We start from the raw sequence: 57671 nt of genomic DNA on the forward strand, positions 1-57671 counted from the left end.
ACCAACCTGATCGAAGTGAAGACCTGCACCTGCCCATCCGGCGACAGCTCACTGCGCTGGCCGTGCCCGGTTCATCCGCCGAAGGAGGCCCAGCCATGAACCTCGAGACACTGAAGACGCTGGCGGAGCGAGTGATGAATGACCGGCGATTCTGCTGCGACGAACAGCACCGGCTCCTGGCCGAAGGCGTTCTTGCTCTTTTCGACGAGAACGAGGCACTGCGCAAGGATGCCGAGCGCAGCAAGCGCATGCTGTTGGATGCCTGCGTCTCCATCGGCAGCATTGGCGAAGCCCTCGGCCTGGATATGGACGCCGACGCCGACATGATGATCGGAACGGCCCGCGACCTGATCGATGGACTGAACCGCATCATCAAGGAATGCCCGCTGGGAACCCCCGGTTTTGCCATCGCCACCGAGGTGCTTGGGGAGCTTGGTGTGCAGCAGGAGGCCCAGCCATGATCGCCCTCGCCTACATGGCCTACCTGATTTTGAAGGGGCCGAGGCCATGACAGCAATCAGCCTTCACCAAGGCGACTGCTTGGAGGTGATGAGGTCGATACTCAGCCGGATCCATAGCTATCTTTTTTGCGAGCAAAGGCTTCATCCAGCAGCTTCTGGACCTCATCACGCTCTTTCAGACTGTTCTTCCGGGCAGTGTCTATGTGCTTAGCCATAGCACGCTCGGCACATTCGAGAGGCCCTGGCTGTGGTTCTTGGTTTGCCGGGTCTTCTTCAGGAAAGTCTTCAAAGTAATCAGACCACTCACCCATTTTTTGCTCCTCCAAGTGTGAGCTTGATTAAAGCTCAAATCTGACGACTTCAAGCCACTCCCCCTACAACAACTCAAGCCTGCCGATAGGCGGGCATGGAGAGCTATTGCCATGACGAAAGAAGAACTGGCCGCCAAGCTTAGCGGCATCGACTACCCAGCACGCCACGGCATCCCTGGCGAGTTTATCCGAGCAGCCCAGCATGCTGGACTGGTGATCCTCTACGGAGCCAGCGATGACCTGATGGAATTTGAAGGCGCAAGGCGCGAGGAGGTCTCCTGCTATGAGGGCGGAACGGCGTGGGTAGACGATCAAGGAGTACTGCCTGATCGCGACACCCTGGAGGAAGACGAAGAGATCGCCGACTACGTCCAGCGGAAAAAGACCGCCCGGCCAATTGAGGCTCTGTGGTGCCAGGAAGGCGGCTACAGCTGGACCTACAAGACCGACATCCCACACGCGACCTTTGAAGTGGTTGAGGACGGCGAGCCGTACTGCCGCGGCATCGTTTTCGACTTGTCTGATCTGACCTAACCCCTCCCCACCTCTGCCGCCATGCGCGGCGTGGAGCCTATCCCATGGAAACCGAAATCCTTTCGGACACAGAACTGGCCGAACTGACCGGCTACAAGGCCAGGGGCTGGCAGCGCCGCTGGCTCAATGAGCGTCACTGGCACTTTGTCGAGAGCCGCGGCGGCCGCCCCCTGGTGGGCCGCCAGTACGCCCGCATGAAGCTGGGCATCACCCTTGAAGTTGTGCCCGTGACACCGCCGCCGATGCCTGAGCCAACCTGGACCCCTGACCTTTCCCGAGTGAACTAAATGCGACCGCGAAAAACCGAAAATCGGGACCTGCCCCCGAACATGTACCGCCGCAAGCGGAAGCGCAAGAACGGCAAGGAATGGGTCCGGTACTACTTCCGTGACCCGCAGGGCAAGGATATTCCCCTGGGCCCAGACCTCGACCAAGCCCGCTTGAAATGGGCCGAACTGGAGGCGAAGGAAAAGCCGCAAGACCTACGCCTGATGAAAGCGATCTTCGACAGGTATGAACGAGACATTATTCCGAAGAAGGGGGCGCGCACGCAGAAGGACAACCTCTCTGAGCTGCGACAGCTTCGACCTGTGTTCGATAGCGCACCAATCGATGCGCTTACACCAGCAATGATTGCGCAGTACCGCGATGCCAGGTCGGCGAAGGTACGGGCAAATCGTGAAATTGCCACCCTCTCCCACGTATTCAATATGGCCAGGGAATGGGGGCTTACCGCAAAGGAGAACCCCTGCCAGGGTGTTCGCAAAAACAAGGAGACGCCTCGGGACTACTACGCCAATGACGCGGTATGGGATGCGGTCTACAAGAAAGCAGTACCTGAACTGAAAGACGCCATGGACTTGGCGTATCTGACGGGCCAGCGTCCTGCGGACGTACTGGTGATGAGAAGGGACGATATCGAGGGCGCTTATCTGGTTGTGCAGCAGAACAAGACACACAAGAAGCTGCGCATCATGCTCTCGGTGGACGGCGTAGATAACAGCCTTGGCAAGCTGATTAAGCAGATGGCCGCCCGGAACCAGGAACACAGCTCCAGCTACTTGATTGTCAGTGAGCGAGGAAAGCGCATGTCTGCGCCGATGCTGCGTAATCGCTGGGATGAAGCTCGAGCACTGGCCAGATCGACAGCCCTGGAGGACGGAGACAGTCTCTTGGCATCTCGCATCGCACAGTTCCAGTTCCGCGATATCCGTCCGAAGGCAGCATCCGAAATCAAGGATATTGAGGACGCCAGCCTGCTGCTAGGACACACCAAGGGCGACATAACGGAACGCGTTTACAGGCGCGTCGGCGCCATCGCGAAGCCTTCAAAATAAGGGGAGTTTTGGAACACATCCATAAAAGTTATGGAACGCTTGGGTATTTTGGAAGGAAACGCAGGGACTTTTCACGCCTCCAGAAACGCAAAAAGCCCTGAATAATCAGGGCTTTGAATATGGCGGAAGCGTAGAGATTCGAACTCTAGGATAGTTGCCCATCGACGGTTTTCAAGACCGTTGCCTTAAACCACTCGGCCACGCTTCCTCGGCTTTGCGGGCGCCATAATACCGAAATGAAACAAGCTGTCAAACTCTCTGTGTAGCCGCTTTGCATGCCTCTGTTATGATCTTTGCATCTGAACGTTTCAAAACCACAGGAGTGTCGCCATGCGCGAACAGGATTACGCCGTCAATCACGGCCTGCAGGTCGAGCAGCAAGAAGTCAGCCGCGTCCTGCGTAACACGTACGGCCTTCTGGCTTTAACCCTTGTTTTCAGCGGCATCATGGCCTACGTGGCCCAGCAGATGCGCGTCGGCTACCCGAACGTGTTCGTGGTGCTGATCGGCTTTTATGGCCTGTTCTTCCTCACCAACAAGCTGCGTGATTCGGTCTGGGGCCTGGTCTCCACGTTCGCCCTCACCGGTTTCATGGGTTTCATCCTCGGCCCTATCCTCAACCGTTACCTGGGCATGCAGGGCGGCGCTGAAGTCGTCAGCTCGGCATTCGCCATGACCGCGCTGGTGTTCGGCGGCCTGTCGGCCTATGTGCTGATCACCCGCAAGGACATGAGCTTCCTGGGTGGCTTCATCACCGCCGGTTTCTTCGTGCTGATGGGCGCAGTACTGGCCAGCCTGTTCTTCCAGATCAGCGGCCTGCAACTGGCGATCAGCGCCGGCTTCGTGCTGTTCTCGTCGGTCTGCATTCTGTTCCAGACCAGCGCGATCATCCACGGTGGTGAGCGTAACTACATCATGGCAACCATCAGCCTGTATGTATCGATCTACAACCTGTTCGTCAGCCTGCTGCAGCTGTTCGGCCTGATGGGTCGCGACGACTGATAGCCCGGTAGTGTACGAAAGCCCACTTCGGTGGGCTTTTTCATGGGTGGCGTTTGGGCTTTGCCAAATGGGTGTGCCACCGTAGAATGCGCTCCTTTTTTCTCCCGGGGCAGCACACTACCCATGAGCGCAATCGAACACCGGCCCGACGCACCTGCGCAGGCCAATGAACTGGTCCTGGGTCTGGAAGACCGCCCTCGCCCGCTGATCGGCCTGCTGGCCGCCCTGCAGCACTTGCTGGCGATCATCGTGCCGATCGTGACCCCCGGCCTGCTGATTTGCCAGGCACTGGGGGTTTCAGCCCGCGATACCAACCTGATCGTGTCGATGTCGCTGGTCATCTCCGGGATTGCCACCTTTGTGCAGTGCCGCCGCTTCGGGCCGTTTGGCGCCGGGTTGCTGATCGTTCAGGGCACAAGCTTCAACTTTGTCGGCCCGCTGATCGCTGGCGGTGCGTTGATGGTCAAGCAAGGCACGCCGGTAGAAGGCGTGATGGCAGCCATCTTTGGTGTGGTCATTGCCGGCTCGTTCGTGGAGATGGGTATTTCCCGGATCCTGCCGTTCGTCAAGCGCCTGATCACCCCGCTGGTGACCGGTATCGTGGTGCTGATGATCGGCCTGACCCTGATCAAGGTCGGCCTGATCAGCATGGGTGGCGGCTTCGCGGCCATGGCCAACGGCACCTTCGCCAACGGTGAGAACCTGCTGCTGTCAGGTGTGGTGCTGGCGATTATCGTGGTGCTCAACCGTATTCCTGTGGTCTGGATGCGCAGTTGCGCCATCGTCATTGCCCTGGCCGTGGGCTATGCGCTGGCCGGTTATATGGGCCGCCTGGACTTTACCGGCATGCACCAGGCCGAGCTGTTCCAGGTGCCGATGCCGCTGCACTTCGGCCTGAGCTTCTCCTGGGCACTGTTTATCCCGATGCTGGTGATCTACCTGGTGACCTCGCTGGAAGCCATCGGTGACGTAACCGCCACCAGTAAGGTGTCGCGCCAGCCGGTAGAAGGCCCGGTGTGGATGCAACGGATCAAGGGCGGCGTGCTGGTGAACGGCGCCAACTCGCTGTTGGCCGGCGTGTTCAACACCTTCCCCAGCTCGATCTTCGCCCAGAACAATGGGGTGATTCAGTTGACCGGTATCGCCAGCCGCCATATCGGTGTGTGGATCGCCGCAATGCTGGTACTGCTGGGCCTGTTCCCGGCAGTGGCCGGTGTGATTCAGGCGGTGCCTGAGCCGGTATTGGGTGGCGCAGCGATGGTGATGTTCGGGGCTGTGGCGGCGTCGGGTATCAATATCCTCGCCAGCATCAGCCTGGACCGCCGCGCACTGCTGATTATCTCGGTGTCGCTGGCGCTGGGGCTGGGTGTGGCGCAAGTACCGGAGTTCCTCGCCCATATGCCGTCGGCACTGCGCAATGTGCTGGAGTCGGGTGTCGCCACCGGCGGGATCTGTGCACTGGTGTTGAACTGGTTTCTGCCAGAAAGCAGCGCGCACAAGGCCTGATTGGCGGCGCCTCGCGCCTGGCAACCGATAGAACAGGAAGCCCGCAGCCCGCTGCGGGCTTTTTGCTTTATTATTCCCACAGATTTGCTGACAGAGCCTCCCATGAAGTTCGCGATTGCGGTTTTTTCCCCGGCCCATGCGCCCTCCTCGCGCCGCGCCCTGCTGTTCGCCCAAGCCGTACTGGCAGGCGGGCACGAGATCGTCCGGTTGTTTTTCTACCAGGATGGCGTTCACAGCGCTTCAAGCACTGTGGTCACGCCCCAGGATGAGCTGGATGTTCCAGCCCAGTGGCGCACCTTCGTCAGCGAGCAACAGCTCGATGGCGTGGTGTGCATTGCCGCCGCCTTGCGCCGTGGCGTGCTGAACGCAGAAGAAGCCCAACGCTATCAGCGCCAGGCGGCAAACCTGTCGGCGCCTTGGGAGCTGTCAGGCCTTGGCCAGTTGCATGAGGCCGCACAAACCGCCGACCGCCTGGTCTGCTTTGGAGGTGATTGAGATGGCCAAGTCCCTGTTGATCATCAGCCGCCAAGCGCCGTGGGCAGGCCCGTCGGCCCGCGAGGCACTGGACATCGCCCTGGCCGGCGGTGCCTTTGACCTGCCATTGGGCATGCTGTTTCTCGATGATGGTGTGTTCCAGCTCGCACCCGGCCAGCAACCCGCACAGCTGCAGCAGAAGAACCTTGCAGCGAACCTGCAGGCGCTGCCCATGTTCGGCGTAGAAGAATTGTTTGCCGCCCGCACCAGCCTGCTCGAGCGCGGCCTTTGTGCCGACCAGCTGAGCTTGCCGGTAGAAGTGCTGGACGACGCTGCGCTGGCAGCGCTGATTGACCGTTTTGACCAGGTGGTAACCCTCTGATGAGCACCCTGCACGTCATTTCCCACTCACCCTTTGGCGACGACCGCCTGAGCAGCTGCCTGCGCCTGCTCGGCCCCGCCGATGGCCTGTTGCTCTGCGGCGATGCGGTGTATGCCCTGCAACCCGGCAGCGCGCCGCTGAGCACCCTGCTCGCCCACAACCTTGGCGAGCGCCTGTTTGCCCTTGAAGAAGACCTGCAGGCACGCGCCATTGCGGCAGATACCTTGGCCCGCAGCGTCGATTACCCGGCTTTCGTGGCCCTGTCCCTGCAATACGACAAGGTCAACAGCTGGTTATGAGTACCCTGACTGTCGGCACCCGCGACATTGCGCTGGATAAAGATGGCTACCTGCTGGAACTGAGTGACTGGTCCAGCGAGGTCGCCGCCGCGTTGGCTGAGCGTGAAGCACTGGAACTGACCCCCGAGCACTGGGAAGTACTGGAACTGCTGCGTCAGTTCTACCAGGAGTTCCAGCTGTCGCCAGCCACCCGCCCGCTGATCAAATACACAGCCTTGAAGCTGGGCCCGGAAAAAGGCAACAGCCTGCACCTGAATCGCCTGTTCAAGGGCACCCCTGCCAAACTCGCCGCCAAGCTGGCGGGCCTGCCGAAGCCAACCAATTGCATATGACCGATCCTCGCCCGCTGACCCTCGAAACCCCGGCTGAGCACCCTTTCGCCCAATTTGTGCGCATCCTTGGCAAAGGCAAGCGCGGCGCTCGCGGCCTGACCCGCGAAGAAGCCCGTGAGGCCATGGGCATGCTGCTCGACGAGAAGGTCGAAGAAACCCAGCTGGGTGCGTTCCTGATGCTGTTGCGGCACAAGGAAGAGAGCCCCGAGGAACTGGCAGGCTTCACCGAAGCCCTGCGCCAGCGCCTGCAAGCGCCGCCAATGCAGGTCGACCTCGACTGGCCAAGCTACGCGGGCAAGAAACGTCACCTGCCCTGGTTCCTGCTGGCGGCCAAGTGCCTGGCAGCAAACGGCGTGCGTATCCTGATGCATGGCGGCGGTGCGCATACCGCGGGGCGCCTGTACACCGAGCAACTGCTCGACCTGCTGCAGATTCCGCTGTGCCGCGACTGGAATGCCGTGTCCAAGGCGCTGGATAACCAGCACCTGGCGTTTGCTCCATTGCAGGACTGGGCGCCCCCGTTGCAGCGGATGATCGACCTGCGCAACACTCTGGGACTGCGTTCCCCCATCCACTCCCTGGCCCGCGTGCTCAACCCGTTGGGCGCGCGCTGCGGCCTGCAGAGTATCTTCCACCCCGGCTATCAGGCAGTGCATCGCGAAGCCAGCCGACTGCTCGCTGACACGGCCATTGTGGTCAAGGGCGACGGGGGTGAGATAGAGGTCAACCCGGACAGCGCCAGCCATTTGTATGGCACGGCAGGCGGGCAGGATTGGGATGAGGAATGGCCAGCGCTCGCCGCACAGCGCCATGTCAAACCGGCCAGCCTGGAGCCGGAGCATTTACTGGCGGTCTGGCGCGGTGAGGCCTGCGACAGCTACGGTGAAATGGCTTTGATCTCGACCATGGCCCTGGCCCTGCGCGGGCTGGGCGATGACCGTGAAAACGCGTTTGCCAAGGCACGGGCGTACTGGGACGCACGCCCGCTCGGCTAATGACCTAGTAGGCCGACAATGAAGGCGCCGCACAGGCGGCGCCCATCGCTGCAATTGCCAACAAGGGCCAGTTTTTACTGGGCGCCTTCGAACCAGGCGAGCTTGTCACGCAGTTGCACCACCTCACCGACGATGACCAGCGTTGGCGCATGGACTTCATGCTCCGCCACCAGTGTCGGCAGGTCAGCCAACGTGCCGGTAAAGACCCGCTGGTTGGGCGTGGTGCCCTGCTGAACCAGCGCCGCCGGGGTATCGGCGGCACGACCATGACGGATCAGCTCGGCACAGATGGTCGGCAGCCCCACCAGCCCCATGTAGAACACCAGGGTTTGCGCAGGCGCCACCAGATCGTTCCACGGCAAGTTGCTGGTGCCATCCTTGAGATGACCGGTCACGAAGCGCACTGACTGCGCATAGTCACGGTGGGTCAGCGGGATACCGGCATACGCCGAGCAACCACTGGCCGCCGTGATACCGGGTACTACCTGGAATGGAATACCCTGCTCCGCCAGTTCCTCGATTTCCTCGCCGCCACGCCCAAAGATGAACGGATCGCCCCCCTTGAGCCGCAGCACGCGCTTGCCTTGCTTGGCCAGGTCAACCAAAAGCTGATTGATCTGATCCTGAGGCACGGCGTGATCGGCGCGACGCTTGCCAACGTAAATACGCTCGGCATCACGACGGCACAGCTCAATGATTGCCGGTGCCACCAGGCGGTCATAGAGCACCACATCCGCTTGCTGCATCAGGCGCAAGGCGCGGAACGTCAACAGATCAGGATCGCCAGGACCAGCGCCAACCAGGTACACCTCGCCTGACGTCTGCGCGGGTACGCCGTCTACCTTGGCTTGCAACAAACGCTCGGCTTCAGCACCCTGCCCGGCCAGTTGGCGCTCGGCAATCGGCCCCTGAAAGACATCTTCCCAGAAGCCGCGGCGCTGGTTGACGTCTGGGTAGAGCGCTTTCACCTTGTGGCGAAAACGTGCAGCCAGGCCGGCCAGTTCGCCATAAGCCGCAGGGATCCAGGTTTCCATCTTGGCCCGGATCAACCGAGCCAGGACCGGTGCATCACCGCCGCTGGACACCGCAACAACCAGTGGCGAACGGTCGACAATGGCCGGGAAAATCACCGAGCACAACGCAGGCGCATCGACCACATTGACCGGCACACAACGCTTGCGGGCATCGGCAGACACCTGAGCATTGAGTTCCTGGTCATCAGTAGCCGCGATGATCAACTGACAACCGTCCAGATCGCTTTCCTGATACCCACGGGACAGGAGTTCACCACCGCTGTGCCGGGCGAGCTCGGCCAATTGCCCTTCGATCTCGGGCGCAACCACACGCAGTACGGCGCCGGCATCTGCCAGCAAGCGAGATTTGCGCAAGGCAATCTCGCCGCCACCTACGACCAGCACACGGCTGCCACGCAGGTTGTGGAACAGCGGTAGAAATTCCATTTAGCCGATAACCTCCAGGCCACCCATGTAAGGCTTGAGGACTTCAGGCACGCGGATCGAGCCATCGGCTTGCTGGTAGTTCTCCAGCACTGCCACCAGCGTACGCCCCACCGCCAGGCCAGAACCGTTGAGGGTGTGCACCAGTTCCGGCTTGCCGGTTTCCGGGTTACGCCAGCGGGCCTGCATACGACGGGCCTGGAAGTCACCACAGTTGGAGCACGAGGAAATTTCGCGGTACTTGTCCTGGCTCGGCACCCAGACTTCCAGGTCGTAGGTCTTGGTGGCGCTGAAACCCATGTCGCCGGTGCACAGCGCCAGCACGCGGTATGGCAGCTCGAGGGCTTGCAGTACGCGCTCGGCGTTCGCCGTCAGGCCTTCCAGGGCTTCCATGGACTTGCTCGGCTCAACGATCTGAACCATCTCGACCTTGTCGAACTGGTGCTGACGGATCATGCCGCGGGTATCACGGCCCGACGCACCGGCTTCACTGCGGAAGCATGGGGTGTGGGCAACGAACTTGATCGGCAGTTGCTTGGCGTCGAGGATCTCGCCAGCGACGATGTTGGTCAGCGACACTTCAGCGGTCGGGATCAGGTAGAAGTCGGCTTCGCCTTCACGGCTGATCTTGAACAGGTCTTCCTCGAACTTCGGCAGCTGGCCAGTGCCTTGCAGCGCAGGTGCTTGAACCAGGTACGGGGTGTAGGCCTCTTCGTAACCGTGCTCGTTGATGTGCAGGTTGATCATGAACTGGGCCAGGGCACGGTGCAGGCGCGCAATCGGGCCACGCAGCAGGGCAAAACGTGCGCCCGACAGCTTGGCTGCGGTCTCGAAGTCCAGCCAGCCGTTCTTCTCGCCTAGGGCGACGTGATCCTGGACCGGGAAATCAAAGGCTTTCGGGGTGCCCCAGCGGCGCACTTCGACGTTGCCTTCTTCGTCTTCACCGACCGGCACGGAAGCGTCCGGCAGGTTCGGAATGCCCATCAGAATGCCATCCAGCTCGGACTGGATGCTGTCCAGCTCGACCTTGCCGCTGGCCAGTTCGGCCGCCATGCGCTCGACGTCAGCCATCAGCGGAGCGATGTCTTCGCCCTTGGCCTTGGCCTGGCCGATGGACTTGGAACGGGCGTTACGCTCGGCCTGCAGCTGCTCGGTGCGGGTTTGCACCACCTTGCGGCGCTCTTCCAGTGCTTCGATGCGCGCGACATCCAGGCTGAAGCCACGGGAGGCCAGGCGGTCCGCCACTTCCTGAAGTTGGCCGCGTAACAGTTTGGAATCGAGCATATCGTTCTCTCGTTGGTTCAGAATTTGGTCAAAGACAGGCCAGCCCAGGTTGCGAGCAGGCCGCCAAGTACGCTGAGCGCGGCATAGCCGAACGCCAGCGGCGCCTGCCCGCTTTCGAGCAGGCGCACGGTATCCAGTGAAAAGGATGAAAAGGTAGTCAAGCCGCCAAGAAAACCGACAATCAGGCCGGCCCTCAACTCGACCGGTACCAGCGGGCGATGCAAAAACAAACCGTACAACAGCCCGATCAACAAGCATCCAATCAGATTGACTGCCAGCGTACCGAGATAGAAGTGGCGTGGCCAGTGCGCGTTCACCCAATTGGCTGTGGCAAAGCGCAGCAAGGTACCGGCAATGCCGCCTGCACTCACCGCCGCAACAACCGCAATCATGGTTTTCTCCGTTGCCGGGGGCTTTGCCGGTCCAGCTCAGCCAGGTGCTTGAGCTTTTCGCCGATCTTCAGCTCAAGGCCGCGCGGTACCGGTTGATAGTACTGGCGCGGTTCCAGGTTGTCGGGGAAGTAATCTTCGCCAGCGGCATAGGCATCCGGCTCGTCGTGGGCATAACGGTACTCGTCCCCGTAGCCCAACTGCTTCATCAGTTTGGTCGGCGCGTTGCGCAAATGCAGCGGCACCTCAAGCGAACCGTGCTCGGCGGCTTCGCGCATGGCAGCCTTGAAGCCCATGTACACCGCGTTACTCTTCGGCGCACAGGCCAGGTAGGTAATCGCTTGCGCCACCGCCAGCTCGCCTTCCGGGCTGCCCAGGCGCTCCTGCACATCCCAGGCGGCCAGGCACAGGCTTAACGCGCGAGGGTCGGCGTTGCCGATGTCTTCACTGGCCATGCGCACCACGCGCCGGGCAATGTAGAGTGGGTCGCACCCGCCGTCGAGCATCCGCGCAAACCAGTACAGCGCACCGTCGGGGTTGGAGCCACGCACCGATTTGTGCAGTGCCGAAATCTGGTCGTAGAACGCCTCTCCGCCCTTGTCGAAACGGCGACGGGTATCGCCCAGCAGGCTTTGCAGCAAATCGACGCCGATCTCACTGCCGTCTTCGGCCAAGTCCGAGGCGTTTTCCAGCAGGTTGAGCAAACGCCGGCCATCGCCATCCGCCGCCGCCAAGAGCATCTTGAAGCCTTCATCGCCCAAGCTGAGCTGGCGCTTGCCCAGGCCACGTTCTTCGCTCAGCGCACGCTGCACCAGCTTGCGCAACGCCGCTTCGTCGAGGCTTTTCAGCACATAGACCCGCGCCCGCGACAGCAAGGCGTTGTTCAATTCAAACGAAGGGTTCTCGGTGGTCGCGCCAATGAAGATCAGCGTGCCGTCTTCGACGTAGGGCAGGAAAGCATCCTGCTGCGACTTGTTGAAACGGTGCACTTCATCGACGAACAGGATGGTCCGGCGACCATAATGGCCGGCTTGCTGCTTGGCGATTTCTACCGCATGACGGATCTCCTTGACCCCGGCCAGCACGGCCGACACCGTTTCGAAGTGGGCATCGCAAAACTGCGCCAGCAGCCGCGCCAGGGTGGTCTTGCCCACCCCTGGCGGCCCCCAGAAGATCATCGAGTGCAGCGCGCCCTGTTCCAGTGCTTCACGCAGTGGCTTGCCACGCGCCAGCAGGTGCTCCTGACCGACGTACTCGTCCAGGTTGGCCGGGCGCAGACGCGCGGCCAAGGGCTGGGCAACAGGCTCACTACGAAACAGGTCCATCAACGGCTGCCTTACCTCTTATTCCTGAATGACGTCAGCGCCTTTCGGGATGTCGAACTTGAATCTGCCCGCTGGAATCGCCTCGTTGGCCTTGACCCCGGTGAACAGGATATTGGTGCGCTGACCGACGCTGTCGATCAGTTGCATGTCATTGATCAGGCCACGGCGAAACGACAGGCGCAGGGAGTCGAACAAGGTGTCCTTGGTCTTCGGCTTGAGGGTGAAATCCACCACCTCGCCTTGCTCCTTGGAGGAGATCTCGAAGCTCTGGCTGATCTTCGACACATCGCCGGACAGCAGCAGTGCTGGCGTCTGGGTCAGACGCTCGTCGAGCTTCTTGATGGTCGCCTGTTCCAGGTCCGGGTCCCACAGGGTGACTTTCTGCCCGTCCGACACCACGACCTGCTCCTGTGGCGCATCGGTGTGCCAGTAGAACAGGCCAGGGCGTTTCACCGACATTTCACCGTTGGTTTCCTGCAACTGGGTACCGCTGCCATCAAGGGTCAACTGAGAGAAACGGGCAGTGATTGTCTGCGATTTTTCCAGCAACTGGGTCAGACGCGCCACGTCTTGCTCACCGGCATAGGCCGGAATGGCGGACACCGTCAGGGCAGAAACCAACAACATGCGAATCAGGCGCATGAGAATCCTCGTAGAACAGTGAATGGGCCGGACACCGTCATTGGCACCCGGCAAAATCGATCATCAGTCGCGCATTGGCCCAGGCGCAATGACCTCGCGCGAGCCGTTGGTGTTCATGGCCGTGACCACACCAGCCATTTCCATCGCTTCGATCATCCGCGCAGCGCGGTTGTAGCCGATCTTCAGCTTGCGCTGAACCGCGGAGATGGACGCACGACGACTTTCCAGAACGAACTGAACCGCTTCATCGTACAACGCATCGGTCTCAGCGTCGTCACCACCCTCACCGCCGCTACCGCCGTCGAAGCCACTGCCGGCCTCTTCGACACCGTTGAGGATGTCGTCGTTGTAGTCCGGGGCGCCACGCTGCTTCCAGGCTTCAACCACGCGGTGCACTTCTTCGTCGGAAACGAACGCACCGTGTACACGGATCGGCAGGCTGGTGCCTGGCGGCATGTAGAGCATGTCACCATGGCCGAGCAACTGCTCGGCACCACCCTGGTCGATGATGGTGCGCGAGTCGATCTTGCTCGATACCTGGAAGGCCATTCGGGTTGGAATGTTGGCCTTGATCAGGCCGGTAATCACGTCCACCGAGGGCCGCTGGGTCGCGAGGATCAAGTGGATACCGGCCGCACGCGCCTTCTGGGCGATACGGGCGATCAGCTCTTCGACCTTCTTGCCAACGATCATCATCATGTCGGCAAATTCGTCGACCACCACCACGATGGTCGGCAGGGTTTTCAGCAGCGGCGGCTGGTCGTCCATGCTCTCACGGCGGAACAGCGGGTCATAAACCGGTTCGCCGGCTTCCTCGCCATCCTTGATCTTGCGGTTGAAGCCGGCCAGGTTACGCACGCCCATGGCCGCCATCAGCTTGTAGCGCCGCTCCATCTCGGCCACGCTCCAGCGCAGGGCGTTGGCCGCGTCCTTCATGTCGGTAACGACAGGGCAAAGCAGGTGCGGAATGCCCTCATAGATCGACAACTCGAGCATTTTCGGGTCGATCATGATCAGCTTGGCGTCTTCCGGGCTCGACTTGAACAGAATCGACAGGATCATCGCGTTGACGCCCACCGACTTACCGGAACCGGTAGTACCGGCCACCAACAGGTGCGGCATCTTGGCCAGGTCGGTAATCACCGGCTTGCCGCCAATGTCATGGCCCAGCGCCAGGGTAACCGGCGACTTGGCTTCATCGTACTGCGGCGACGACAGCACTTCGGAGAAGCGCACGATCTGCCGGTCTTCGTTCGGGATCTCGATACCCACGGTAGTCTTGCCGGGGATAACCTCGACCACGCGCACGCTGGTCACGGCCAGCGAACGTGCCAGGTCCTTGGCCAGGTTGGCAATACGGCTGACCTTGACCCCGGCAGCGGGCTGGATTTCGTAACGGGTAATCACAGGGCCAGGGTGGATCGAGTCCACCGACACTTCGACACCGAACTCCTTGAGTTTGATTTCCAGCAACTGCCCGACACCAGCCAGCGACTCAGGCGAATAGTTGACCTGCTTCTTCTCGGCAGGATCGAGGATAGAGATCGGCGGCAAGGTGCCCTCGACGGCGCTATCGACGAACACCTGCGCGGGTTTTTCCGCCTGCACACGCTTGATCGGCTCTGCCGCCTTGACCTGCGCCGGAGCTGGAGCTGGAGCTGGCATGATGATCGGCGCAGGCGACTGAGGACGCTCGACCACCGGCTTGCTCGGCGCCGGCTCACGCTCGACGACGCGTTCACGAGCCTTGGCCGGCTCGCGGCGCTCGGCAACCACCGGCGCCATGATCTCGTGCTCCTGCTCGTCGACTGCACGCAGTTGGGCAACCAGTTGCTTGCGTTCGTTACGCGCTGACCACCAACGACTGGCCGCTCCCTGGAACACCTCGAACAGGTCAAGGGTGATCTTGCCGGTAAGGTCCATCACCTTGAACCACGACAGGTCGGTGAACACGGTAAGACCAAACAGAAACAGGGCAATGAACATCAGGGTACTGCCCTGCACGTTCAAGGCATTCTTGGCCAGGTCACCCAGGCTTTCGCCCAGCGCGCCGCCCGCAGAGGCCGGCAGGCTCGGGGCCGAATGAAAATGGATATGCGCCAGCGCGGCACCGGACAGCACCAGGAACACCAAGCCGATCAGGCGCCAGGAAAACAGCCAGCCGCTCCACTGCCAGGGCTGGTGACGCTCACGAAAGATCTGCCAGGTCTTGATCGCCAGCAACAGCGGGAAGATGTAGGCGAAATAACCCAGCACCATGAACAACACGTCCGCAAAGAAGGCGCCGGCGCGGCCCGCAGCGTTCTGCACCTGATCGACGTTGCTGGTGTGGCTGAAGCCAGGGTCTGCCTGGTCGTAGGTAAGCAGAGCCATCCACAGATACAGGCACAGGGCGCCCATGGCAATCAGGGCACCCTCCTTGAGCCGGTAGTGCAGTTGCTGGCGCCAAAGCGGAACCGGCAAGGGGTTTGGGGTAGCGGTGGATTTCTTCAAAACGCGTCTATTCCTGCGCTGCTTGCGCGTCCAACAGGTGGCTGGCTGACGAAGGCAGCCAACAAACCATTACTTTTAACATTACTACCCGTATGCCGCCATGGCGGTGCGCCAGAATACGTCGCAGACGGGATTAATTGCATAATGTTCAATTTGAGCACGCATTCTCTTTTGTGACAAAGGCTTATACGGGCTTTTTGCGTAGTAGGGACAACAAATCAGCCGGCAAGTTGCGGTTGACCCGCATCGCCCTGGCAGGCGATCCTGACCACCCTCCCCTCTTCTGCCGTTGAAACGACGATGCTGACCTGGCTGAGCCGCGATTCTCTTGACTTCCCCCCTCTGGAAAAGGCGCTGCGCGACCCCAACGGCCTGCTCGCCGCTGGCGGTGACCTGAGCGCGGAACGGCTGGTCCAGGCCTATCGGCATGGCTGCTTCCCCTGGTACCAGGATGGTCAGCCAATCCTGTGGTGGTCACCAGACCCGCGCACCGTGTTGTTTCCCGACGAGTTGCATGTCTCGCGTTCGTTGCGCAAGGTCATGCGCCAAGGGCGCTACCAGGTCAGCTTCGACCAGGACTTCGCCGGCGTCATCCGTGCCTGCGCGGCACCACGCGCCTATGCCGACGGCACCTGGATCACCGACAGCATGCAGAAGGCGTACCTGAAGCTGCACCAGCAGGGGTTTGCCCACTCCGTGGAAGTCCGCGAGCAAGGTGAGCTGGTCGGCGGCCTGTACGGGCTGGCAATGGGCCGCCTGTTCTTCGGCGAGTCGATGTTCAGCCGGGCCGACAACGCCTCCAAAGTCGGCTTTGCAACGCTGGTCGAGCACCTGAAAAACGCTGGCTTTGTCCTGATCGACTGCCAGATGCCCACCGAGCACCTGCACAGCCTCGGCGCCCGGGCAATTGCCCGCGCCACGTTCGCCGACTACCTGCGTCGCTACCTCGATCAAGCCAACTCGGCGACATGGGTTTGCTAGGCGAGTTTTTCCAGCTGGCTTACACTTAAAACAAACGTCACTCCCGAGGGGTTGATCATGACAGAGCTGGCGCGGTTGAAGTTTTATGCCACTCAACCCCATTCCTGCAGCTACCTGCCAAACGAGCAAGCCACGACGCTGTTTCTCGACCCGAGCCAGCCAATGGACGTGCATGTCTACGCAGATCTGTCGGAAATGGGCTTCCGGCGCAGCGGCGACCACCTGTACCGGCCGCATTGCCAGAACTGCAATGCCTGCGTACCGGCACGCATTCCGGCTGCACGGTTTTTGCCCAACCGCCAGCAGAAGCGCATCCTCAAGCGCAACGCCGACCTGGTCGTGACCGCGGCGCGCCCGGCCTTCAACGAAGAGTACTTCGACCTGTATCGGCGCTATATCGAACAGCGCCATGCCGATGGCGACATGTACCCACCGAGCCGCGATCAGTTCGCCACCTTCCTGGTCCGCGACCTGCCATTCTCACGCTTCTATGAATTTCGCCTGGACGGTCGCCTGCTCGCCGTGGCAGTCACCGACCTGCTGCCCAACGGCATGTCGGCGGTCTACACCTTCTACGAGCCCGATGAGGAGCGTCGCAGCCTGGGGCGCTATGCCATCCTCTGGCAGATCACCGAAGCGCTGCGCCTGAACCTGGAGGCGGTCTACCTGGGCTACTGGATCAAGAACTGCAAAAAGATGAATTACAAGACCCAGTACCGCCCCATCGAGCTGCTGATCAATCAGCGCTGGGTGACGCTAAATTGAAATCCTTGGCTTGAACCCCATTTTTCGGGCACAATGCACGCCACTTTTTTTGCCTGGCGCAGCCGCACCGGGCCATTAACTGGATACCGAGGGCTTTACTGCATGTCGAAAGAAGACAGCTTCGAAATGGAAGGCACTGTCGTCGACACCCTGCCCAACACCATGTTCCGCGTGGAGTTGGAAAACGGGCACGTCGTTACCGCGCATATCTCCGGAAAAATGCGCAAGAACTACATTCGAATTCTGACTGGTGACAAGGTCCGCGTCGAACTGACGCCTTATGACCTGAGCAAAGGGCGCATCACCTACCGCGCCCGTTAAGCGTCATCGACGAAAACGCCCGGCATGAGCCGGGCGTTTTCGTTTGTCTCAATGAAACCATGGAGAACCCACACGCACCATCGCCGGCAAGGCCGACTCCCGCAGGAGCCGGGCTGCCGATGACGGCTATCAGGCCATTTCAGCCGTTGTCTCGAACTCGAACACCAACTCGCCATCACGCATGTCGACGTGCACTACGCCACCATGCTCGGCCAGCTCACCAAACAGGATCTCTTCAGCCAATGGCCGCTTGATCTTGTCCTGAATCAGCCGCGCCATTGGCCGCGCACCCATCTGCGCATCATAGCCACCCGCTGCCAGCCAGCTACGCGCCGCATCGGAAACCTCCAACAGCACGCGCTTGTCTTCGAGTTGCGCCTGCAGTTCGGTGAGGAACTTGTCGACCACACTCTTGATGGTTTCGTGGCTCAGACGACCAAACTGAATGATGGTGTCCAGGCGGTTACGGAACTCCGGCGTGAAGCTCTTCTTGATGACTTCCATCGCATCGGAGGAGTGATCCTGCTGCGTAAAGCCAATCGAGGCTCGCGCAGCCGTCTCGGCACCCGCGTTGGTGGTCATGATGACAATCACGTTGCGGAAGTCCGCCTTGCGCCCGTTGTTGTCGGTCAGCGTGCCATGGTCCATCACCTGCAGCAGCAGGTTGAAGACTTCCGGATGCGCCTTCTCGATTTCATCAAGCAGCAGCACGCAGTGCGGCTGCTTGGTGATTGCCTCGGTCAGCAAACCACCCTGATCGAAACCGACATAACCGGGTGGCGCACCAATCAGGCGCGACACGGTATGCCGCTCCATGTACTCGGACATGTCAAAGCGCACCAGCTCGACACCCAGCGCCTTGGCCAGTTGTCGCGCCGCCTCGGTCTTGCCGACACCTGTAGGGCCGGCAAAGAGGAACGAGCCGACCGGCTTGTCCGGCGACTTCAGACCAGCCCGCGACAGCTTGATTGCGGTAGCCAGCGAATCGATGGCAGCGTCTTGACCGAACACGGTCAGCTTCAGGTCACGCTCCAGGTTACGCAGCAGTTCCTTGTCGGAGCTGGTGACGTGTTTTGGTGGGATCCGCGCGATCTTGGCAACAATATCCTCGACCTGAGGTACATCGATACGCTTGACTCGCGACTCTACCGGCTGCAGGCGCTGATAGGCGCCCGCCTCGTCAATGACGTCGATGGCCTTGTCAGGCATATGCCGGTCATTGATGTAGCGTGCTGCCAGCTCGGCAGCGGCACGCAGGGCTTCATCGCTGTACTCGATGTTGTGATGCGATTCGAAACGCCCCTTGAGCCCACGCAGGATACCAACGGTGTCTTCCACCGATGGCTCACTGACATCGACCTTCTGGAAGCGCCGCGCCAAGGCACGGTCTTTCTCGAAGATGCCACGAAACTCCTGGAACGTGGTCGAGCCAATGCAGCGGATATCACCCGAGGACAGCAAGGGTTTGAGCAGATTGGACGCATCCATCACGCCGCCCGATGCCGCACCGGCACCGATAATGGTGTGGATCTCGTCGATGAACAGAATCGCCTGCGGCCGTTTACGCAGCTCATTGAGCAGCACCTTGAAGCGCTTCTCGAAATCACCACGGTACTTGGTACCGGCCAACAGCGCGCCCAGGTCCAGCGAATAGACCACGCTATGCGACAGCAGATCCGGCACCTGGCCATCAACGATACGCTTGGCCAGGCCTTCGGCAATGGCCGTCTTGCCCACGCCCGCTTCACCGACCAGCAGCGGATTGTTCTTGCGCCGACGGGCAAGGATCTGCGCCACGCGCTCAACCTCGGCCTCACGCCCTACCAATGGGTCGATACGGCCCTGGCGTGCCTGCTCGTTGAGGTTGCTGGCATAGGCGTCCAGCGGGTTGCTCGAGGAAGAGGTTTCGCCCCCCTCCTCATCCTGCATGTCCTGATCGTTTTCGGAATGCTCGCCGTGCCCTGGCACCTTGGAGATGCCATGGGCGATGTAGTTGACCACGTCGATACGGGCCACACTTTGCTGCTTCAGCAGAAACACCGCCTGGCTTTCCTGCTCGCTAAAGATCGCCACCAGCACATTGGCACCGGTCACTTCACGCTTGCCCGAGCTCTGTACATGGAATACTGCACGCTGCAACACGCGCTGGAAGCCCAGGGTTGGCTGGGTTTCGCGATCCTCATCGTGCACCGGGATCAATGGCGTGGTGGAGTCGATGAACTCCTGCAGGTCGTGTTTGAGTTTATCGAGGTTCGCACCACAGGCCCGCAGAACGGTGGCGGCTGCCTCATTATCCAATAGTGCCAGCAGAAGGTGCTCGACGGTCATGAACTCATGACGCTTCGAACGGGCCTCCTTGAAGGCCAGATTGAGGGTGACTTCGAGCTCGCGGTTTAACATAGCTTCACCTCATACCCAAGTGGTCGGCGATTAACCGTCCTTCTCGATTTCACAGAGTAGCGGATGCTGGCTTTCCCTGGCGTATTGGTTGACCTGCATGGCCTTGGTTTCGGCGATGTCACGGGTAAACAATCCGCACACTGCCCGTCCTTCTGTATGGACGGCCAGCATGACCTTGGTCGCCAACTCGCGGTTCAGGTTAAAGAACATTTCGAGCACTTCGACGACAAAATCCATCGGGGTGTAGTCATCATTGAACAAAACCACCTTGTACATCGGCGGTGCCTGCAGCGCTGGCTTGGCTTCCTGCACCGCCAGCCCGGACCCATCGTCCTCATGCGATTGCGGGTGATCCTGATTGAATGTTAGTCGAATCTGGCTATGTGCATGCATGGAAAGAATTTCATCATTTCGACACGTTAAGGTTGTGAGTTGACCGCCGGGTCGACGCCTGAACGACCGTCGCACTGCCTTGACTATCAGCAAAACGGTGTTACAACCAATAAGAACCCACCGTGGTCAACAAGGTCCGCGCAGTCAACCAGAGTTCGCAGGTTAATCAGCGGATTGAGTGGATGATACTCCAGTGATGGAGTCCTTTGCAGAGGGATATGAGGATGGCAAGCGGTAAAGTCAAGTGGTTCAACAATGCCAAGGGCTATGGCTTCATCAACGAGGAGGGCAAGACCGAAGACCTGTTCGCCCACTACTCGGCCATTGAGATGGACGGCTACAAGACGCTGAAAGCCGGACAAACCGTTGCCTTCGACATCATCCAGGGTCCCAAGGGCTTGCACGCCGTGAAAATCAGGGCAGCCGCAAAGACGGAAACCGCAGCCCCCACCCCCGCCTCGACCACCACACTCGCCTGACACACCTTGTTTTTGAATCGCCCATAAAAAACCGGCCAATCCGCGAGGACTGGCCGGTTTTTTGTACCGCCCTTACATGTGCTTGATCAGTGCCTCACCGAAACCGGAACTCGACACCAGCGTAGCGCCGTCCATCAGGCGCTCGAAGTCGTAGGTCACCGTCTTGGCAGCAATAGCACCGTTGGTGCCCTTGATGATCAGGTCAGCTGCCTCGGTCCAGCCCAGGTGACGGAGCATCATTTCAGCGGAGAGGATCACCGAACCCGGGTTGACCTGGTTCTTGCCGGCGTATTTCGGCGCAGTACCGTGGGTAGCTTCGAACATGGCCACGGTGTCGGACAGATTGGCGCCCGGCGCAATACCGATACCGCCCACCTCGGCCGCCAGCGCGTCGGACAGGTAGTCACCGTTGAGGTTAAGGGTAGCGATGACATCGTACTCGGCTGGACGCAGCAGGATCTGCTGGAGCATGGCGTCGGCAATGGCATCCTTGACCACGACCTTGCGGCCGGTTTTCGGGTTTGTGAACTGCATCCACGGGCCACCGTCGAGCAGCTCGGCGCCAAACTCGTTCTTGGCGACTTCGTAGCCCCAGTCCTTGAAGGCACCTTCGGTGAACTTCATGATATTGCCCTTGTGCACCAGGGTCAGCGACTCGCGGTCGTTGTCCACGACGTACTGCAGGGCCTTGCGCACCAGACGCTGGGTGCCTTGCTTGGAAACCGGCTTGATACCAATACCGCAATCCTGATCGAAACGGATCTTGGTAACGCCCATTTCTTCCTTCAGGAACTTGATGACCTTGTTCGCCTCAGGCGAACCCGCCTTCCACTCGATACCGGCATAAATGTCTTCGGAGTTCTCACGGAAGATCACCATATCGACATCGCCGGGCTTCTTGACCGGGCTTGGAACACCTTCGAACCACACCACCGGACGCAGGCAGACATACAGGTCCAGTTGCTGACGCAGGGCCACGTTCAGGGAACGGATACCACCACCGACCGGAGTGGTCAGCGGGCCCTTGATGGAGACGACGTAATCCCTGACCGCATCCAGGGTTTCCTGAGGCAGCCAGGTATCCTGGTCATACACCTGGGTAGCTTTCTCGCCGGCATAGACTTCCATCCAGGAGATCTTGCGCTTGCCACCATAGGCTTTCTCTACGGCAGCATCGACAACCTTGATCATGACCGGGCTGACGTCGACGCCAATGCCGTCACCTTCAATGAACGGGATGATCGGGTTGTCTGGAACATTGAGAGAATGGTCTGCGTTGACGGTGATTTTGTCGCCGACTGCCGGAACCTTGATTTTCTGGTATCCCATGCTGCACTCCGTTTTTTTGGTGTGGTTCGTCATCATGCATTACCCAGAGCCTAACCCAGTTGACGGATAACGGAAACCTCGTACACCAATCCGTCACAAAGCGCCAAAATCTCTACATCTTTCGTCTATAAGTGACCAACCGACCACTACGTCTTGGTGATTAAGACCAAGGGTTTGGTATACTCCGCCGGTGACCAAAGGGTCACTGGGGGTAACCGGCCTGAAATGAGACCCGCGCCCCGACAAGACTGAGCTGTTACCGCAGCCCAGCCGTTTGACACTCGACTGATGCATCACCATCAACGCCCAGAACCCTCGACCTTCTGCTTATGGATGTGTCCAGGCGAAGCGCATTACCCTGCGCACCTCGAGATTCTGTGCACGCTCAGCAAAACAGAGAGTTAACCCGAATATGCCCACCCGATCCAAGATCATCTACACCTTCACCGACGAAGCCCCCGCCCTCGCCACCTACTCACTGCTGCCCATCGTCGAAGCCTTCACTGCTACCGCCGACATCGCGGTAGAAACCCGGGACATCTCTCTCGCCGGCCGCATCCTTTCTGCCTTCCCTGAACAGCTCGGCGCCGACAAGCAAGTGGCCGACCACCTGGCAGAACTGGGCAAACTGGCAACCACGCCAGAAGCCAACATCATCAAGTTGCCGAACATCAGCGCCTCGGTTCCACAACTGAAAGCCGCGATCAAGGAACTGCAAGCCAAAGGTTTCAACATTCCGGACTACCCGGAAACCCCGGCCACTGACGCCGAGAAAGAAACCCGTGCACGCTACGACCGCATCAAGGGCAGCGCCGTAAACCCGGTACTGCGCGAAGGCAACTCCGACCGCCGCGCACCGCTGTCGGTCAAGAACTATGCCCGCAAGCACCCGCACAAAATGGGCGCCTGGGCTGCAGACTCCAAGTCCCACGTTGCCCACATGAGCAACGGCGACTTCTACGGCAGCGAAAAAGCCGCGCTGATCGAAGCCGATGACAGCCTGCGCATCGAACTGCTGGACAAGAACGGCAACACCACCGTTCTGAAAGAGAAAACCTCGGTCAAGGCCGGCGAAATCATCGACTGCTCGGTCATGAGCCGCAAGGCACTGCGCAGCTTCATCGCCGCTGAAATCGAAGATGCCAAGGCCAAGGGCGTACTGCTTTCGGTTCACCTGAAGGCGACCATGATGAAGGTCTCCGACCCGATCATGTTCGGCCAGATCGTTGCCGAGTACTACCAGGACGCGCTGAACAAGCACGCTGACGTACTGGAGCAGATCGGCTTCAACCTAAACAACGGTATCGGCGACCTGTACGCCCGTATCAAGGCGCTGCCTGCTGACAAGCAAGCCGAGATCGAAGCCGACATCCAGGCCGTCTATGCCGTTCGCCCGGCGCTGGCCATGGTCAACTCCGACAAGGGCATCACCAACCTGCACGTGCCAAGCGACGTGATCGTCGACGCTTCGATGCCGGCCATGATCCGTGACTCGGGCAAGATGTGGAACGCCGAAGGCCAACTGCAAGACACCAAGGCCGTCATCCCGGATCGTTGCTACGCCACCATCTACCAGGCCGTTATCGAAGACTGCAAGAAACACGGCGCCTTCGACCCAACGACCATGGGCAGCGTACCGAACGTTGGCCTGATGGCACAGAAAGCCGAAGAGTACGGCTCTCACGACAAGACCTTCCAGCTCGCTGCCGACGGTGTTGTTCGCGTTGTAGACAGCAAAGGCAACCTGGTACTGCAGCAGGACGTCGAAGCTGGCGATATCTTCCGCATGTGCCAAGCCAAAGACGCCCCGATCCAGGATTGGGTCAAACTGGCCGTCAACCGTGCTCGCGCCAGCAACACCCCAGCCATTTTCTGGCTCGACCCACAACGCGCCCATGACGGCGTGATGATCGAGAAAGTCCAGAAGTACCTGAAAGACCACGACACCACCGGCCTGGACATTCGTGTCCTGTCGCCAGTCGAGGCCATGAAGGTATCCCTGGAGCGTATCCGTGCAGGCAAGGACACCATCTCGGTGACCGGCAACGTACTGCGCGACTACCTGACCGACCTGTTCCCGATCATGGAGCTGGGCACCAGCGCCAAGATGCTGTCGATCGTTCCGCTGATGAACAACGGCGGCCTGTTCGAAACCGGCGCCGGCGGTTCGGCACCGAAGCACGTACAGCAACTGGTCGAAGAGAACTTCCTGCGCTGGGACTCGCTGGGTGAATTCCTGGCCCTGGCCGCTTCTCTGGAACACCTGAGCAACGCCTACGCCAACCCGAAAGCCAAGGTCTTGGCCAACACCCTGGACCAGGCAACCGGCAAGTTCCTGGACGACAACAAGTCGCCAGCGCGCAAGGTTGGTGGCATCGACAACCGCGGCAGCCACTTCTACCTGACCCTGTTCTGGGCACAGGCACTGGCTGCACAAAACGACGACGCCGCACTGCAAGCGCGCTTTGCCCCACTGGCCAAGGCACTGACCGAGAACGAAGCGACCATCGTCGCCGAGCTCAACGCTGTCCAGGGCAAGCCAGCCGAAATCGGTGGTTACTACTACCCTGATGCCGAGCTGACCAGCAAAGTGATGCGCCCAAGCCAAACCTTCAACAGCGCGATTTCTGCCCTGTAAGGTTCGCTTGATGTAACACCAGAAACCCCGGCCACGCACCGGGGTTTCTGCTTTTCTGCAGAGGCGTGGCACCCGCGTCGCCGAGAACACCGGCCATGCGATCCACCTGCACAACACAGGACCTTGCACATGACCTGGCAACCCCACATCACCGTCGCCACCATTGTCGAAGACCAGGGCCGTTTCCTGCTGGTCGAAGAGTTCAAAGCCGGCAAGCACGTATTCAACCAGCCAGCAGGCCACCTGGAGGCCAACGAGTCGCTGGCCGAGGCAGCCCTGCGCGAAACGCTTGAGGAGACCGCCTGGGACGTAGAACTGACCGGCGTGGTCGGCATCTACCTCTACACCGCCCCCAGCAATGGCGTGACCTACCAGCGCGTCTGCTTTGCCGCCAAACCGCTACGGCATAATGCCGACCGCGCACTGGACAGCGACATTGTCCGCGCCGTGTGGCTGACCCGTGAGGAACTGCTCGCCGACCCCGAGCGCTGGCGCAGCGAACTGGTACCTCGTTGCATTGACGACTTCCTCGCCGGCCCCCTGCACAGCCTGGCGGTGATCCGCGATTGAGCATGGCTTTCGCCTTGCCGCGCACAGCCTGTTAGAATCTTGTCCTTTTACCCGGATACGCAGCGATTCCTATGTCCACTCCAGCTCTCAAAGAACCCGAAAAGACGCGCGTGATCGTCGGCATGTCCGGCGGCGTGGACTCTTCCGTTTCCGCCCTTCTGCTGATGGAGCAGGGTTATCAGGTCGAAGGCCTGTTCATGAAGAACTGGGAAGAGGACGACGGTACCGAGTACTGCACCGCCCGCGAAGACCTGGCCGACGCACAAGCCGTGTGTGACCGCATCGGCATCAAACTGCACACCGCCAACTTCGCCGCCGAATACTGGGACAACGTGTTTGAGCACTTCCTGGCGGAATACAAGGCCGGACGCACGCCAAACCCGGACATCCTCTGCAACCGCGAAATCAAGTTCAAGGCGTTCCTCGACTACGCCCTGATGCTCGGTGCCGACCTGATCGCCACCGGCCACTACGTGCGCCGCCGCGACATTGACGGCCGCACCGAACTGCTCAAAGGCCTGGACCCGAACAAGGACCAGAGCTACTTCCTCCACGCCGTCGGCGGCGAGCAGATTGCCCGCACCCTGTTCCCGGTCGGCGAACTGGAAAAACCGGAAGTACGCGCCATCGCCGAAAAACATGGCCTGGCCACCGCAAAGAAAAAAGACTCCACCGGCATCTGCTTTATCGGTGAACGTCGCTTCAGCGATTTCCTCAAGCAGTACCTGCCCGCCCAGCCTGGCGAAATCCAGACCACTGAAGGCGACGTCATCGGCCGCCACCATGGCCTGATGTACCACACCATCGGGCAACGCCAGGGGCTGGGTATCGGCGGCCTGAAAGACGCAGGCGACGAGCCGTGGTACGTGCTGGAGAAAGACCTCGCCCGCAACGTGCTGGTAGTTGGCCAGGGCAACGAACACCCATGGCTGTTCTCCCGCGCCCTGCTCGCCTCGGAGATCTTCTGGGTCAACCCGATCGACCTGTCCAGCCCGCGCCGCCTGACCGCGAAAGTGCGCTACCGCCAGAGCGACCAGGCCTGCACCCTGGAACGCACCAACGACGGCTATCGGGCAGTATTTGAAGAACCTCAACGGGCGGTAACGCCCGGCCAGTCCGTGGTCTTCTATGATGGTGAGATCTGCTTGGGCGGCGGCGTGATCGAAGTAGCCGAGCCTTGGAGCCAGCGTTGATGAATACCACGCAAGAACAGCTGGTTGCACTGGGCGGCGTCTTTCAGGCTGCCGTACTGGTCGATCGAATTGCCCGTACCGGCCAGGTCAGCGAAGCCAACCTGAGCTGCATGCTTGGTAGCCTGTTGGTGCGCGACCCCAAGGACACCCTGGAAGTGTTCGGCGGCGATGACCTCAACCTGCGAGACGGCTACCGCGCCCTGGTCAGCGCCCTGGAGCGCGACCCCGCCAGCCTGCAGCGTGAACCACTGCGCTACGCGCTGTCGATGCTGGGCCTTGAGCGCCAACTGGCCAAACGTGGCGATATGCTTGAAGTCATCGGCAACCGCCTGCCACAAATCCAGTCCCAGGCCGATCATTTCGGCCTCGCGCACGAGAACGTCATAGCCTCCAGTGGCGCCCTGTATCAGGACACCCTGAGCACCCTGCGCCAACGCATTCAGGTACACGGTGACATGCGTCACCTGCAACAACCCAACAACGCCTCGAAGATCCGCGCCCTGCTGCTCGCCGGCATCCGCGCGGCGCGCCTCTGGCGCCAGCTCGGCGGCCATCGCTGGCAACTGGTGTTCAGCCGGCGCAAACTGCTCAAAGAGCTCTACCCGATGATGCGCGGCTAAACACCGCACAGGAGCCAGCCTTGCTGGCGATTCAAGCAACGCGAAACAGCGGATGGCTCGACCACACCATCGCTGGCAACGCCGGCTCCTGCAGACACCAAGCGCTTTACCTTTTGTCAGACCCCCGACCCGGGTGCATTTTTCATGTATGATATGCGCCCTTTTCGTTGCCCGACTGTCCGAGAACACCCCATGCAGCTCTCCTCGCTCACTGCGGTTTCCCCTGTTGACGGCCGCTACGCCGGCAAAACCCAGGCCCTGCGCCCTATTTTCAGCGAATACGGCCTGATCCGTTTCCGCGCCCTGGTTGAAGTTCGCTGGCTCCAGCGCCTGGCCGCTCACCCGCAAATCAGCGAAGTTCCGGCCTTCTCCGCCGAAGCCAACGCCCTGCTCAACGGCCTGGCCGATGAGTTCGCCCTCGAGCACGCCGAGCGCGTGAAAGAGATCGAGCGCACCACCAACCACGACGTAAAAGCCATCGAATACCTGCTCAAGGAGCAGGCAGCCAAGCTGCCAGAGCTGGCCAAGGTCAGTGAGTTCATTCACTTCGCCTGCACCAGCGAGGACATCAACAACCTGTCCCACGGCCTGATGCTGCGCGCCGGCCGTGATGACGTGCTGCTGCCACTGATGCGCCAGATAGCCAACGCCATCCGTGAACTGGCCCACCGTTTCGCCGACGTACCAATGCTGTCGCGCACCCACGGTCAACCGGCTTCGCCGACCACCCTGGGCAAGGAGCTGGCCAACGTCGTCTACCGCCTCGAGCGCCAGATCGCACAGGTTGCCGCTGTCCCGCTGCTGGGCAAGATCAACGGCGCCGTGGGCAACTACAACGCCCACCTGTCGGCTTACCCGCAAATCGACTGGGAAGCCAATGCCCGCGCCTTCATCGAAGACGAACTGGGCCTGGTGTTCAACCCGTACACCACCCAGATCGAACCGCACGACTACATTGCCGAACTGTTCGACGCGATTGCCCGCTTCAACACCATCCTGATCGACTTCGATCGCGATATCTGGGGCTACATCTCGCTGGGCTACTTCAAGCAGCGCACCATCGCGGGTGAAATCGGTTCTTCGACCATGCCGCACAAGGTCAACCCGATCGACTTCGAAAACTCCGAAGGCAACCTCGGTATCGCCAACGCACTGTTCCAGCACCTGGCCAGCAAGTTGCCGATCTCCCGCTGGCAGCGCGACCTGACCGACTCCACCGTGCTGCGCAACCTGGGCGTTGGTTTCGCCCACAGCGTGATCGCCTACGAGGCCAGCCTGAAGGGCATCAGCAAGCTGGAAATCAACACCCAGCGCATCGCCGACGACCTGGACGCCTGCTGGGAAGTATTGGCCGAGCCAATCCAGACCGTGATGCGTCGCTACAACATCGAAAACCCTTACGAGAAGCTCAAGGAGCTGACTCGCGGCAAGGGCATCAGCCCGGAAGCACTCCTGACCTTCATCGACGGTCTGGACATGCCTGCCGAAGCACGCGAAGAACTGAAGAAGCTGACTCCAGCGTCCTACATCGGTAACGCTGCAGCTCAAGCCAAACGCGTCTGATTATTGCCTTGCGCGTTAACGCCCGGCCAAGCCGGGCGTTTTTATTACCGAAAGAAAATTACTTTTTTTCAATAGGTTACACATGAATCCTGATACACCACTGCAGCTTCTGGGCGGCCTCACAGCCCGCGAATTCATGCGCGACTACTGGCAGAAAAAACCCCTGCTCGTCCGCCAGGCCTTCCCGGACTTTGAAAGCCCGATCGACGCCGACGAACTGGCCGGCCTTGCCCTGGAAGAGGAAGTCGAATCGCGTCTGATCCTCGAACATGGCGAACGCCCATGGGAAATGCGTCGCGGCCCATTCGAGGAAGACGCCTTCAGCCAGCTGCCAGCGCGTGACTGGACCCTGCTGGTACAAGCGGTCGACCAGTTCGTCCCTGAAGTGGGCGAGCTGCTGGAGCACTTCCGCTTCCTGCCAAGCTGGCGTATCGACGACGTGATGATCAGCTTCGCCGCCCCCGGTGGCAGCGTTGGTCCACACTTCGACAACTACGACGTGTTCCTGCTGCAAGGCCAAGGCAAGCGCAACTGGAAAATCGGCCAGGTCTGCGACAGCGACAGCCCGCTGATCGAGCACAGCGACCTGCGTATCCTGGCGGACTTCGAGCAGAGCGACGAGTGGACCCTGGAACCCGGCGACATGCTCTACCTGCCGCCGCGCCTGGCTCACTACGGCATCGCCGAAGACGACTGCATGACCTACTCGGTCGGCTTCCGCGCCCCAAGCGCTGCCGAAGTGCTCACCCACTTCACCGACTTCCTCAGCCAGTTCCTGCCTGATGAAGACCGCTACAGCGACGCCGATGCCAAGCCGGTCAGCGATCCGCACCAGATCCAGCACGACGCCCTCGACCGCCTGAAGAACCTGCTGACCGAGCACATGGGCGACGAGCGCCTGCTGCTGACCTGGTTCGGCCAGTTCATGACCGAGCCACGCTATCCCGAGCTGGTCAGTGGCGAGCCGCTGAGCGAGGAAGAGCTGATCGACAGCCTCGAACAAGGCGCCATCCTGATCCGCAATCCAAGCGCCCGTCTGGCCTGGTCCGAAGTCGACGACAACCTGCTGCTGTTCGCCAGCGGCCAGAGTCGCCTGCTGCCGGGCGACCTGCGCGAAATGCTCAAGCTGATCTGTGCCGCCGACGCATTGCATGTTGAAAACCTTGGCGAGTGGCTAAGCCATGAAGATGGCCTTACCCTGCTCTGCGAACTGATCAAGCAAGGAAGCCTGGGGTTTGCCAATGAATAAGATCACGGTACGGGTTGCCGACTGGCAGAAAGACAACGCTGACATCCGTCGCATTCGTGAAGCCGTGTTCATCGCCGAACAGGCCGTACCGCCTGAGCTGGAATGGGACACTGACGATACCAGCGCGGTGCATTTCCTGGCCTATGAAGGTGATTTTGCCATCGGTACGGCACGCCTGCTGCCCAGCGGCCATATTGGCCGGGTGTCGGTCCTCAAGGACTGGCGCGGGCTGAAGGTCGGCGATGCCCTGATGCAAGCGGTGATCGTCGAAGCCCAGAACCGCGACCTGAAGCAGCAGATGCTCAGCGCCCAGGTTCACGCCACGCCGTTCTACGAGCGTTTGGGCTTCAAAGTGGTCAGCGAGGAGTTCCTCGAAGCCGGTATCCCGCACGTCGACATGGTGCGCGAGTCCAAAGAGCTGGCTTGACGGCCAATCCCCGGCAGGGCCAACGCTTCAAGAGCGGCGGCCTTGCCGGAGATGCTTTTCCACCACACAACTCCCACATCTGCCGCAAATTTGCCATCATGTCCTCTCCACCCGCGGAGATCATGGACATGCCGCTACGCCCCCTTCTCGCCTCAATACTGCTGTCCTTCAGCCTCAGCACCCTGGCCGCCACTGAAGTGTTGCCACTGAGCCACCGGACCAGCGCCGAAATCCTCCCCGCCGCGCAGTCCTTTCTCGGCAAGGACGGCAGCGTCAGCGCCTTTGAAAACAAACTCATCGTCAAAGCCGCCCCCGACAAGATTGACGAGCTTCGCACCCTCCTTGAACAGCTCGATACCGCGCCACGGCGCCTGCTGATCAGCGTTGACAACAACGACAGCAACTTTCAGGACAATCGCGGCAACGCACGCGTCATTCGCTACGGCACAGCCAACCGCGAAGGCGGCCTGCAACAAGTTCAGGCCAGCGAAGGCGTACCGGCACTGATTCAGGTGGGCCAGAGCATCCCGCTGACCACCACCCAGACCGACACCTATGGCCGCCTGCAAAGCCAGACGGAGTACCGCAATGTCACGCAAGGTTTCTACGTGACCGCAAGCGTCACCGGCCAGACCGTGCACCTGAACATCAGCACCAACAACGACCGGATGAGCCAGGAACGCCCCGATGTAGTGAACGTTCAAAGTACCGACACAAAAGTCACAGGAAAACTAGGGGAATGGATCACACTGGCTGGCAACAACCAGCAAAGCCAGTCGGAACGCAACACTCAGGCCTTCACCTACTCGACTCAACGCGGTGAAAACATGACGTTGCGGGTAAAAGTCGATGCATTGGACTGATCCCTGGGAAATCAAGGCCTCGACCAACGGCCTCGGAACTGACTGACGAGTCTTATTAGACCAAAGATGTAGTAACCACAAAAAAGCACTACAAAACATTTGACGGCCTCAAATCGCAGAGGCATGATGGCCCCGCTCCCGCTAATCAGAGGCCCTGGCAAGGGCCTTCGAGTCGCGCTCTAAACCTACCCAACTGAGCCGATTCGTGTCTGTACAGCCCACAAGGCGTTTGACGAGATTGCGACTGGAACGAAGTTGTCCCGAGGGACGGAAGCGCATCAAACGGTACACGGCCCATCAGGGATCGCAGCACGGCAACCACGAGCCAACCTGCAGTCACCAGAAGCGCCAACTACCTGCTCACTTCCCCCTTGAGCCTCACTCGTTCAACCGTCGCACATTTCGCCAAACACGACTGATCGCCAATGCTTCTGATCTGCGAGCAATCGGTGCTGCCCCTGTAAATAAACAGCGCAGCCGACAGAGCGAACATTTTTACCAAGACCTATGCGACGAGGTTTATTTTCATGGCACTGACACGCGAACAGCAAATTGCAGCCCTCGAAAAAGACTGGGCCGAAAACCCGCGCTGGAAAGGCGTGACCCGTACCTACACCGCTGCTGATGTTGTCCGTCTGCGTGGCTCGGTCCAGCCAGAGCACACCCTGGCCCGCATGGGTGCCGAGAAGCTGTGGAACCTGGTTACCCAAGGTGCCCACCCATCCTTCCGCCCCGAAAAAGATTTCGTCAACTGCATGGGCGCCCTGACCGGCGGCCAGGCAGTACAACAGGTCAAGGCCGGCATCCAGGCTATCTACCTGTCCGGCTGGCAAGTGGCTGCCGATAACAACTCGGCCGAGTCCATGTACCCAGACCAGTCGCTGTACCCAGTGGACTCGGTTCCAACTGTGGTCAAGCGCATCAACAACTCGTTCCGTCGTGCCGACCAGATCCAGTGGAAAGGCGGCAAGAACCCAGGCGATGACGGCTACATCGACTACTTCGCTCCGATCGTAGCGGACGCCGAAGCCGGTTTCGGTGGCGTACTGAACGCCTACGAACTGATGAAGAACATGATCGAAGCAGGCGCTGCTGGCGTTCACTTCGAAGACCAACTGGCCTCCGTGAAGAAATGCGGCCACATGGGCGGTAAAGTACTGGTTCCAACCCAGGAAGCCGTTCAGAAGCTGACCGCTGCCCGTCTGGCTGCCGACGTTGCAGGCGTACCGACCATCATTCTGGCCCGTACCGACGCTAACGCCGCCGACCTGCTGACCAGCGACTGCGACCCGTACGATCAGCCATTCGTGATCGGCGAACGCACCCAGGAAGGCTTCTACAAAGTACGCGCCGGCCTGGATCAAGCCATCGCTCGCGGCTTGGCCTACGCGCCGTACGCCGACCTGATCTGGTGTGAAACCGCCAAGCCAGACCTGGACGAAGCTCGTCGCTTCGCCGAAGCGATCAAGAAGGAATACCCAGACCAGATCCTGTCCTACAACTGCTCGCCTTCCTTCAACTGGAAGAAAAACCTGGACGACGCGACCATCGCCAAGTTCCAGCGCGAACTGTCGGCCATGGGTTACAAGCACCAGTTCATCACCCTGGCGGGTATCCACAACATGTGGCACAGCATGTTCAACTTGGCGCACGACTACGCCCGCAACGACATGACTGCCTACGTGAAGCTGCAGGAGCAGGAGTTCGCCGACGCGTCCAAAGGCTACACCTTCGTTGCTCACCAACAGGAAGTCGGCACCGGCTACTTCGACGACATGACCACCGTGATTCAGGGCGGCTCGTCTTCGGTAACCGCACTGACCGGCTCCACCGAAGAAGAGCAGTTCCACTGATCAATGATCAGTAGCTGATATTCGGGTAGAACTGAAAACCCGGGGCCTGTGATGGGGCTCCGGGTTTTTTTGCACCTACCATGAGCGAGAGCCAGGGAAGCCCATCAGCGCCCCTACAGGCGCACCTGGGATGCTTCGGCGGAGTGCCCGTGAGTGCGCGGTGACTGCATCGCGGGCAAGCCCTGCTCCTACAGGGTGGACTGCCTCATGAGCCACCAACCAACGCACCGAAGCATTGATCCAAGGCGGCACAACCCAGGAAAAAAGCTGCTAAATAGGTAAACGCAAAAAATTATGGACACTGCACTATGAGCAGGAACTTCCAGGCAACAGAAGGCGCTAATAAACAGTCGCGCCAGATGATATCAATTATCATTAACAATCTTGTCGTTCATTACACCAAGCAAGAAACATAATTAACAAAAGGTGAGGCAATGCCCAGCCTATGCGGCCTGCAGCGTGTTACGAAAGATTTTTGTTCTTAATCTAACGAATTAATTTGCTGCAGAAATTTTACTTGCACCCGCTTTACCCATAAAATCAGCCCGATAGATCCCGCTGCGACATATCGTCACTGCTCTACTTCTTTCAAGCTCAGAGACCCAAGCGCTCTGTTAAGGATTTTCAGCATGCCCGATTCGACAGGACTCATCGCCCACAACTGGGGCTTTGCCATTTTCCTTTTGGGTGTCGTCGGCCTGTGCGCCTTCATGCTCGGTCTGTCCAGCCTGCTCGGCAGCAAGGCCTGGGGCCGCAGCAAGAACGAACCCTTTGAATCCGGCATGCTGCCTACCGGCAGCGCACGTCTGCGCCTTTCGGCAAAATTCTATCTGGTCGCGATGCTGTTCGTGATCTTCGATATCGAAGCCCTCTTTCTCTTTGCATGGTCTGTGTCTGTCCGCGAAAGCGGCTGGACCGGATTCGTCGAAGCACTCGTTTTCATAGCAATTCTGTTGGCAGGTCTTGTCTACCTTTGGCGAGTAGGGGCGCTCGATTGGGCTCCCGTAGGTCGTCGCAAGCGGCAAGCGAAGCTGAAACAATGAGGCTTTGGCAATGCAATACAATCTCACCAGAATCGATCCGGATGCGCCTAACGAGCAGTACCCCATCGGAGAACGGGAAACCGTCTCCGATTCGCTGCTAGAGGACCAGGTCCACAAGAACATCTTCATGGGCAAACTTGAAGATGTGCTCAGTGGCGCGGTGAACTGGGGGCGTAAAAACTCCCTGTGGCCTTATAACTTCGGCCTCTCCTGCTGCTACGTGGAAATGACTACGGCCTTCACGGCGCCCCACGACATCGCCCGCTTCGGCGCCGAAGTCATCCGGGCATCACCGCGTCAGGCCGACTTCATGGTCGTCGCTGGCACCTGCTTCATCAAAATGGCGCCGATCATTCAGCGCCTGTACGAGCAGATGCTCGAACCCAAGTGGGTCATCTCCATGGGTTCGTGCGCGAACTCTGGCGGCATGTACGACATTTACTCGGTCGTTCAGGGGGTCGACAAGTTCCTCCCCGTGGATGTCTACGTGCCTGGCTGCCCGCCTCGCCCTGAAGCATTCCTGCAAGGCCTGATGTTGCTGCAGGAGTCGATTGGCCAGGAGCGTCGCCCTCTTTCCTGGGTTGTCGGTGATCAAGGCGTATACCGCGCCGAGATGCCGTCACAGAAAGAGCAGCGTCGTGAACAGCGCATCCAGGTCACCAACCTGCGCAGCCCCGACGAAGTCTGATCCAGCGACCTGCTGCCTGCTCTGCGGAACAGGCGGCCTGGCTTCATTCTCTACGTTGACCGAAAGCGACCGAGACCATGACAGCGGACACCGCTATTTACATCCCGCCTTACAAGGCTGACGACCAGGATGTGGTCGTCGAACTGAACAATCGTTTTGGCCCAGAGGCGTTCACCGCCCAGGAAACCCGCACCGGCATGCCTGTGCTGTGGGTGACCCGCGCCAAGCTGATCGAAGTACTGACGTTCCTGCGCAACCTGCCCAAACCGTATGTCATGCTCTATGACCTGCACGGTGTGGACGAGCGTCTGCGCACCCAGCGCCGTGGCTTGCCGGGCGCCGATTTCAGTGTGTTCTACCACCTGCTCTCGATCGAACGTAATAGTGACGTAATGATCAAGGTCGCCCTGTCTGAGAGCGACCTGAGCCTGCCAACCGTCACCGGTATCTGGCCGAACGCCAACTGGTACGAGCGTGAAGTCTGGGACATGTTCGGCATCAACTTTGCCGGCCACCCGCACCTGACCCGCATCATGATGCCACCGACCTGGGAAGGTCACCCGCTGCGCAAGGACTTCCCTGCCCGCGCCACCGAGTTCGATCCGTACAGCCTGAACCTGGCCAAGCAACAGCTCGAGGAAGAAGCCGCGCGCTTCAACCCTGAAGCCTGGGGCATGAAGCGTTCCGGTGCCAACGAGGACTACATGTTCCTCAACCTGGGCCCGAACCACCCTTCGGCTCACGGTGCCTTCCGTATCGTCCTGCAGCTGGACGGCGAAGAGATCGTCGACTGCGTTCCGGACATCGGTTACCACCACCGTGGTGCCGAGAAGATGGCCGAGCGTCAGTCCTGGCACAGTTTCATTCCTTACACCGACCGTATCGACTACCTCGGCGGTGTGATGAACAACCTGCCGTATGTACTGGCCGTCGAGAAGCTGGCCGGTATCAAGGTGCCGCAGAAGGTCGACGTCATCCGCATCATGATGGCCGAGTTCTTCCGGATCACCAGCCACCTGCTGTTCCTGGGTACCTACATCCAGGACGTCGGCGCCATGACCCCGGTGTTCTTCACCTTCACCGACCGCCAGCGTGCCTACACCGTGATCGAAGCGATCACCGGCTTCCGTCTGCACCCGGCCTGGTACCGCATCGGTGGCGTCGCCCACGACCTGCCACGTGGCTGGGACCGTCTGGTCAAGGACTTCGTCGAATGGCTGCCCAAGCGCCTGGACGAGTACGAGAAAGCCGCCCTGCAGAACAGTATCCTGCGCGGCCGTACCATCGGCGTTGCCCAGTACAACACCAAGGAAGCCCTGGAGTGGGGTGTCACCGGTGCTGGCCTGCGTTCCACCGGCCTGGACTTCGACCTGCGTAAAGCCCGCCCTTACTCGGGCTACGAGAACTTCGAGTTCGAAGTGCCGCTGGCTCACAATGGCGATGCCTACGACCGTTGCATGGTCCGCGTTGAAGAGATGCGCCAGAGTATCCGCATCATCGACCAGTGCATGCGCAACATGCCGGAAGGCCCGTACAAGGCGGATCACCCGCTGACCACGCCGCCACCGAAAGAGCGCACCCTGCAGCACATCGAAACCCTGATCACGCACTTCCTGCAAGTTTCGTGGGGCCCGGTCATGCCGGCCAACGAATCCTTCCAGATGATCGAAGCGACCAAGGGTATCAACAGTTACTACCTGACGAGCGATGGCGGCACCATGAGCTACCGCACCCGGATTCGTACCCCGAGCTACCCGCACCTGCAGCAGATCCCTTCGGTGATCCGCGGCAGCATGGTCGCGGACCTCATTGCGTACCTGGGCAGTATCGACTTCGTTATGGCTGACGTGGACCGCTAAGCATGAATAGCACGCTTATCCAAACCGACCGTTTCGCCCTGAGCGAAACCGAGCGCTCGGCCATCGAGCACGAGATGCATCACTACGAGGACCCGCGCGCGGCGTCCATCGAAGCCCTGAAGATCGTTCAGAAAGAACGTGGCTGGGTGCCTGACGGTGCGGTCTACGCCATCGGCGAGATCCTGGGCATTCCGGCCAGCGATGTCGAAGGCGTCGCAACCTTCTACAGCCAGATCTTCCGTCAGCCTGTCGGCCGGCACATCATCCGCGTCTGCGACAGCATGGTCTGCTACATCGGCGGCCACGAGTCGGTGGTCAGCCAGATCCAGAGCGAGCTGGGCATTGGCCTCGGCCAGACCACCCCGGACGGTCGCTTCACCCTGCTGCCGGTGTGCTGCCTGGGTAACTGCGACAAGGCCCCGGCGCTGATGATCGACGACGACACCTTCGGTGACGTACAGCCGACTGGCGTCTCCAAACTGCTGGAGGGCTACGTATGACCCTTACCTCCTTCGGGCCTGCCAACCGCATTGCCCGCACCGCCGAGACCCACCCGCTGACCTGGCGTCTGCGCGATGACGGCCAGCCGGTGTGGCTCGACGAGTACCAGGCCAAGGACGGCTACGCTGCCGCCCGCAAGGCGTTGGGGCAAATGTCCCAGGACGACATCGTCCAGACCGTCAAGGACTCCGGCCTCAAGGGCCGTGGTGGTGCGGGCTTCCCGACCGGCGTCAAATGGGGCCTGATGCCCAAAGACGAATCCATGAACATCCGCTACCTGCTGTGCAACGCGGATGAAATGGAACCCAACACCTGGAAAGACCGCATGCTGATGGAGCAACTGCCCCATCTGCTGATCGAAGGCATGCTGATCAGCGCCCGCGCGCTGAAAGCCTACCGTGGCTACATCTTCCTGCGTGGCGAATACGTCACCGCAGCCGCGCACCTGAACCGTGCGGTCGAAGAAGCCAAGGCCGCCGGCCTGCTGGGCAAGAACATCCTCGGCAGCGGCTTCGACTTCGAGCTGTTCGTCCACACCGGTGCCGGTCGCTACATCTGCGGTGAAGAAACCGCACTGATCAACTCCCTCGAAGGTCGCCGCGCCAACCCGCGCTCCAAGCCGCCCTTCCCTGCCGCCGTTGGCGTGTGGGGCAAGCCGACCTGCGTTAACAACGTCGAGACGCTGTGCAACGTGCCGGCGATCGTCGGCAACGGTATCGACTGGTACAAATCGCTGGCCCGCGAAGGCAGCGAAGACCACGGCACCAAGCTGATGGGCTTCTCCGGCAAGGTGAAGAACCCTGGCCTGTGGGAACTGCCATTCGGCGTCAGCGCTCGCGAACTGTTCGAAGACTATGCCGGTGGCATGCGCGACGGCTTCAAGCTCAAGTGCTGGCAGCCTGGTGGTGCCGGTACCGGTTTCCTGCTGCCAGAGCACCTGGACGCACAAATGTACGCCGGTGGCATCGCCAAGGTTGGCACCCGTATGGGTACTGGCCTGGCCATGGCCGTGGACGACAGCGTCAACATGGTCTCGCTGCTGCGCAACATGGAAGAGTTCTTTGCCCGTGAATCCTGTGGTTTCTGCACCCCGTGCCGCGATGGCCTGCCATGGAGCGTCAAGCTCCTGCGCGCCCTCGAGAAAGGCCAGGGCCAGCAGGGCGACATCGAGACCCTGCTGGGTCTGGTCGGTTTCCTCGGCCCAGGCAAGACCTTCTGTGCGCACGCACCGGGTGCCGTGGAGCCATTGGGCAGCGCGATCAAATATTTCCGCCCGGAATTCGAGGCTGGCATTGCTGCGAACGCAGGCGTGCGCCCGGACCTGGCGAAGCCGATTGTCGTCGGCGCATAACGAATAGAACGCGGGTGGTCCGTGCCACCCGCTGCTTGCACAGCTCGCCCGGGTCCGCCTGTCGCGGGCTGCAAGCACACAGTTTTCCATTAGCCACGCCCGCAGACGCGGGCCAACGAAGAACTTTGAACCATGGCCACTATCCACGTAGACGGCAAAGAGCTCGAAGTCAACGGCGCAGACAACCTGTTACAGGCGTGTCTGTCGCTCGGCCTCGACATTCCTTATTTCTGCTGGCACCCGGCGCTCGGTAGCGTCGGTGCTTGCCGCCAGTGCGCGGTCAAGCAGTACACCGACGAGAACGACAAGCGTGGTCGTATCGTCATGTCCTGCATGACCCCCGCCACCGATGGCAGCTGGATCTCCATTGACGACGAAGAAGCCAAGGTGTTCCGCGCCAGCGTCGTCGAATGGCTGATGACCAACCACCCGCACGACTGCCCGGTCTGTGAGGAAGGCGGTCACTGCCACCTGCAAGACATGACGGTAATGACCGGCCACAACGAGCGCCGCTACCGTTTCACCAAGCGTACCCACCAGAACCAGGAACTCGGCCCGTTCATCGCTCACGAGATGAACCGCTGCATCGCCTGCTACCGTTGCGTGCGTTACTACAAGGACTACGCAGGCGGTACTGACCTGGGCGTTTTCGGTGCCCACGACAACGTCTACTTCGGCCGCGTCGAAGACGGTGCCCTGGAGAGCGAATTCTCCGGCAACCTGACCGAGGTCTGCCCGACTGGCGTGTTCACCGACAAGACGCACTCCGAGCGCTACAACCGCAAGTGGGACATGCAGTTCGCCCCGAGCATCTGCCATGGCTGCTCCAGCGGTTGCAACATCAGCCCGGGTGAGCGTTATGGCGAACTGCGCCGTATCGAGAACCGCTTCAACGGCTCCGTTAACCAGTACTTCCTGTGCGACCGTGGCCGCTTCGGCTATGGCTACGTCAACCGTGAAGACCGCCCACGCCAGCCGCTGCTCGCCAATGGCCAGAAACTGAGCCTGGACGCCGCCCTCGATCAAGCGGCCGATATGCTGCGTGGTCGCAACATCGTCGGTATCGGCTCGCCACGCGCCAGCCTGGAAAGCAACTACGGCCTGCGCGAACTGGTCGGTGCCGAACACTTCTACTCGGGTATGGAAGCCGCTGAACTTGAGCAGGTGCGCCTGGTTCTGCAGGTGCTGAACGACAGCCCGCTGCCGGTGCCAACCCTGCGCGAGATGGAAGACCACGACGCCGTGTTCGTCCTCGGTGAAGACCTGACCCAAACGGCTGCCCGCGTTGCCCTGGCCCTGCGCCAGTCGGTCAAGGGCAAGGCCGAGGCCATGGCCGACGCCATGCGTGTTCAGCCTTGGCTCGACGCTGCGGTAAAAAACATCGGCCAACACGCCATGTACCCGCTGTTCATCGCCAGCCTGGCCGAAACCAAGCTCGATGACGTCGCCGAAGAATGCGTACACGCATCCCCGGATGACCTGGCTCGCCTCGGTTTCGCCGTCGCCCACGCCATCGACCCAAGCGCCCCTGCCGTTGAAGGGCTGGACGCCGAAGCCCTGGCCCTGGCCAAGCGCATCGCCGATGCCTTGGTCGCTGCCAACCGCCCACTGGTCGTTGCCGGTACTTCGCTGGGCTCCAAGGCCCTGATCGAAGCCGCCGCCAACATCGCCAAGGCGCTGAAGCTGCGCGAGAAGAACGGCTCCCTGAGCCTGGTCGTCCCTGAAGCCAACAGCCTCGGGCTTGCCATGCTCGGCGGTGACTCGGCCGATGCCGCGCTGGATGCCGTGATTTCCGGCAAAGCCGACGCCATCGTCGTACTGGAAAACGACCTGTACAGCCGCCTGCCAGCGGCCAAGGTCGATGCTGCGCTGGCGGCCGCCAAGGTTGTCATCGTTGCAGACCACCAGAAGACCCCGACCACTGACCGCGCCCACCTGGTGCTGCCTGCGGCTACCTTCGCTGAAGGCGACGGTACCCTGGTCAGCCTCGAAGGCCGCGCCCAGCGTTTCTTCCAGGTGTTCGATCCGACCTACATGGACGCTTCGATCCTGGTTCACGAAGGCTGGCGCTGGATGCACGCCCTGCGCTCAACCCTGCTGAACAAGCCGGTGGACTGGACCCAACTGGACCATGTCACCAGCGCCTGCGCAACAGCGGCCCCGCAACTGGCGGGCATCGTCAACGCGGCACCGTCGGCGGCATTCCGTATCAAAGGCCTGAAACTGGCCCGCGAACCGCTGCGCTACTCCGGTCGTACCGCCATGCGCGCCAACATCAGCGTACACGAGCCGCGTACCCCACAAGACCAGGACACCGCGTTTTCCTTCTCCATGGAAGGTTATTCGGGTTCGGTTGAACCGCGTCAGCAAGTGCCGTTTGCCTGGTCACCGGGCTGGAACTCGCCACAAGCCTGGAACAAGTTCCAGGACGAAGTCGGTGGTCACCTGCGCGCTGGCGATCCGGGCACCCGCCTGATCGAAAGCCAGGGCGACAAGCTGAACTGGTTCGCCAACATTCCTGGCGCCTTCGCACCGGCTCGTGGTACCTGGCAAGCGGTGCCGTTCTATCACCTGTTCGGCAGTGAAGAGAACTCTTCGCGCGCAGCACCGGTGCAAGAGCGTATCCCGCAAGCCTACGTCGCCCTGGCCAAGTCCGAAGCCGACCGCCTGGGTGTCAACGACGGCGCCATGCTCAGCCTGAACGTCGCCGGCCAGACCCTGCGTCTGCCGCTGCGTATCAATGAGGAACTGGGCGCTGGCCTGGTTGCCCTGCCGAAAGGCCTGGCCGGTATCCCGCCAGCCATCTTCGGTCACACCGTCGAAGGCCTGCAGGAGGCAGCACAATGACCTGGTTCACCCCTGAAGTGATCGATGTGATCATCACCGTCGTCAAGGCCATCGTGGTCTTGCTGGCCGTGGTGGTCTGCGGCGCGCTGCTCAGCTTCGTCGAGCGGCGCCTGCTGGGCTGGTGGCAGGACCGTTACGGTCCGAACCGCGTCGGCCCATTCGGCATGTTCCAGATCGCTGCCGACATGCTGAAGATGTTCTTCAAGGAGGACTGGAACCCACCCTTCGTCGACAAGGTGATCTTCACCCTGGCGCCGGTCGTGGCCATGAGTGCTCTGCTGATTGCCTTCGCGATCATCCCGATCACCCCGACCTGGGGTGTCGCGGACCTGAACATCGGCCTGCTGTTCTTCTTCGCCATGGCCGGCCTGTCGGTCTACGCCGTACTGTTCGCCGGTTGGTCGTCGAACAACAAGTACGCACTGCTCGGCAGCCTGCGGGCTTCGGCCCAGACCGTGTCGTACGAAGTGTTCATGGGCCTGGCGCTGATGGGCATCGTGGCGCAGGTTGGCTCGTTCAACATGCGCGACATCGTCGACTACCAGGCGCAGAACCTGTGGTTCATCATTCCGCAGTTCTTTGGCTTCTGCACCTTCTTCATCGCTGGCGTTGCCGTGACTCACCGTCACCCCTTCGACCAGCCGGAAGCGGAACAGGAACTGGCCGACGGTTACCACATTGAATATGCCGGTATGAAATGGGGCATGTTCTTCGTCGGTGAGTACATCGGCATCATCCTGATCTCGGCACTGCTGGTAACACTGTTCTTCGGTGGCTGGCACGGCCCGTTCGGCATCCTGCCGCAACTGCCGTTCCTCTGGTTTGCCCTGAAGACCGCGTTCTTCATCATGCTGTTCATCCTGCTGCGCGCCTCGATCCCGCGCCCGCGCTATGACCAGGTGATGGACTTCAGCTGGAAGTTCTGCCTGCCGCTGACCCTGATCAACCTGCTGGTGACCGCCGCGCTCGTGTTGTTGAACACGCCGGCCGGCGCGGTTCAGTGAGGATATAGAGCATGAAGTACATTTTTGACATCATCAAAGGCACCTACACCCAGCTGCGCAGCCTGGTGATGGTGTTCTCCCACGGGTTCCGCAAACGCGACACCCTGCAGTACCCGGAAGAGCCGGTCTACCTGCCACCGCGCTACCGTGGTCGCATCGTCCTGACCCGCGATCCCGATGGTGAAGAGCGCTGTGTAGCGTGCAACCTGTGTGCCGTGGCCTGCCCGGTCGGTTGCATCTCGCTGCAGAAAGCCGAAACCGACGACGGTCGCTGGTACCCCGAGTTCTTCCGCATCAACTTCTCGCGCTGCATTTTCTGCGGCCTCTGCGAGGAAGCCTGCCCGACCACCGCGATCCAGCTGACGCCGGATTTCGAAATGGCCGAGTTCAAACGTCAGGACCTGGTGTACGAGAAAGAAGATCTGCTGATCTCCGGCCCCGGCAAGAACCCTGATTACAACTTCTACCGTGTTGCAGGTATGGCGGTTGCCGGCAAGCCGAAAGGCGCTGCGCAGAACGAAGCCGAGCCGATCAACGTGAAGAGCTTGCTCCCTTAAGGAAGAAAGATGGAATTCGCTTTCTATTTCGCATCCGGTGTCGCTGTGGTGTCCACCCTTCGGGTGATCACCAACACCAACCCGGTACACGCCCTGCTCTACCTGATCATTTCGCTGATCTCCGTGGCGATGACTTTCTTCGCCCTCGGCGCGCCGTTTGCCGGCGTACTGGAAGTGATCGCCTACGCTGGCGCCATCATGGTGCTGTTCGTCTTCGTGGTGATGATGCTCAACCTGGGGCCGGCTTCGGTTCGCCAGGAGCGCGACTGGCTCAAGCCCGGTATCTGGGCGGGGCCGGTGTTCCTCGGCGCCCTGCTGCTGCTGGAACTGCTCTATGTGCTGTTCGGCAATCAAAGTGGTGTTGGCATCGGCCACACCACTGTCGATGCCAAGGCCGTCGGCATCAGCCTGTTCGGCCCTTACCTGCTGGTGGTGGAACTGGCCTCGATGCTGCTGCTCGCTGCAGCGGTAACGGCATTCCACCTCGGCCGCAACGAGGCGAAGGAGTAACGACATGCCTGCAATTCCTCTCGAACATGGCCTGGCCGTCGCCGGCATCCTGTTCTGCCTCGGTCTGGTCGGGCTGATGGTGCGCCGCAACATTCTTTTCGTGCTGATGAGCCTGGAAATCATGATGAACGCCTCGGCACTGGCGTTCATTGTCGCGGGCAGCCGTTGGGCGCAGCCGGATGGACAGATCATGTTCATCCTGGTGATCAGCCTGGCAGCGGCCGAGGCCAGTATTGGCCTGGCGATCCTGTTGCAGCTGTATCGCCGCTTCCACACTCTCGATATCGATGCAGCCAGTGAGATGCGCGGATGAACCTTCTCTTTCTGACTTTCGTATTTCCCCTGATCGGCTTCCTGCTGCTGTCGTTCTCGCGCGGACGGTTCTCGGAGAACCTCTCGGCGCTGATCGGCGTCGGCTCGGTAGGCCTCTCGGCCATCGCCGCGGCCTACGTGATCTGGCAGTTCAACGTTGCACCGCCTGCAGGCGGTGCGTACAGCCAGCTGCTGTGGCAGTGGATGTCGGTAGACGGCTTCGCACCCAACTTCACCCTGTACCTGGATGGCCTGTCGGTCACCATGCTGGGTGTGGTGGTCGGCGTCGGCTTCCTGATCCACCTGTTCGCCTCCTGGTACATGCGCGGTGAAGCGGGCTACTCGCGCTTCTTCGCCTACACCAACCTGTTCATTGCCAGCATGTTGTTCCTGATCCTGGGCGACAACCTGCTGTTCATCTACTTCGGTTGGGAAGGCGTGGGCCTGTGCTCCTACCTGTTGATCGGTTTCTACTACAGCAACCGCAACAACGGTAACGCCGCACTCAAAGCCTTCATCGTGACCCGTATCGGTGACGTGTTCATGGCCATCGGCCTGTTCATCCTGTTCCAGCAACTGGGTACCCTGAATGTCCAGGAACTGCTGGTACGCGCACCGGAGCACTTCAAGGCCGGTGACTTCTGGATCGTCATGGCCACCCTGATGCTGCTGGGCGGCGCGGTCGGTAAATCCGCCCAACTGCCACTGCAGACCTGGCTGGCTGACGCGATGGCGGGCCCAACCCCGGTTTCGGCACTGATCCACGCCGCGACCATGGTGACCGCCGGTGTCTACCTGATCGCCCGTACCCACGGCCTGTTCGCCCTTGCGCCGGACGTGCTGCACCTGGTCGGCGTGGTCGGCGGTGTCACCCTGGTACTGGCCGGCTTCGCCGCGCTGGTTCAAACCGACATCAAGCGTATCCTCGCCTACTCGACCATGAGCCAGATCGGCTACATGTTCCTGGCCCTGGGCGTTGGCGCCTGGGAAGGCGCGATCTTCCACCTGATGACCCACGCCTTCTTCAAGGCCCTGCTGTTCCTTGCCTCCGGTGCGGTCATCGTTGCCTGCCACCACGAGCAGAACATCTTCAAGATGGGTGGCCTGTGGAAGAAGCTGCCGCTGGCCTACGCCAGCTTCATCGTCGGTGGTGCCGCCCTGGCTGCCCTGCCGCTGCTGACCGCCGGTTTCTACTCCAAGGACGAAATCCTCTGGGAAGCCTTCGCCAGTGGTAACAACGGTCTGCTGTACGCCGGCCTGGTCGGTGCTTTCATGACCTCGCTGTACACCTTCCGCCTGATCTTCATCGCCTTCCACGGCGAAGCCAAGACCGAAGCCCATGCTGGCCACGGGATTTCCCACTGGCTGCCGCTGGGCGTGCTGATCGTACTGTCCACCTTCGTCGGTGCCTGGATTCATCCACCACTGGCCGGTGTACTGCCGCAGAGCGCCGGCCATGCCGGTGGCGAAGCCAAGCACAGCCTGGAAATCGCCTCGGGCGCCATTGCCATCGCCGGTATCCTGCTGGCAGCCGTGCTGTTCCTGGGCAAACGTCGCCTGGTAACAGCCATCGCCAACAGCGGCATCGGTCGCGTGTTGTCGGCCTGGTGGTTCGCTGCCTGGGGCTTCGACTGGATCTACGACAAGCTGTTCGTCAAACCTTACCTGCTGATCAGCCATGTGCTGCGCAAGGACCCGGTTGACCGCAGCATTGGTCTGGTGCCGCGTCTGGCACGTGGTGGCCACGCTGCCATGAGCCGTACCGAAACCGGTCAGCTGCGCTGGTACACCGCCTCGATCGCCGCAGGTGCCGTGATTGTTCTCGGCGCTGTGTTGTTGGCTGCGGTCTGATATGAACCTTGCGACTTTGCGAAAGGAATTGAGCCCGTCATGATTTTGCCTTGGCTGATCCTGATCCCCTTCATCGGCGGCCTGCTGTGCTGGCTGGGTGAGCGCTTCGGCGCCACCCTGCCACGCTGGATTGCGCTGCTGACCATGTCCCTGTTGCTCGGTATCGGCCTCTGGCTGTGGGCACACGGTGACTACACCCTCGCCCCGGCACCGGGTACCGAGCCTGCCTGGACTGTCGAATACAAAGTGCTCTGGATCGAGCGCTTCGGCATCAGCCTGCACCTGGGCCTGGACGGCCTGTCGCTGCTGATGATCTTGCTCACCGGCCTGCTCGGTGTGCTTTCGGTCCTCTGCTCGTGGAAAGAGATCCAGCGCCACGTCGGCTTCTTCCACCTCAACCTGATGTGGATCCTGGGCGGCGTGGTCGGGGTGTTCCTGGCCCTGGACCTGTTCCTGTTCTTCTTCTTCTGGGAAATGATGCTGGTGCCGATGTATTTCCTCATCGCGCTCTGGGGTCACAGCTCGGCAGACGGCAAGAAGACCCGGATCTACGCAGCAACCAAGTTCTTCATCTACACCCAGGCCAGCGGCCTGATCATGTTGGTGGCGATCCTGGGCCTGGTACTGGTGAACTACAACACCACCGGCGTACTGACCTTCGACTACAGCACACTGCTCAAGGCCGAACTGCCAGCCGGTACCGAGTACCTGCTGATGCTGGGCTTCTTCATCGCCTTCGCGGTGAAACTGCCGGTTGTACCGTTCCACTCCTGGCTGCCTGACGCTCACGCCCAGGCACCTACCGCAGGTTCCGTGGACCTGGCGGGTATTTTGCTGAAAACCGCTGCCTACGGTCTGCTGCGTTTCGCCCTGCCGCTGTTCCCGAATGCCTCGGCGGAATTCGCGCCAATCGCCATGACCCTCGGTCTGATCGGTATTTTCTACGGTGCATTCCTGGCCTTCGCCCAAACCGACATCAAGCGCCTGATCGCGTTCTCCAGCGTCTCGCACATGGGCTTCGTGCTGATCGGTATCTACTCCGGCAGCCAGCAAGCGCTGCAAGGTGCAGTGATCCAGATGCTCGCACACGGTCTGTCGGCTGCGGCACTCTTTATCCTGAGTGGCCAACTGTACGAACGCCTGCACACCCGTGACATGCGTCAGATGGGCGGCCTGTGGCACCGTATCGCTTACCTGCCAGCCATCAGCCTGTTCTTCGCCGCCGCGTCGCTGGGCCTGCCAGGTACCGGTAACTTCGTTGGTGAATTCCTGATCCTGATCGGCAGCTTCGTCAGCTCGCCATGGGTGACTGTGATCGCTACCAGCGGCCTGGTCTTCGGTTCGGTCTACTCGCTGATCATGATCCACCGTGCCTACTTCGGTCCGGCGAAATCCGATGAAGTCCTGGCTGGTATGGACACTCGCGAAATGATCATGGTGCTGGGCCTGGCTGGCCTGCTGATCCTGCTGGGCGTTTACCCGCAGCCGTTCCTCGACACCTCTGCCGCTACCATGAGTGGTGTGCAGCAGTGGCTCGGCACCGCTTTCACTCAACTCGCTTCGGCCCGGTAAGAGCGCTATGGACCTGACGATTCAACACTTTATCGCGCTTGCGCCGCTGCTGATTACCAGTATCACCATTGTTGTGGTGATGCTGGCTATCGCCTGGCGCCGCAATCACTCGCAAACCTTCCTGCTGTCGACCGTGGGCCTGAACCTGGCCCTGCTGTCGATTATTCCAACCCTGAAAGTCACACCCCTGGCGGTCACCCCGCTGCTGACCGTCGACAACTTCGCCTGCCTGTACATGGCACTGATCCTGGTCGCCACCCTGGCTTGCGTTACCCTCGCCCACGCCTACCTGGGTGAAGGCAAAAGCGGTAAAGGCTACCCGGGCAACCGTGAAGAACTGTACCTGCTGATCCTGATGGCAGCCCTCGGTGGTCTGGTACTGGTCTGTGCACAGCACCTGGCTGGCCTGTTCATCGGCCTGGAGCTGCTCTCGGTACCGGTCTATGGCCTGGTGGCTTACGCGTTCTTCAACAAGCGTTCGCTGGAAGGCGGCATCAAGTACATGGTGCTGTCGGCCGCAGGCTCGGCCTTCCTGCTGTTCGGTATGGCCCTGCTGTACGCTGATGCTGGCAGCCTGACCTTCACCGGTATTGGCAAGGCACTGGCAGCCACTGGCATGCCAAGCCTGCTGGCTCAACTGGGCCTGGGCATGATGCTGGTTGGCCTGGCATTCAAACTGTCGCTGGTACCGTTCCACCTGTGGACCCCAGACGTTTACGAAGGTGCGCCAGCACCGGTCGCAGCGTTCCTGGCCACCGCCAGCAAGGTTGCAGTGTTCGCCGTCGTCGTACGCCTGTTCCTGATCTCGCCGGCGGCCAGCAGCGGCGTACTGACCACCGTGCTGTCGGTGATCGCCGTCGCCTCGATCCTGATCGGTAACCTCTTGGCGCTGACCCAGAGCAACCTCAAGCGTCTGCTCGGTTACTCGTCCATCGCCCACTTCGGTTACCTGCTGATTGCCCTGGTGGCCAGCAAGGGCCTGGCGATGGAAGCCATCGGCGTGTACCTGGTCACCTACGTGATCACCAGCCTCGGTGCCTTCGGTGTGATCACCCTGATGTCGTCGCCGTACAACGGCCGTGACGCTGACGCCCTGTACGAGTATCGCGGCCTGTTCTGGCGCCGTCCGTACCTGACCGCCGTACTGACCGTGATGATGCTGTCGCTTGCAGGTATCCCGCTGACCGCAGGCTTCATCGGCAAGTTCTACATCATTGCGACCGGTGTCGAATCGCAGCTGTGGTGGCTGGTCGGCGCCCTGGTACTGGGCAGCGCCATCGGCGTGTTCTACTACCTGCGTGTCATGGTTACCCTGTACCTGATCGAACCAAACCTGCGTCGTCACGATGCCCCGCTGAACTGGGAACAGCGCACTGGCGGCGTCATGCTGCTGGCCATCGCGATCCTGGCCTTCGTGCTGGGCGTGTACCCGCAGCCGCTGCTGGACATGGTCCAACACGCCGGGTTTCAGCTGATCGGTTGATCGCCCAGGTACCAATCGCTTCAGTAACAACAGACACCCCGCCTCGGCGGGGTGTTTTGTTTTCCGGGCAACGACTGTGCTTCGTCTTGTAGTTGCGGCGTCAGATAGCCGCCTCATAACCTGGAATTCTTGATAATGCGATCCACCCTCCCCCGCTCTCCACTGGCGCTGCTGTTCGTCTGCGCCACCACCGTACAGGCCGACGACGCTGTCGAACTGGGTCAGGTGCTGATTCAGGAGCAGGAACAGAGCGAACTGGCGTCGGCCAAAGAGCGCCTGCAGCGGGTGCCGGGCGGGACCAATCTGGTGGATATGCAGCAGGTCGAGCAAGGCCGGGTTGCCAGCAACCAGGATGTGCTGGCCTACCAGCCCGGTGTATTTGCGCAGTCCGCCGGTAATGATGGGGTCAAGTTGTCGATTCGAGGCTCGGGCATCAACCGCGCACCGGGCAGCCACGGTTCGGGGGTGTACACCCTGTTCGACGGTCTGCCACTGACTGGCCCCGGTGGTACCCCCTACGAACTGTTCGAACCGCTGTGGCTGAGCCGCGCCGAAGTGCTGCGCGGCGCCAATGGCTTCGACAAGGGCGCGCTGGCATTGGGCGGAGCCATCGACTACATCACCCACACCGGATATGACGCAGCGCCCCTGCAAGTTCGTTTTGAAGCCGGCAGCCGTGGCTACATGAAACGCCAGATCAGTTCAGGCCAGGTGCTGGGCGACCTGGATTACTACGTGGCGGCTACCGACTCGGCATACGACGGTTATCAGGATCACAGCAGCGGCAGCAGCAAAGGCATCGCCGCCAACGTCGGCTACCGCTTCAACCCGAACCTGGAAACCCGCTTCTACCTGCGTTATCGGGAAACCGAGAACGACCTGGCCGGGCGCCTGACCAAAGCACAGATCAAGCATGATCCACGGGCTGCCAACCCGACCTACCTCTCCCGTGACGCCAGCCGCCCACAGCCGGGCAGCACCTGGCTGGCGAACAAGACTACCTTCTTTCTGGATGACGATTCACGCCTGGAGGCCGGGTTGGTGTATCACGACTACCCGATGGACCTGCGTGAAGGCCTGAACCGCCTGAAAGTGGCCTACACCGATGTCAGTGGTACGTTGAACTACTTCCGTCGAGACACCCTGTTCGACCGCGAGAGCAACACCTCGATCGGCTGGCGGTCGACCAAGCACCTGCCCAATAGCGGCGCATCCGAGTATGTACGGGTGCAACAGGGTACTAACCTCAACACCCCAATCGGTACCAAAACCCGCGACTTCAGCTATCAGGGCTCCGACAACGTATTGCACGCCAGCAACGAGCTGGAGCTGGTGCCGGACCTGTGGCTGACCACCGGCCTGGCGCTGATCTACACCCGCCGGGAAAGCGATGTCAGCTATCCCGCCGATGGCGGCAAGGTCAGCCAGCACGACTGGGACTATGCCCCGCGCGTCGGTCTGCGTTACGCCTTCAACCCGCAGTTGGAGGTCTACGGCAACCTCAGCCGCTCGGTCGAGCCGCCACACCCATGGGCGTTGATCTGGAGTGCCAACGAACGCTTCACCAGCGGCCCGGCCGCCAAACTTCAGAAAACCCCCGTCGAACTGCAGAATCAGACCGCCACCACCCTTGAACTCGGCGCTCGTGGCGACTCGGCACTGGGGCGCTGGGATCTGGCCTGGTACTACGCAGCGGTACGCCATGAACTACTGGCAGTCGAAACGGTGCCTGGCAATCCGCCCACCGAAATCAACGCCAGCCCTACGATCCACCAGGGCATCGAAGCCGGCCTGGACAGCCTGCTCTGGGAGCGTGCTGCCGTGGGTAAGGTGTCATTGCGTCAGGCCTACACCTTCAGCGATTTCCACTACCGTGATGACGACGCCTTCGGTGACAACCGCTTGCCCGGCATTCCGATGCATTTCTACCAGGCCGAAGTGCGCTTCGATCACCCGACGGGCTTCTACGCCGGGCTCAATACGCAGATGGCCTCCAAGGTACAGGTCGACTACGCCAACTCTTACCCCGCCGATGCCTATGCACTGCTCGGGGCGACATTTGGCTTCAACGCGCCGAAAAACGACTGGCAAACCTGGCTGGACCTGCGCAACCTGACCAACAAGCGGTATGCGGCCACCGTGACGCCGGGCTACAACGACCACGGCAATGACATCGCCCGCTCGACACCCGGCGAGGGCTTCGGGGCCTACGTTGGCGTGTCCTACAGCCTGCGCTGAACCATTACCCATAGTGGGGCCACCTGATCCTGTGGCCCCGCACCCGGGCATTGCTGTAGATCAATAAAAGCAGCGGCGCAGTGAGGTAGCCTCTGCGCCTTTTTCAGCTGCGACCCGATCTCCCATGACCAGCCTCGCCAAACCCGAATTACTTGCCCCTGCCGGCACCCTCAAGAACATGCGCTATGCCTTCGCCTATGGCGCCGACGCGGTCTATGCCGGGCAACCGCGCTATAGCCTGCGGGTGCGCAACAACGAATTCGACCATGAGAATCTGGCCATCGGCATCAAGGAAGCCCAGGCCCAGGGCAAGCAGTTCTATGTGGTGGTCAACATCGCACCGCATAACGCCAAGCTGAAAACCTTCCTCAAGGACCTGGAGCCGGTGATCGCCATGGGCCCGGATGCACTGATCATGTCCGACCCCGGCCTGATCATGCTGGTTCGTCGGCATTTCCCCGAGATGCCGATTCATCTTTCCGTACAGGCCAACACGGTGAACTGGGCCAGCGTGGAGTTCTGGCGTGGGCTGGGCCTGACCCGGGTCATCCTGTCCCGCGAGTTGTCGCTGGAGGAGATCGAGGAAATTCGCCAGCAGGTTCCCGAAATGGAACTGGAGGTGTTTGTTCACGGCGCACTGTGCATGGCGTATTCCGGGCGCTGCCTGTTGTCCGGCTACCTAAACAAGCGTGACGCCAACCAGGGCTCATGCACCAATGCCTGCCGCTGGAAGTACAGCGCCACCCCGGCCACGGAAAATGTAACCGGTGAGATCGTCCGCGAAGTCGAGCCGACACTGGGCCTGGGCGCGCCGACCGATGAAGTCTTCCTGCTGGAAGAAAGCAACCGTCCTGGCGAAGAGATGCCGGCATTCGAAGACGAGCACGGCACCTACATCATGAACGCCAAGGACCTGCGGGCGGTACAGCACGTCGGGCGCTTGACCAAGATGGGCGTTCACTCGCTGAAAATCGAGGGCCGCACCAAATCGCACTTCTATTGCGCACGCACCACTCAGGCCTACCGCCAGGCAATTGATGATGCCGTAGCAGGCCGCGAGTTCGACCGCTCGTTGATGCTCAATCTGGAGTCACTGGCGCAACGGGGTTACACCGAGGGGTTTCTGCGCCGCCATGTGCATGACGAGTATCAGAACTACCAACGTGGCAACTCGCAGTCTGAGCGCCAGCAGTTCGTTGGCGAGCTGACCGGTGAGCGGGTCGATGGGCTGGCCGAAGTGCAGGTGAAAAACCGCTTTGGCCTTGGCGATCACCTTGAACTGATGACGCCACGTGGCAACTACCATTTCGACTTGCATCAGTTGCGCAATCGCCAGGGCCAACCGATCGAGGTTGCCCCTGGCGATGGCCATACCGTCTACCTGCCGATTCCTGAGCAGGTCAACCTGGAGTACGGCCTCCTGCTGCGTGACCTGACCCTGTAACCGCCGGTGTCGGCCAGCCTTGGCGCTGGCCGACCTGGAGTCAGAGTTTGACCTTGCGGCGCATGATGCCGTTGACGATGACCACGACGACCGCCACGCCGATGGCGATGTACTGGAACACCTTTTCGCTGATCACACCGTCTTTCTGCAGGTAGGACAGCCCCAGCATGGTTGCCAGCACCAGCAGGGACAACAGGATGGAGTATTTAAGGCGTTGGCCTTGAGTCATGTGGGTTTCCTTGACGCGTGGAAGACAAAAATCAAACGCGAATAATACAACGTCCAATCCTCTCACAAGGATATTTTCCCGGTTCTGCCCTACCGACCAACTTGCAAACATGAGCGCTCAAGCACTAACGTCCCTCGCGGAGCATCCTCATGCGCATACCCCACCTGCTCAGTACAGTCGGCCTGCTGGTCTGTATTGAGGCTCAAGCACTGCAAACCATAGACGTCGACCCCTCGCACCTGAAAGCACTCGGAACCGGCCTGGCGAACAGCGCAGGCAACAGCCAATGGCAGCAATTGTGGCAACGTTCTCGACAGGCCGGGCACCTGGGTAGCCCGGAAACACGCGAAGCCTTCACCATCCCCATGCAGGAAATACCGTCACTGGTAAAAGCCACGCTGGCCTCGGCTGAACGGGTTCAAGGGTTGAAAAAAACCCAGGCGTTGTACCGACGCGACTTCGCACCTCAGGTCGTCGGCGCACGCGGCGGCACCCCACTCACCGCTGTCTGCCTATGGGTTGATTGGCGTTCCTTCCCCGACAATGCGCTGCCTCGCCAAACCGCATTGATGGCTCAGGTCAGCCTGTTGGTCACCCACCCTTGCGACTAACGCTGGTAGCGCCAAGCAGCGGCTATGCCGTTGTGGTGGCGGGCCGAAAACCGGGGCTTTGCGCCTGTTACGCCGCTGAATACCCACATCCCTTCGCCATTTTTCCCACCGAACATAAGCAGGAACAGCTACTGGTACAGACCCGCTTGCTACCTAGATCTTTTGTCGCGCAGTGCCCGAGAATCAACCCATGACGCCGACCAACGCAGCCAGCCGATACGGCACTGCTGATCACGCTGAATGCTGACGGCTAACACCTACCGCAGGCCCAAATGGCTTGCTCATTGACAAGGAAGTGATCATGGAACTCTGCGACCTGAACCGTATCGACATCACCCAACTGCCTCATTCCCTGCAAGCCTTGATCGCGTGTGTCGGGCTGGAAAGCGCGTATCGCTTGACCTGCATCTACGGCGGCAGGCCCAAGTACATTCCCAAGCACCCAGGCCGCACCACGCTGGCCGATGTACTGCCCAATGAACAGCTTGAGGCCTTGATCAAACGCTATGCCGGTACGGCCCTGGAGATTCCCAAACCCGACCACTTCAACCGGCAACTGCGCAACCAACAGATTCAACAGGAAAGCTCGCACGGCCTGTCCCGTAGCGTGCTGGCCGACAAATACGGCCTGAGCCTGCGCCAGATCGGCAATATCCGGCGTCAAGAGGCTCACGCCCGCCACACCGCGTAACGGTAACCGCGCACTCACGCGCACTTCACGATAAGGAAATCTCACCATGGCAACTATCGATAACAGCCTCATCGGCTCGGTCATGAACGCACTGCCACTGGACCGGATGATCTCCGGGCCACTGCAGGCCATGATTCAGGCGCAGGTTAGCGCCAGTAAATCCTACGCAGACTTCCTCATGGGCGTCTGTATCCAGGATGGCAAGGCTGTAGCCATCCAATTCGACTATGAAGAAACTCTCACGGACGAACAGGGTGTCTATCAGGGTACCGTCGCCAAGAAAATGCAGATCCCTCTGCTGGCGGCCATCACCCACCCGAACATCGCCATTGAAGAAGGTAACATCGAGTTCGAGCTGACCATCAGCCAGCAGGCCGAAAGCAGCTCTGAAACCGGTGGCAGCGCAGAGTTTGGCGCTTCCATTGGCTGGGGCCCGTTCAAGATGAGCGTCAAAGGCCAGGTCAGCCACAAGTCAACACAAACCCGCAAGACCGACACCCGCGCGCGTTACGCGTTCAACACCCGCGTCAAACGCCAGGATCCGCCAGAAGCCTTGATGCGCGTCATCGACTTCCTGACCGATGCCGCCACCAAGCCGGTCATGCTTCCCAACACCGAGGCGCAGAACAAGGACGCCTTGCCTGAATCCAAACTGCCAATGCCAGACCAGGTACAACAGACCACTAACTGACACGCGACAACAGGTTCCGCTCTGATGAGCGGAGCCTCCCCGTCCCTCGCCAAAGGAGCCCAGCCTCTTGGAACGCAGTCCTAACGACAAAGAGCCCCTTGCCACCTGCGACCTGGCTGACATTACCCGAGGTCTGCAGGACGCCGCAGCGGCAGCGAACAACCTGATCGCACAACAGTACATCAAGCTGTTTGACCAGTTTTTTGACTATGACGCCGAAGCCTTGGGCGCCCCGATGAAAGCCAAGATGGTTGATGTCGCCATGGATGACCGACATACCTTGAGCATCCCCCTGATCACGCTGGTGTCACCACGCGGCCTGGCCCTGGAGCGGATGCAAGTCGACCTCTCGGTAAAGATCCAGAACACCGAACTGGCCGATGCAAGCCATGTACTGGAAAACAGCGCACTCAAGCACGAACGGTTCATGGTCACCGTAGGCGCTCAGAACAAGCGCCAAGGCGATCATCGTGACCCGGACGAAGTACAGATTCGTATGCAGTTTCAGGCCTGCGAACCGCCCGAGGCATTGAATCGTCTGATCGAAGAGTACACCCAACTGATTACCCCCTGCCGCCAGCCCGATCCTGCACCGCCATCCGCGGACAACGAGTTCATCGCCGCTGCAACCGTTCGCTGACTCAGAAGTCGCGTTTGTAAAACAGATCAAGCGAACTGGCGATCCCACTGGCGGCTTCCAGGTAGAGCTTTTTACTCAACAGGTAGCGCAAGGCAATGGTGTTGGCCGGTTCGAATACGCCCACGCCATAACGCAAGCTCAGGCGTTCCGTCAGGTTGCCGCTGGCGACCACGCTGGTGCTGGCGCCGCTCCCCTGAGTGTCGAGTTGGAAGTCGTCGATACCGAGGCTTTTCGCCAGGCTACCGGTCAGGTCCGAACTGCCCGCCAGCCCCAAGCCCAGCGCCGCTTGTGCAAGCATGTTGTTGTCCTCACCGGTACTGCCCAATGGCCGCCCCAATACCAGATACGACAAGGCCTGCTCCTGGCTCATGGCCGGCTCGGAAAACACCTGGGTGGTCGGCTGTTCAGCACTGCCACTGAGGCGAATACCCGCGATCACGTCATCGGTTTTGCGTACGGCCTCGATGTCCAGATACGGCTGATCGATAGGGCCTGCAAACAGCAATCGCGCACGGCGGATAGTCAAGCGCTGGCCATAGGCGCGATAACGGCCATCAACCAGGCTCAGCTCACCACGGGTGTCGAGGTTGTCGCCGATATGCACGGCACCCCGCAGGTTGGCACTCAAACCAAACCCTCTGAACGACAGCTTGTCCTGCCCTACCTCGACGTCGACGTCCATGGCCATCGCCAAGGGGGCCTGACCCGCTTCGGTCTGGTGGCCGACGATCACCGTATCATCGGATACCTTGACGGTGGATGGCGGCAACTCGCGGATGCTGATCTTGCCCTTGGGCACCAGCACTTTGCCTGTGATTGCCAGCTTGTCGCCTTGCAGGCCGATGTTCAGGTCCGGGGCTACCTCCAGCACGGCGTAGGGCTCGACGTTGACTGGCAAGCGCTGGCCATGAACACGCAGGTCGACCGCCAACGCGCGCGCCCAGCCGATCTGACCACTCAACTGTCCCTGGCCAGTCTCGCCACTTTTCCAGTCACCCTGCAACTGAACCTGCTCACCGGCGATCACGGCACGCAAGGTCAGCTCACGCAGGCTGATGGGCAGTTCTGCACCGCTGGCCTCGCCCTGCGAAAGGGTCAGGCTACCGTTGACCTGTGGCGCCAGCAACGTGCCGGACAACCTGCCGCTGCCATTCAACTGGCCGGCCAAGCGCTCGACCATCGGAACAAAAGGCCGGGCGATGGAAAGGTCCAGGCCATTCAAACTGAACGTGCCACTGACAGGTTTGTTTTTCGCAAGCGGATCAAGACGCGTGTCCAGGGTCAGCTCACCCAGTCGCTCGGCACGAAACGCCAAACGGGAATCTACCCGCCGTGGGCCCAAGGTGCTGTCCAGGCGCAGGGTCTGGTAAGGGAAATCCAGCCACTGGCCTTTCTCGCGCAACCTCAGGGTGCCACCACTGGCATCAACCTGAACCCGTCCCTTGGGCCCGCTGGCCGGCAGGTCGAGGTTGATATCGGCATTGAGTTGGCCGCTCCAGGCAAAGTCTTTCGGCAACCATTGGGCCAGGCTCTGCAACGGGAACTGCTTGAGGTGATAACGCAGCTTGGGCTCGGGGGCCAGGCGCTGGTCTTCGCCGCACAGGCTGGCATCACCCGAACGCCAGCAATGAGCAAAGAAGTCAATCTGGCCATTCGCCAGGCGCTGTAGCCGGGCTGGGGCCTGCAACTGCCAATCCTGGCCTCCGGCCTGGATACGCCCACTGGCCAGGCGCCCCCGCCAGTTGTCTTTGTCCAGCTGACCGTCCAGTTCGAGGTCAAGCACCAGTTGCGGCCCCTTCAGGCCCAGGCGCAATTGCTGTTGGCGCCTGTCGCCCTGCCCCTTGGCAGTAAGCGTACCCAATCCCGTTTCACCCAACTGGATCGCACCGGCCTCCAACTCAATCCGTACACGTTGTGCCGAGTCCATCTGCGCGCTGAGATCCAGGCGTTGCAGATGGTTCTGGGCCTGGGCCAACTGCTGCCCTTGCACGGTCAATTGCCCTTGTGGGGCCTTGAGTGTGCCCGCAACGTCCAGGCGCCCTTTCAAACGCCCCTGCAGTTGCGGCCAGAGCTGCCCTAAACGGGGCATGTCGAGGTCGAGCTGGCCGGCCAGACGCTGCTGAAGGCTGCCGCTACCGTTGATACGGTTGTCCCCCAGCCGAATTTCCAGGGTGCCCAAGGTCCACTGTTCCCCTGCACCGCCAGCCTTGGCCTGAAGCAGCGCCGGCTGGCCACGCAGGCGGCCCTTGAGGTTTACGTCGGCATCCAGCCGCAGGTGGCCATCCTTGAACTCGCCCGTGCTGCGCAACGGCCCAGCCAATGTACCGGGCAACTCGGCCAGCCAATACGCAGGATTAAGCGCGGACAACTCCAGTGCCGTATCCCAGGCAATGCCTTGAGCGAACTGCACCCGCAGGTTACCCGCGGCCTTACCCTGCCCCGCACTCAGAACAAGCTGCGGCAAGTCGATAGCCGTGAGATCGCCCTTGAACGGGCTGCTGATCTTGAACGCACCGGCCGGGCCGTCCAGGTCACCGGCAAAATCCCCTTCGTAACGGCCTTCCTGGTAACGGACCTGGCCATTGAAACGACGCAGGGTGACCTGCGGCGCGTCATCCAGCGGGTAAAGGCGCAACCAGGGGAAGTCCAGCCACTCAAGCTGAGCGCTGGCCTTGATGCTCT

At 60.7% G+C, this 57671-nt stretch carries 56 protein-coding genes and 1 tRNA gene (2 of these 57 only partly in view); 44 read left to right on the forward strand and 13 right to left on the reverse strand.

Going from position 1 to position 57671, the window contains the following annotated elements:
* Together CS390_RS15375 and CS390_RS15380 are read left to right on the forward strand one after the other, a co-directional pair.
* Position 1, forward strand: partial view of a hypothetical protein gene (locus CS390_RS15375; RefSeq protein WP_099775278.1) — a 1-nt sliver only. Its footprint begins 278 nt before the window's first position; a 1-nt sliver of its 279-nt coding sequence is all that appears in the window; its start codon lies beyond the left edge, outside the window; the stop codon is cut by the window's left edge — 1 of its three bases falls inside, at position 1.
* Between the two features lie 94 nt (positions 2-95).
* Entirely contained in the window at positions 96-461 is a 366-nt protein-coding gene (locus tag CS390_RS15380; protein WP_099775279.1) for a hypothetical protein, read from the forward strand.
* A gap of 101 nt (positions 462-562) precedes the next feature.
* Here CS390_RS15380 and CS390_RS15385 read toward each other — a convergent pair whose 3' ends face one another.
* Complete coding sequence (locus CS390_RS15385) at positions 563-772, reverse strand: hypothetical protein (protein WP_099775280.1); 210 nt, start codon at positions 770-772, stop codon at positions 563-565.
* 111 nt (positions 773-883) lie between these two features.
* On the opposite strand from CS390_RS15385, the gene CS390_RS15390 reads away from it, so the two are divergent.
* Genes CS390_RS15390 through CS390_RS15400 form a run of 3 tightly spaced genes read left to right on the forward strand, consistent with a single transcriptional unit; the run spans position 884 to position 2643 of the window.
* On the forward strand, positions 884-1306 hold the full coding sequence (locus CS390_RS15390) for a hypothetical protein (protein WP_099775281.1): 423 nt from the start codon (positions 884-886) through the stop codon (positions 1304-1306).
* Between the two features lie 44 nt (positions 1307-1350).
* A complete protein-coding gene (locus CS390_RS15395) occupies positions 1351-1593 on the forward strand; it encodes a DUF4224 domain-containing protein (protein WP_099775282.1) in 243 nt (80 codons plus the stop codon).
* Complete coding sequence (locus CS390_RS15400) at positions 1594-2643, forward strand: tyrosine-type recombinase/integrase (protein WP_099775283.1); 1050 nt, start codon at positions 1594-1596, stop codon at positions 2641-2643.
* Between the two features lie 120 nt (positions 2644-2763).
* Here the strand turns inward: CS390_RS15400 and CS390_RS15405 are convergent.
* Positions 2764-2851, reverse strand: a tRNA-Ser gene (locus tag CS390_RS15405).
* Positions 2852-2973: 122 nt separating this feature from the next.
* On the opposite strand from CS390_RS15405, the gene CS390_RS15410 reads away from it, so the two are divergent.
* The 7 genes from CS390_RS15410 (at position 2974) to CS390_RS15440 (ending at position 7633) form a co-directional block, all read left to right on the forward strand.
* Complete coding sequence (locus CS390_RS15410; protein WP_065760993.1) at positions 2974-3645, forward strand: Bax inhibitor-1/YccA family protein; 672 nt, start codon at positions 2974-2976, stop codon at positions 3643-3645.
* A 123-nt stretch (positions 3646-3768) separates the two neighbouring features.
* Positions 3769-5151, forward strand: a complete 1383-nt coding sequence (locus CS390_RS15415) for a nucleobase:cation symporter-2 family protein (RefSeq protein ID WP_099775284.1) — start codon at positions 3769-3771, stop codon at positions 5149-5151.
* 102 nt (positions 5152-5253) lie between these two features.
* Positions 5254-5646: a sulfurtransferase complex subunit TusD gene (gene tusD / locus CS390_RS15420; protein WP_065760995.1), complete on the forward strand. Its 393-nt coding sequence runs from the start codon at positions 5254-5256 to the stop codon at positions 5644-5646.
* Between the two features lies 1 nt (position 5647).
* Positions 5648-6007, forward strand: coding sequence for a sulfurtransferase complex subunit TusC (gene tusC / locus CS390_RS15425; RefSeq protein ID WP_099775285.1), 360 nt, complete (start codon positions 5648-5650; stop codon positions 6005-6007).
* A complete protein-coding gene (gene tusB / locus CS390_RS15430) occupies positions 6007-6306 on the forward strand; it encodes a sulfurtransferase complex subunit TusB (protein WP_065760997.1) in 300 nt (99 codons plus the stop codon). Before tusC ends, tusB begins: the two co-directional genes overlap by 1 nt.
* Positions 6303-6638: a TusE/DsrC/DsvC family sulfur relay protein gene (locus CS390_RS15435; RefSeq protein ID WP_065760998.1), complete on the forward strand. Its 336-nt coding sequence runs from the start codon at positions 6303-6305 to the stop codon at positions 6636-6638. The genes tusB and CS390_RS15435 overlap by 4 nt, the downstream gene beginning before the upstream one ends.
* On the forward strand, positions 6635-7633 hold the full coding sequence (locus CS390_RS15440; protein WP_099775286.1) for a glycosyl transferase family protein: 999 nt from the start codon (positions 6635-6637) through the stop codon (positions 7631-7633). Before CS390_RS15435 ends, CS390_RS15440 begins: the two co-directional genes overlap by 4 nt.
* Positions 7634-7707: 74 nt before the next feature.
* On the opposite strand, the gene cysG is transcribed toward CS390_RS15440, so the two are convergent.
* The 6 genes from cysG to CS390_RS15470 form a co-directional block, all read right to left on the reverse strand.
* Positions 7708-9093, reverse strand: a complete 1386-nt coding sequence (cysG, locus tag CS390_RS15445; protein ID WP_065761000.1) for a siroheme synthase CysG — start codon at positions 9091-9093, stop codon at positions 7708-7710.
* Positions 9094-10374, reverse strand: a complete 1281-nt coding sequence (serS, locus tag CS390_RS15450; RefSeq protein ID WP_065761001.1) for a serine--tRNA ligase — start codon at positions 10372-10374, stop codon at positions 9094-9096. It lies immediately after the preceding gene.
* A gap of 17 nt (positions 10375-10391) precedes the next feature.
* A complete protein-coding gene (gene crcB / locus CS390_RS15455; protein WP_099775287.1) occupies positions 10392-10766 on the reverse strand; it encodes a fluoride efflux transporter CrcB in 375 nt (124 codons plus the stop codon).
* Positions 10763-12088: a replication-associated recombination protein A gene (locus CS390_RS15460; protein ID WP_099775288.1), complete on the reverse strand. Its 1326-nt coding sequence runs from the start codon at positions 12086-12088 to the stop codon at positions 10763-10765. Before CS390_RS15460 ends, crcB begins: the two co-directional genes overlap by 4 nt.
* Before the next feature lie 18 nt (positions 12089-12106).
* Positions 12107-12730 (reverse strand): outer membrane lipoprotein chaperone LolA, encoded by a 624-nt coding sequence (lolA, locus tag CS390_RS15465; RefSeq protein WP_065761816.1) that lies wholly within the window; start codon positions 12728-12730, stop codon positions 12107-12109.
* A gap of 63 nt (positions 12731-12793) precedes the next feature.
* Positions 12794-15223, reverse strand: coding sequence for a DNA translocase FtsK (locus CS390_RS15470; RefSeq protein ID WP_099775289.1), 2430 nt, complete (start codon positions 15221-15223; stop codon positions 12794-12796).
* Positions 15224-15523: 300 nt separating this feature from the next.
* Here CS390_RS15470 and aat point away from each other — a divergent pair, with 300 nt between their 5' ends.
* The 3 genes from aat (at position 15524) to infA (ending at position 17290) form a co-directional block, all read left to right on the forward strand.
* Positions 15524-16204 carry a leucyl/phenylalanyl-tRNA--protein transferase gene (gene aat, locus CS390_RS15475; RefSeq protein ID WP_065761818.1) on the forward strand — a complete coding sequence of 227 codons (681 nt, stop codon included), beginning with the start codon at positions 15524-15526 and terminating at the stop codon, positions 16202-16204.
* Between the two features lie 57 nt (positions 16205-16261).
* Positions 16262-16969 carry an arginyltransferase gene (locus CS390_RS15480; RefSeq protein WP_065761819.1) on the forward strand — a complete coding sequence of 236 codons (708 nt, stop codon included), beginning with the start codon at positions 16262-16264 and terminating at the stop codon, positions 16967-16969.
* A gap of 102 nt (positions 16970-17071) precedes the next feature.
* Entirely contained in the window at positions 17072-17290 is a 219-nt protein-coding gene (gene infA / locus CS390_RS15485; protein WP_002553999.1) for a translation initiation factor IF-1, read from the forward strand.
* A 129-nt stretch (positions 17291-17419) separates the two neighbouring features.
* Here the strand turns inward: infA and clpA are convergent, their stop codons facing one another.
* Positions 17420-19690 carry an ATP-dependent Clp protease ATP-binding subunit ClpA gene (clpA, locus tag CS390_RS15490; RefSeq protein WP_099775290.1) on the reverse strand — a complete coding sequence of 757 codons (2271 nt, stop codon included), beginning with the start codon at positions 19688-19690 and terminating at the stop codon, positions 17420-17422.
* A 30-nt stretch (positions 19691-19720) separates the two neighbouring features.
* On the reverse strand, positions 19721-20083 hold the full coding sequence (clpS, locus tag CS390_RS15495; RefSeq protein ID WP_065758552.1) for an ATP-dependent Clp protease adapter ClpS: 363 nt from the start codon (positions 20081-20083) through the stop codon (positions 19721-19723).
* A gap of 224 nt (positions 20084-20307) precedes the next feature.
* On the opposite strand from clpS, the gene cspD reads away from it, so the two are divergent.
* Positions 20308-20562 (forward strand): cold shock domain-containing protein CspD, encoded by a 255-nt coding sequence (cspD, locus tag CS390_RS15500; RefSeq protein ID WP_065758551.1) that lies wholly within the window; start codon positions 20308-20310, stop codon positions 20560-20562.
* Between the two features lie 72 nt (positions 20563-20634).
* On the opposite strand, the gene icd is transcribed toward cspD, so the two are convergent.
* Positions 20635-21891: an NADP-dependent isocitrate dehydrogenase gene (gene icd / locus CS390_RS15505; protein ID WP_065758550.1), complete on the reverse strand. Its 1257-nt coding sequence runs from the start codon at positions 21889-21891 to the stop codon at positions 20635-20637.
* A 412-nt stretch (positions 21892-22303) separates the two neighbouring features.
* Here icd and CS390_RS15510 point away from each other — a divergent pair, with 412 nt between their 5' ends.
* The 24 genes from CS390_RS15510 to yegQ all read left to right on the forward strand — a co-directional run bounded on the left by CS390_RS15510 (position 22304) and on the right by yegQ (position 52127).
* Positions 22304-24529: an NADP-dependent isocitrate dehydrogenase gene (locus CS390_RS15510; RefSeq protein WP_065758549.1), complete on the forward strand. Its 2226-nt coding sequence runs from the start codon at positions 22304-22306 to the stop codon at positions 24527-24529.
* Positions 24530-24658: 129 nt separating this feature from the next.
* A complete protein-coding gene (locus tag CS390_RS15515; protein ID WP_065758548.1) occupies positions 24659-25099 on the forward strand; it encodes an NUDIX hydrolase in 441 nt (146 codons plus the stop codon).
* Positions 25100-25170: 71 nt separating this feature from the next.
* Entirely contained in the window at positions 25171-26292 is a 1122-nt protein-coding gene (gene mnmA / locus CS390_RS15520) for a tRNA 2-thiouridine(34) synthase MnmA (protein ID WP_065758547.1), read from the forward strand.
* A complete protein-coding gene (hflD, locus tag CS390_RS15525) occupies positions 26292-26912 on the forward strand; it encodes a high frequency lysogenization protein HflD (RefSeq protein WP_065758546.1) in 621 nt (206 codons plus the stop codon). Before mnmA ends, hflD begins: the two co-directional genes overlap by 1 nt.
* Positions 26913-27104: 192 nt before the next feature.
* Positions 27105-28475, forward strand: coding sequence for an adenylosuccinate lyase (gene purB, locus CS390_RS15530; protein WP_065758545.1), 1371 nt, complete (start codon positions 27105-27107; stop codon positions 28473-28475).
* 82 nt (positions 28476-28557) lie between these two features.
* The gene (locus CS390_RS15535) at positions 28558-29724 is read left to right on the forward strand and encodes a cupin domain-containing protein (RefSeq protein ID WP_065758544.1); all 1167 of its coding nucleotides are present in this window, start codon (positions 28558-28560) and stop codon (positions 29722-29724) included.
* Positions 29717-30151 carry a GNAT family N-acetyltransferase gene (locus tag CS390_RS15540; RefSeq protein WP_065758543.1) on the forward strand — a complete coding sequence of 145 codons (435 nt, stop codon included), beginning with the start codon at positions 29717-29719 and terminating at the stop codon, positions 30149-30151. The genes CS390_RS15535 and CS390_RS15540 overlap by 8 nt, the downstream gene beginning before the upstream one ends.
* Positions 30152-30279: 128 nt before the next feature.
* The gene (locus tag CS390_RS15545) at positions 30280-31014 is read left to right on the forward strand and encodes a secretin N-terminal domain-containing protein (protein ID WP_065758557.1); all 735 of its coding nucleotides are present in this window, start codon (positions 30280-30282) and stop codon (positions 31012-31014) included.
* A 527-nt stretch (positions 31015-31541) separates the two neighbouring features.
* Positions 31542-32867: an isocitrate lyase gene (gene aceA / locus CS390_RS15550; RefSeq protein WP_099775291.1), complete on the forward strand. Its 1326-nt coding sequence runs from the start codon at positions 31542-31544 to the stop codon at positions 32865-32867.
* Between the two features lie 629 nt (positions 32868-33496).
* The gene (locus tag CS390_RS15555; RefSeq protein WP_065758541.1) at positions 33497-33910 is read left to right on the forward strand and encodes an NADH-quinone oxidoreductase subunit A; all 414 of its coding nucleotides are present in this window, start codon (positions 33497-33499) and stop codon (positions 33908-33910) included.
* 10 nt (positions 33911-33920) lie between these two features.
* The gene (locus CS390_RS15560) at positions 33921-34598 is read left to right on the forward strand and encodes an NADH-quinone oxidoreductase subunit B (RefSeq protein ID WP_065758540.1); all 678 of its coding nucleotides are present in this window, start codon (positions 33921-33923) and stop codon (positions 34596-34598) included.
* 77 nt (positions 34599-34675) lie between these two features.
* On the forward strand, positions 34676-36457 hold the full coding sequence (gene nuoC, locus CS390_RS15565) for an NADH-quinone oxidoreductase subunit C/D (protein WP_099775292.1): 1782 nt from the start codon (positions 34676-34678) through the stop codon (positions 36455-36457).
* A gap of 2 nt (positions 36458-36459) precedes the next feature.
* Entirely contained in the window at positions 36460-36957 is a 498-nt protein-coding gene (gene nuoE, locus CS390_RS15570) for an NADH-quinone oxidoreductase subunit NuoE (RefSeq protein ID WP_099775293.1), read from the forward strand.
* Positions 36954-38309 carry an NADH-quinone oxidoreductase subunit NuoF gene (gene nuoF / locus CS390_RS15575; protein WP_065758537.1) on the forward strand — a complete coding sequence of 452 codons (1356 nt, stop codon included), beginning with the start codon at positions 36954-36956 and terminating at the stop codon, positions 38307-38309. The genes nuoE and nuoF overlap by 4 nt, the downstream gene beginning before the upstream one ends.
* Positions 38310-38441: 132 nt before the next feature.
* Entirely contained in the window at positions 38442-41156 is a 2715-nt protein-coding gene (gene nuoG / locus CS390_RS15580; protein ID WP_065758536.1) for an NADH-quinone oxidoreductase subunit NuoG, read from the forward strand.
* Positions 41153-42160 carry an NADH-quinone oxidoreductase subunit NuoH gene (gene nuoH / locus CS390_RS15585; RefSeq protein WP_065758535.1) on the forward strand — a complete coding sequence of 336 codons (1008 nt, stop codon included), beginning with the start codon at positions 41153-41155 and terminating at the stop codon, positions 42158-42160. The genes nuoG and nuoH overlap by 4 nt, the downstream gene beginning before the upstream one ends.
* An 11-nt stretch (positions 42161-42171) precedes the next feature.
* Entirely contained in the window at positions 42172-42717 is a 546-nt protein-coding gene (gene nuoI, locus CS390_RS15590) for an NADH-quinone oxidoreductase subunit NuoI (RefSeq protein ID WP_065758534.1), read from the forward strand.
* 9 nt (positions 42718-42726) lie between these two features.
* Positions 42727-43227 carry an NADH-quinone oxidoreductase subunit J gene (nuoJ, locus tag CS390_RS15595; protein WP_065758533.1) on the forward strand — a complete coding sequence of 167 codons (501 nt, stop codon included), beginning with the start codon at positions 42727-42729 and terminating at the stop codon, positions 43225-43227.
* Positions 43228-43231: 4 nt separating this feature from the next.
* Positions 43232-43540, forward strand: a complete 309-nt coding sequence (gene nuoK / locus CS390_RS15600) for an NADH-quinone oxidoreductase subunit NuoK (protein WP_028944232.1) — start codon at positions 43232-43234, stop codon at positions 43538-43540.
* Positions 43537-45390, forward strand: coding sequence for an NADH-quinone oxidoreductase subunit L (nuoL, locus tag CS390_RS15605; RefSeq protein WP_099775294.1), 1854 nt, complete (start codon positions 43537-43539; stop codon positions 45388-45390). Before nuoK ends, nuoL begins: the two co-directional genes overlap by 4 nt.
* A gap of 39 nt (positions 45391-45429) precedes the next feature.
* Positions 45430-46962, forward strand: a complete 1533-nt coding sequence (nuoM, locus tag CS390_RS15610) for an NADH-quinone oxidoreductase subunit M (protein WP_065758531.1) — start codon at positions 45430-45432, stop codon at positions 46960-46962.
* A 7-nt stretch (positions 46963-46969) separates the two neighbouring features.
* Positions 46970-48445 (forward strand): NADH-quinone oxidoreductase subunit NuoN, encoded by a 1476-nt coding sequence (nuoN, locus tag CS390_RS15615; RefSeq protein WP_065758530.1) that lies wholly within the window; start codon positions 46970-46972, stop codon positions 48443-48445.
* A 135-nt stretch (positions 48446-48580) separates the two neighbouring features.
* A complete protein-coding gene (locus CS390_RS15620; RefSeq protein ID WP_099775295.1) occupies positions 48581-50683 on the forward strand; it encodes a TonB-dependent receptor domain-containing protein in 2103 nt (700 codons plus the stop codon).
* 124 nt (positions 50684-50807) lie between these two features.
* A complete protein-coding gene (yegQ, locus tag CS390_RS15625; protein ID WP_099775296.1) occupies positions 50808-52127 on the forward strand; it encodes a tRNA 5-hydroxyuridine modification protein YegQ in 1320 nt (439 codons plus the stop codon).
* 40 nt (positions 52128-52167) lie between these two features.
* Here the strand turns inward: yegQ and CS390_RS15630 are convergent, their stop codons facing one another.
* Positions 52168-52356, reverse strand: coding sequence for a hypothetical protein (locus tag CS390_RS15630; RefSeq protein ID WP_065758527.1), 189 nt, complete (start codon positions 52354-52356; stop codon positions 52168-52170).
* A gap of 149 nt (positions 52357-52505) precedes the next feature.
* Between CS390_RS15630 and CS390_RS15635 the strand changes: the two genes are divergently transcribed.
* The 4 genes from CS390_RS15635 (at position 52506) to CS390_RS15650 (ending at position 54989) form a co-directional block, all read left to right on the forward strand.
* Complete coding sequence (locus CS390_RS15635) at positions 52506-52967, forward strand: hypothetical protein (RefSeq protein WP_099775297.1); 462 nt, start codon at positions 52506-52508, stop codon at positions 52965-52967.
* A 301-nt stretch (positions 52968-53268) separates the two neighbouring features.
* Positions 53269-53658, forward strand: a complete 390-nt coding sequence (locus CS390_RS15640) for a Mor transcription activator family protein (protein WP_065758525.1) — start codon at positions 53269-53271, stop codon at positions 53656-53658.
* Positions 53659-53704: 46 nt separating this feature from the next.
* Positions 53705-54349, forward strand: a complete 645-nt coding sequence (locus CS390_RS15645; RefSeq protein ID WP_065758524.1) for a DUF2589 domain-containing protein — start codon at positions 53705-53707, stop codon at positions 54347-54349.
* Positions 54350-54416: 67 nt separating this feature from the next.
* Positions 54417-54989, forward strand: a complete 573-nt coding sequence (locus CS390_RS15650; protein ID WP_065758523.1) for a DUF2589 domain-containing protein — start codon at positions 54417-54419, stop codon at positions 54987-54989.
* 1 nt (position 54990) lies between these two features.
* On the opposite strand, the gene CS390_RS15655 is transcribed toward CS390_RS15650, so the two are convergent.
* Positions 54991-57671 carry the 3' portion of a translocation/assembly module TamB domain-containing protein gene (locus CS390_RS15655; protein ID WP_099775298.1) on the reverse strand. It continues 994 nt past the right edge of the window, so only the last 2681 of its 3675 coding nucleotides appear in the window; its start codon lies off the right edge, out of view — the gene reads right to left on this strand; it ends in the stop codon at positions 54991-54993.

The sequence above is a fragment of the Pseudomonas sp. HLS-6 genome, assembly GCF_002753995.1.
GTDB classification, from domain to species: Bacteria; Pseudomonadota; Gammaproteobacteria; order Pseudomonadales; family Pseudomonadaceae; genus Aquipseudomonas; species Aquipseudomonas defluvii.

Coding starts and splice junctions, on each gene's coding strand:
- aceA (WP_099775291.1), top strand. CDS start 31,542: ATGGCACTGACACGCGAACAGCAAATTGCAGCCCTCGAAAAAGACTGG.
- CS390_RS15380 (WP_099775279.1), top strand. CDS start 96: ATGAACCTCGAGACACTGAAGACGCTGGCGGAGCGAGTGATGAATGAC.
- yegQ (WP_099775296.1), top strand. CDS start 50,808: ATGACCAGCCTCGCCAAACCCGAATTACTTGCCCCTGCCGGCACCCTC.
- icd (WP_065758550.1), bottom strand. CDS start 21,891: ATGGGATACCAGAAAATCAAGGTTCCGGCAGTCGGCGACAAAATCACC.
- hflD (WP_065758546.1), top strand. CDS start 26,292: ATGAATACCACGCAAGAACAGCTGGTTGCACTGGGCGGCGTCTTTCAG.
- crcB (WP_099775287.1), bottom strand. CDS start 10,766: ATGATTGCGGTTGTTGCGGCGGTGAGTGCAGGCGGCATTGCCGGTACC.
- aat (WP_065761818.1), top strand. CDS start 15,524: ATGCTGACCTGGCTGAGCCGCGATTCTCTTGACTTCCCCCCTCTGGAA.
- CS390_RS15415 (WP_099775284.1), top strand. CDS start 3,769: ATGAGCGCAATCGAACACCGGCCCGACGCACCTGCGCAGGCCAATGAA.
- nuoL (WP_099775294.1), top strand. CDS start 43,537: ATGAACCTTCTCTTTCTGACTTTCGTATTTCCCCTGATCGGCTTCCTG.
- CS390_RS15460 (WP_099775288.1), bottom strand. CDS start 12,088: ATGGACCTGTTTCGTAGTGAGCCTGTTGCCCAGCCCTTGGCCGCGCGT.
- CS390_RS15400 (WP_099775283.1), top strand. CDS start 1,594: ATGCGACCGCGAAAAACCGAAAATCGGGACCTGCCCCCGAACATGTAC.
- nuoN (WP_065758530.1), top strand. CDS start 46,970: ATGGACCTGACGATTCAACACTTTATCGCGCTTGCGCCGCTGCTGATT.
- tusC (WP_099775285.1), top strand. CDS start 5,648: ATGGCCAAGTCCCTGTTGATCATCAGCCGCCAAGCGCCGTGGGCAGGC.
- nuoK (WP_028944232.1), top strand. CDS start 43,232: ATGCCTGCAATTCCTCTCGAACATGGCCTGGCCGTCGCCGGCATCCTG.
- nuoE (WP_099775293.1), top strand. CDS start 36,460: ATGAATAGCACGCTTATCCAAACCGACCGTTTCGCCCTGAGCGAAACC.
- CS390_RS15635 (WP_099775297.1), top strand. CDS start 52,506: ATGCGCATACCCCACCTGCTCAGTACAGTCGGCCTGCTGGTCTGTATT.
- nuoH (WP_065758535.1), top strand. CDS start 41,153: ATGACCTGGTTCACCCCTGAAGTGATCGATGTGATCATCACCGTCGTC.
- CS390_RS15640 (WP_065758525.1), top strand. CDS start 53,269: ATGGAACTCTGCGACCTGAACCGTATCGACATCACCCAACTGCCTCAT.
- CS390_RS15440 (WP_099775286.1), top strand. CDS start 6,635: ATGACCGATCCTCGCCCGCTGACCCTCGAAACCCCGGCTGAGCACCCT.
- CS390_RS15630 (WP_065758527.1), bottom strand. CDS start 52,356: ATGACTCAAGGCCAACGCCTTAAATACTCCATCCTGTTGTCCCTGCTG.
- CS390_RS15535 (WP_065758544.1), top strand. CDS start 28,558: ATGAATCCTGATACACCACTGCAGCTTCTGGGCGGCCTCACAGCCCGC.
- CS390_RS15620 (WP_099775295.1), top strand. CDS start 48,581: ATGCGATCCACCCTCCCCCGCTCTCCACTGGCGCTGCTGTTCGTCTGC.
- CS390_RS15435 (WP_065760998.1), top strand. CDS start 6,303: ATGAGTACCCTGACTGTCGGCACCCGCGACATTGCGCTGGATAAAGAT.
- mnmA (WP_065758547.1), top strand. CDS start 25,171: ATGTCCACTCCAGCTCTCAAAGAACCCGAAAAGACGCGCGTGATCGTC.
- tusD (WP_065760995.1), top strand. CDS start 5,254: ATGAAGTTCGCGATTGCGGTTTTTTCCCCGGCCCATGCGCCCTCCTCG.
- CS390_RS15540 (WP_065758543.1), top strand. CDS start 29,717: ATGAATAAGATCACGGTACGGGTTGCCGACTGGCAGAAAGACAACGCT.
- nuoF (WP_065758537.1), top strand. CDS start 36,954: ATGACCCTTACCTCCTTCGGGCCTGCCAACCGCATTGCCCGCACCGCC.
- CS390_RS15480 (WP_065761819.1), top strand. CDS start 16,262: ATGACAGAGCTGGCGCGGTTGAAGTTTTATGCCACTCAACCCCATTCC.
- CS390_RS15410 (WP_065760993.1), top strand. CDS start 2,974: ATGCGCGAACAGGATTACGCCGTCAATCACGGCCTGCAGGTCGAGCAG.
- CS390_RS15510 (WP_065758549.1), top strand. CDS start 22,304: ATGCCCACCCGATCCAAGATCATCTACACCTTCACCGACGAAGCCCCC.
- infA (WP_002553999.1), top strand. CDS start 17,072: ATGTCGAAAGAAGACAGCTTCGAAATGGAAGGCACTGTCGTCGACACC.
- CS390_RS15645 (WP_065758524.1), top strand. CDS start 53,705: ATGGCAACTATCGATAACAGCCTCATCGGCTCGGTCATGAACGCACTG.
- CS390_RS15555 (WP_065758541.1), top strand. CDS start 33,497: ATGCCCGATTCGACAGGACTCATCGCCCACAACTGGGGCTTTGCCATT.
- purB (WP_065758545.1), top strand. CDS start 27,105: ATGCAGCTCTCCTCGCTCACTGCGGTTTCCCCTGTTGACGGCCGCTAC.
- nuoG (WP_065758536.1), top strand. CDS start 38,442: ATGGCCACTATCCACGTAGACGGCAAAGAGCTCGAAGTCAACGGCGCA.
- CS390_RS15390 (WP_099775281.1), top strand. CDS start 884: ATGACGAAAGAAGAACTGGCCGCCAAGCTTAGCGGCATCGACTACCCA.
- nuoJ (WP_065758533.1), top strand. CDS start 42,727: ATGGAATTCGCTTTCTATTTCGCATCCGGTGTCGCTGTGGTGTCCACC.
- nuoM (WP_065758531.1), top strand. CDS start 45,430: ATGATTTTGCCTTGGCTGATCCTGATCCCCTTCATCGGCGGCCTGCTG.
- serS (WP_065761001.1), bottom strand. CDS start 10,374: ATGCTCGATTCCAAACTGTTACGCGGCCAACTTCAGGAAGTGGCGGAC.
- CS390_RS15515 (WP_065758548.1), top strand. CDS start 24,659: ATGACCTGGCAACCCCACATCACCGTCGCCACCATTGTCGAAGACCAG.
- CS390_RS15545 (WP_065758557.1), top strand. CDS start 30,280: ATGCCGCTACGCCCCCTTCTCGCCTCAATACTGCTGTCCTTCAGCCTC.
- tusB (WP_065760997.1), top strand. CDS start 6,007: ATGAGCACCCTGCACGTCATTTCCCACTCACCCTTTGGCGACGACCGC.
- CS390_RS15560 (WP_065758540.1), top strand. CDS start 33,921: ATGCAATACAATCTCACCAGAATCGATCCGGATGCGCCTAACGAGCAG.
- clpA (WP_099775290.1), bottom strand. CDS start 19,690: ATGTTAAACCGCGAGCTCGAAGTCACCCTCAATCTGGCCTTCAAGGAG.
- lolA (WP_065761816.1), bottom strand. CDS start 12,730: ATGCGCCTGATTCGCATGTTGTTGGTTTCTGCCCTGACGGTGTCCGCC.
- nuoI (WP_065758534.1), top strand. CDS start 42,172: ATGAAGTACATTTTTGACATCATCAAAGGCACCTACACCCAGCTGCGC.
- clpS (WP_065758552.1), bottom strand. CDS start 20,083: ATGCATGCACATAGCCAGATTCGACTAACATTCAATCAGGATCACCCG.
- CS390_RS15395 (WP_099775282.1), top strand. CDS start 1,351: ATGGAAACCGAAATCCTTTCGGACACAGAACTGGCCGAACTGACCGGC.
- cspD (WP_065758551.1), top strand. CDS start 20,308: ATGGCAAGCGGTAAAGTCAAGTGGTTCAACAATGCCAAGGGCTATGGC.
- nuoC (WP_099775292.1), top strand. CDS start 34,676: ATGACAGCGGACACCGCTATTTACATCCCGCCTTACAAGGCTGACGAC.
- CS390_RS15385 (WP_099775280.1), bottom strand. CDS start 772: ATGGGTGAGTGGTCTGATTACTTTGAAGACTTTCCTGAAGAAGACCCG.
- cysG (WP_065761000.1), bottom strand. CDS start 9,093: ATGGAATTTCTACCGCTGTTCCACAACCTGCGTGGCAGCCGTGTGCTG.